The following is a 56,989-nucleotide window of genomic DNA, read 5'->3' as shown; positions in this document are numbered from 1 at the left end:
GTCATTCAGAACCGGCTCGCCACAATCAAACCCCGAAAGATCGTGTGCGGAAGTGAGGGGAACAGGGGCAGAAAGCCGACGTGCGGGATCGTCCGGCACTTCGGCTATTTCTGCCATGCTGGCGTCCGGCGAAGCAGGGCCTTGAGCTTAGGACCCGGCGCGGGCGGATTGTCGAGCGCATGCATGAAGGCGTCGTAGCGCTCGGATCGAGCGTGAACAGCCGCTGGTCGAGCAGCACATCCACCGCCTGGCGTCGAGCGCTTTCAATCATGAACTCGGTGCGCGTCTTGCCCAACACCGCTGCCGCATCGTCGATGAGTTGCCGGGTGCCGGTCTCGATCCGCAAATTGATGCTGCCCTTGGCGTCGGCCACAGAGGCGCGTGCCGTGACAGCAGCGGAACGAACAGACTCAGAATGAGCTACACGAGTTTTTGCCATGACCGGAATATGAGTCTTTGTATCCACAGCGTCAATACGAAGATCAGGAAAGGAAAATTGGGCGTTACCCTGCGGCGAGAGGCAGTGCCTTGACGGTCAAATCAGGGAAAATCGCGGCCCGCATAACGCAACATGCTCGATCCCGGCAAGGCGTGGGACGGCCGCTATCGCCGTGTTCCCCTGATTTCCCGAAGAGGCGTGCCCCATTAAGGGTGCCTTGCGCTATTGTGATCACAGGTCCAAAGCGTAAACGTAGTTATTGTCACTATCGGCGTTGGCCCGGCGCGCTCCCAGCGTTGGAGAACCGCGATCTCACCGAAAGCATCGGTTCAAGACAGAGCTTGTGGAAGCGCGTTATGTCGAGGTTGACGCGATGGTAAAGACGCGGAGGGAGCCGAAAGCGTAATGCATTCTCAGTCGCGGGGCCTGCGCCGTGCGGCCGCCGACGGCAATCCGGATTCGATGGCGGCAAGGCCCGCCTCAAGCCGGGCAAGGTCGTCCTCGCCCAGAAGGCGCGCCAGTTCCGCCTCATAGGCCCGGGCAAGTTCGATCATCTCGTCGTAGATGCGCCGGCCGGCCGCGGTCAGTACCAGGTGCTCGATGCGGCGGTCGTCCGCATTCTCGCTGCGCTTCAGCCAGCGCTTATCCTCCAGCGCCCGAACCGCGCGCGACACCTTCGTCTTGTGCATGCTGGAATTGACGCCGATCTCCGTCGCCGTCATGCGGCCGTAGGTGCCGAGCGCGGCGAGCGTGCGCCATTCCGGCCGCGTCATGCGGTAGCGCGCGCGGTATTGCGCGGCAAAGCGCTGGCTGACCCGTTCGGCCGCCTGGTTGAGCCGATAGGGCAGGAAGGTCTCAAGCCGGAAATCCATGGTCGCCTTGATGGTTACAAAATCGACAGTTACACCTGCAACCATCTGACGATAGACAGCCTTGCAGAGGAGGGCAAGCCATGCCGGATCGTGCGACGGAGAGCGCCAACAGCCTGAAATACATGCCGGGCTTCGGCAACGACTTCGAGACGGAATCCCTGCCCGGCGCCCTGCCGCAGGGCCAGAACAGCCCGCAGAAATGCGAATACGGCCTCTATGCCGAGCAGCTTTCCGGCTCGCCCTTCACCGCCCCGCGCGGCACCAACGAGCGTTCCTGGCTCTACCGCATCCGCCCCAGCGTACGCCACACGCGGCGCTTCTCGAACGCCAGCTATCCGCACTGGAAGACCGCGCCCTGCCTCGACGACCATTCCCTGCCGCTCGGGCAGCTCCGCTGGAACCCGCTGCCTGCGCCGGCGGAAAGCCTCAACTTCCTCGAAGGCATCCGCACGATGACGACGGCGGGCGACGTGCTCACCCAGGTCGGCATGGCCGCGCACGCCTACACGTTCAACGCCGACATGACGGACGACTATTTCTTCGACGCCGACGGCGAGCTGCTCGTCGTGCCGCAGCTCGGCGCCATCCGCGTCTTCACCGAAATGGGCATCATGGACGTAGAGCCGCTGGAAATCTGCCTCATCCCGCGCGGCATGATGTTCAAGGTCTCGCGCATCGGCGAGGGCGACACCTGGCGCGGCTATATCTGCGAGAACTACGGCGCGAAATTCACCCTGCCGGACCGCGGGCCGATCGGCGCGAACTGCCTTGCCAATCCGCGCGATTTCAAGACGCCCGTCGCCGCCTACGAGGACAAGGAAACGCCCTGCCGGGTGCACGTCAAATGGTGTGGCAAGTTCTACGTCACGGAGATCGGCCATTCGCCGCTCGACGTCGTCGCGTGGCACGGCAATTACGCGCCGTTCAAATACGATCTTCGCACCTATTCGCCCGTTGGCGCGATCCTCTTCGACCATCCCGACCCGTCGATCTTCACGGTGCTGACGGCGCCGACCGAAGAAGCGGGCACCGCCAATGTCGACTTCGTCATTTTTCCGCCGCGCTGGCTGGTGGCAGAGCATACGTTCCGCCCGCCCTGGTATCATCGCAACATCATGAGCGAGTTCATGGGCCTCATCCACGGCCAGTACGACGCCAAGGAGGAGGGCTTCGTGCCCGGCGGCATGAGCCTGCACAACATGATGTTGCCGCACGGCCCGGATGCGCCGGGCTTCGAGAAGGCTTCCAACGGCGAGTTGAAGCCCGTGAAGCTCGACCACACCATGGCCTTCATGTTCGAGACGCGCTTTCCCCAGCAGCTCACGAAATTCGCCGCCGAGCTGGAGACGCTGCAGGACGACTATCTCGAATGCTGGGACGGGCTGGAACGCAAGTTCGACGGCACGCCGGGCATCAAGTGAGACTAGCCGCCCTGCCAGGCCTTCACTGCCTCCATGGGCCAGACGAGCATCAGGATGTTGAGCGTCAACCCGTCGCGGATGAGCCAGGTGGTCAGCGCCTCGAAGAAGACGATGAGCACGACGCTCGCCCAGACGGGAAGGCGCGAAGCGAGGAAGAAGCCGATCACCATCGCCAGGATATCCGCGCTCGAATTGATGACGCTGTCGCCGAAATAGTCGAGCGAGATCGTCGATTCGCGATAGCGGTTGATGACCATGTCGGTGTTTTCGAGGATTTCCCAGCCGCATTCCACGACGAGCGCCAGCGCAAGACGCACCGTCACGCTCGCTTTCGGCAGGAGAAGGAAGAAGAGGCCGAAGAACAGGATGCCGTGGATGATGTGGCTCGGCGTGTACCAGTCGGAGATATGCTGCGAATTTTCCGAGGAAACGACGACGCCGTGCCAGAGTTTGACATATCCGCACTTGCAGATGGGCGGCTGACCCATCGTATAAAGGATGATGGCCGTCACGGCGACAAAGCCGGCGACGACCAGCAGGGAATTTCGGACCGTTGGGTTCAAGCGGGATTTCCTCGCATGAGGGTGGAGACAGGCGGCCGGCAGATGACACCATCTTGCGGCCGGAAACAAGATCGGGAGTAGGGCATGAAACTTGCGACACTGAAGGATTCCACCCGCGACGGCCGTCTGGTCGTTGTCTCGCGCGACCTGACGCGCTGCTCGGAGGTCGGGCATATCGCCCGCACGCTGCAGGCCGCACTCGATGACTGGGCCCATGTCGCCCCGCGGCTGGAGCGCGTGGCCGAGGGGCTGGAGACCGGCTCGCAGCCGACGGTCCGCTTCCACGAGCACCACGCCGCCTCGCCGCTGCCGCGCGCCTACCAGTGGGCGGACGGGTCGGCCTATGTCAACCACGTCGAGCTCGTCCGCAAGGCCCGCAACGCCGAGATGCCGGAGAGCTTCTGGTCCGACCCGCTGATGTACCAGGGCGGCTCCGACAGCTTCCTCGGGCCGCGCGAACCAGTCCTTGCGGCGGACGAGGCCTTTGGCATCGACATGGAGGGCGAGGTCGCCGTCGTCGTCGACGACGTGCCGATGGGCGCGAGCGTCGAGGAGGCCCGCGCGGCGATCAAGCTCGTCATGCTCGTCAACGACGTCTCGCTGCGCGGTCTCATCCCGGGCGAGCTTGCCAAGGGCTTCGGCTTCTTCCAGTCGAAACCCTCCTCCGCCTTCTCGCCCGTCGCGGTGACGCCGGACGAACTGGGAGAGGCCTGGGACGGCGGCAAGCTGCATCTGCCTCTCCTCGTCTCGCTCAACGGCAAGCCCTTCGGGCGCGCCGATGCGGGCGTCGACATGACTTTCGATTTCGGCCAGCTCGTCGCCCATGCGGCAAAGACCCGTCCCCTCGTCGCCGGCTCGATCATCGGCTCCGGCACGGTCTCCAACAAGCTGGACGGCGGACCCGGCAAGCCGGTTTCGGAGGGCGGGGCCGGCTATTCCTGCATCGCCGAGATCCGCACCATCGAGACCATCGCCACCGGCGCACCGAAGACGCCCTTCCTGAAATTCGGCGACACCGTGCGCATCGAGATGAAGGACAAGGCCGGCCATTCCATCTTCGGCGCGATCGAGCAGACCGTGCAGCGCGCCGAGAAAGGCTGAACGATGAGCGGCGACATCGTGCTCTTCGATTACTGGCGCTCGTCGGCAAGCTACCGCCTGCGCATCGCACTCGAAAGCCTCGGCCTTTCCTATGCCCGCGAGGCCGTCGACCTCCTCGCCGGGGAGCAGCGCGCCCCGGAGCACCGCGCCCGCAACCCGCAGGGGCTGGTGCCGGCGCTCCTGATCGACGGGCACATGCTGACGCAGTCGCTGGCGATCATCGAATATCTTGCAGAAACGCGCGCCGAGGCGCGTTTCCTGCCCGCCGATCCGCTCGGCCGGCAGCGCGTGCGCACGCTCTCCTACGCCATCGCCATGGAAATCCACGCCGTCTGCAACTCCGGCGTCGCCGCCCATGTCCTGGAGATCACCGGGGGAGGGGAGGAGGTCCGCGTCGGCTGGATGAAGAAGTTCATCGGCGAAGGCCTTGCCGCCGTCGAGCACCTGCTCGACGACCCGGCCACCGGCATCTTCTGCCACGGCGACACCCCCACCATGGCCGACTTCTGCCTTGTCCCGCAGGTCTACAACGCCGAACGCTGGGGCGTCGACCTCTCCGGCCTCGACCGCGTGCGCCGCATCACGGGAACCTGCCGCGCGCTACCGGCCTTCCAGGCGGCCCATCCGGAAACGGTGAAGGCGGCGTAAGCTTTGATGTTCGAAAGGCCGCAGGATAACATCTCGAAGGGAGGTGCGTCATGCCATCCAAAATCGAAGAACAGAAGCCGCCACGGACGCCCGAACCGGTCGACAATGAACCAACTCTGATTGAAAAAGCGTTGGCGATGGTGCAGGAGCTCAATCGAAAGTACCCGCCCACCGGCCTTGCCGCCGACAAGGCCTTCATTGACAGCCTATATGAAGACTGACGAAGTCCACCAACCTCTCCTCCGTCATGGTCGGGCTTGACCCGACCATCCACGCCACTGGTGCGTCGGTGGATCCTCGGGTCGAGCCCGAGGATGACGCTGAGAACGGAGCGGCTGTATCCTCAGGCCACATCGCCCATGCAGATGTACTTCATCTCCAGGTAGTCGTCCGCGCCGTGGGCGGAGCCTTCGCGGCCGAGGCCGGATTGCTTGATGCCGCCGAAGGGGGCGGCCTCGGAGGAGATGAGGCCGGTGTTGACGCCGACCATGCCGTATTCCAGGGCTTCCGCCACCTTCCAAACCTTCTTGAGGTCGCCGGCAAAGAAATAGGCGGCAAGGCCGAATTCCGTGTCGTTGGCCTGCGCGATCACGTCCTCGACCGTGTCGAAGCGGAAGAGCGGAGCGACGGGGCCGAAGGTCTCTTCGCGTGCAACCGTCATATCGCGCGTGACGCCCTTCAGAACGGTCGGCTCGAAGAAGGTGCCCTTGCCGGTAATACGCTTGCCGCCGGCGACCACGCTCGCGCCCTTGGAGAGAGCATCGGCGATATGGGTCTCGACCTTGTCGATGGCTGCTTCCTCGATCAGCGGACCGATGGTCGTGCCCTTGTCGAAGCCGTCACCGACGGAAAGCTCGGCGACCTTCTTCGCCAGCTTCTCGGCGAAGGCGTCATAGACGTTGGACTGCACATAGAGCCGGTTGGCGCACACGCAGGTCTGGCCAGCATTGCGGTACTTGGAGGCCATGGCGCCTTCCACGGCGGCGTCGAGGTCCGCGTCGTCGAAGACGATGAAGGGCGCGTTGCCGCCGAGCTCCAGGCTCACCTTCTTGATCTGGTCGGAGCACTGGCGCATCAGGATGCGACCGACCTCCGTCGAGCCGGTGAACGAGATCTTCCGCACCTTCGGATTGTAGCAGAGTTCCTTGCCGATGGCCGGGCCGTCTGTACCGAGGATGATGTTGAAGACGCCCGCCGGAATGCCCGCCTTCTCGGCGAGAATGGCAAGGGCGATGGCCGAGAGCGGCGTCTGCTCGGCGGGCTTGGAGACGACCGTGCAGCCGACGGCGAGCGCCGGAGCGACCTTGCGTGCGATCATCGCGGCCGGGAAGTTCCACGGCGTGATGGTGCCGACGACGCCGACCGGCTGCTTGATGACGAGCATACGCCTGTCGGCGGACGGGGCGGGGATCGTCTCGCCGTTGATGCGCTTGGCCTCTTCCGCATACCACTCGACGTAGGACGCCGCGTAGAGAATCTCGCCGCGCGCCTCGGGCAGGGGTTTGCCCATCTCGGCGGTGAGGATCGCGGCCAGTTCGTCGGCGTTGGCGACGATCAGGTCGTTCCACTTGCGCAGGAGCGCGCTGCGGTCCTTGGCCGGGCGGGCGGCCCACAGGACCTGCGCGCTATGGGCGGCATCGATGGCGGCCGCCGTCTCGCTTGCGCCCATCTCGGGCAGCGTCGCGAGCTTCTCGCCCGTCGCGGGGTTGAAGACGTCGAAGGTCGCCGCACCGTTGCCGCCGATCCAGTTGCCGTTGACATAGCCTGCATCGCGCAGGAAATCGGTCGAGTTCAGGTGCCGGGTAAGGGCATCGTAGAAGGCCATGTTTCGTTCCTTTCGGACAGGAAAGAGCGTTCACCCGGAGCGATGCTCCGGGTGTTGCCCTTGAAGGATGGGGTTCAGCTATCGATCAGGCCGCGCGGGCTTCGACCATCGCCGCTTCGAGGATATCGAGCGCTTCGGCGAAGACCTCGTCCTGGATGGTGATCGGCGCGAGGAAGCGGATGACGTTGCCGTGGACGCCGCAGGTGAGCAGGATCAGGCCCTTTTCGAGGGCCTTGAGGCGCACCTTGTTGGCGAAATCGGCGCTCGGCTGCTTCGTCGTAACGTCGTTGAACTCGACGGCGTTCATGAAGCCCGGACCGCGGATGTCGACGATCTCCGGAACCTTGTCGCGGAGCGAGGCAAGGCGCTGCTTGAGGCGCGCGCCAAGATTTTCCGCGCGGTTACACAGGTCCTCATCCTTGATGACGTCAAGAACCGCATGGGCCGCTGCAACGCCGATCGGGCTGCCGGCATAGGTGCCGCCGAGGCCGCCCGGGCCGGGCGCGTCCATGATCTCCGCGCGGCCGGTGACGGCGGCGATCGGGAAGCCCCCGCCGAGGCCCTTGGCCATGGTCATGATGTCGGCGGCGATGCCGTAGTGCTCCATCGCGAAGAGCTTGCCGGTGCGGGCAAAGCCGGTCTGCACCTCGTCGGCGATGAGAAGGATGCCGTGCTGGTCGCAGATCTCGCGCAGCGCCTTCATGAAGGGAACCGGCACCGGATAGAAGCCGCCTTCACCCTGCACCGGCTCGACGATGATCGCGGCAACCCGGTTCGGGTCGACATCGGCGGCGAAGAGCTTCTTGAGGACGGCGAGCGACTGCTCGACCGTCGTGCCGTGCATCTCGACCGGGAAGGGCGCGTGGAAGACGTCGCCCGGCATCGCGCCGAAGCCGACCTTGTAGGGCACGACCTTGCCGGTCAGCGCCATACCCATGAAGGTACGGCCGTGGAAGCCGCCGGAAAAGGCGATGACGGCCTGCCGGCCCGTGGCCGCGCGGGCGATCTTCACGGCGTTCTCGACGGCTTCCGCGCCCGTCGTGACGAAGATCGTCTTCTTGGCGAAGTTGCCGGGAGTAATGGCGTTCAGCCGCTCGGCGAGTTCGACATAGTTCTCGTAGGGCACGACCTGGTGGCAGGTGTGCGTGAAGCGGTCGAGCTGGTTCTTGACGGCCTCGATGACGCGCGGATGGCGGTGGCCGGTGTTGACCACGGCGATGCCGGCGGCGAAATCGATGTAGCGATTGCCCTCCTTGTCCCAGATTTCCGCATTCTCCGCCCGGTCGGCGTAGATCTGCGTGGTCATGCCGACACCGCGGGAAATCGCGGCGTTCTTGCGGTCTGTCAGAGGCGTTGCGGTCATGGCGCTATCCTGGATCTGGAGGGCTCTATCGAATAACTTGCATTTTTTCTGCAAGTCTCAAGTGGAATTCCTACATTTTTTCTGCAAGAATGCAACGGCGATTTTCGATATCCCGGCGCACTCTGCAAGAGGTGCTATAAGCGGACGATACGACAGAATCGGGGATTTGGCATGATGGGTGCGAACGAACCCGTTCATTACAAGGTAGCGGAGGCCGCGCGGCTCGCCGGCGTCTCGGCCTCGACGCTGCGGCTGTGGGAAACGCAGGGCCTCGTCGTGCCGGGCCGCTCGCAGACAGGCCATCGCCAGTACAGCGCCGAGGACGTCGCGCGGCTGAAGCGCATCGCCTGGTATCGCACCGAGCGCGGCCTCAACCCCGCCGCCATCCGCGAGGCGCTGGAGGCGGAGGATCCGGCCGGCGAAACCGCTTCGGCGGACGGCGACGCGCCGCAGGGCATCGGACGCAAGCTCCGGAGCCTGCGCCATGCCGCCGGCAGGACGCTGGAGCAGGTAGCCGGCGACATCGGCATTGCCACCTCCGTCCTCTCCACTTTCGAGCGCACCTCACAGGGCGTCACCTTTCGCGTGCTGCACGACCTTGCCGACTATTACGGCACGACGGTCTCGAAGCTTTCGGGCGAGGAGGAAACGGCAGAGCGCTCCGTGGTGCGCGCGGGAGAATGGAAGCTCTGGCCGGAAACCTCGCCGGGCGTCACCGTGCAGGTGCTGGCCGACGGGCGCAACATGATGGATTGCCACCGCTTCGTGCTCGCCCCCGGCGCCTCCTCGGACGGCGCCTACCGGCACGAGGGCGAGGAATTCGTGCATGTGCTGTCCGGGCAGGTCGAGATCGTGCTGGACGGGCACGAGTTCCACGACCTTGGCCCCGGCGACAGCCTCTATTTCGAAAGCGCCCGCCGCCACGCCTGGCGCAACCGCCACGACGGCGAGACCGTGCTGATCTGGATTAACACGCCGCCGACCTTCTAGTTTCGACGCTTCAACTGCTGCTCGCGGAAGAAGATGAAGAGACCGGAGGCGACGATGAAGCCGGCACCGACGAGCATGGCGGAACGTGGCGCATCGCCGAAGAAGATCCAGCCGAAGATCACCGCCCAGAGTAGCATCGTATATTGCAGCGGCACGACGGTTGCCGCATCCGCGAGCTTCAGCGAGCGGTTGACCAGCATGTGCGCGCTCATCGCCACGATGCCGAGGAGGCCGAGAAGCCCGAAATCGACGGGCCGCACGGGCGTCCAGCCGGCGGGATCGGCAAGGCACCAGACGCCGGAAAAAATGGCCGCGCCCGCCACCTGCCAGAAGACGAGCGTGGTATCGGGCGCCGCGCGCAACGTGCGGCCCAGCACCATGGCAAGGCCGAAGGCAAGGCTTCCCGCAAGCGCGATGAGCGCGGGCAGCGTGAATGTGTCCTTCGACGGCGACAAGGCGATGAGCACACCGACGAAGCCGACGACGATGGCGCTCCAGCGGCGCCAGCCGACCTTTTCCCCGAGCAGGAACGGCGAGAGCGCGGCGACGTAGATCGGCGCGGCGAGCCAGTAGGTCATGGCGTCGGCGAGCGGCATGTAGGCGACGGCGAAGTAGAAGCCGGAGGCCTCGAAGGCGAAGAGCGCCGAGCGCAGGAGATGCAGCCTCGGCCGGTCGACATCAACGAGGCGCCGCCAGCCCATGCGCCAGAAGAACGGCGCCAGCACCATCAGCGCGGCGATGCTGCGGATGAGCATGAGCTGGCCGACCGAATAGGTCGAGACCAACCATTTGCCGAGCACGTCGTTCAGCGAGAACATCAGCATGCCGAGCAGCATCAACAGCACGCCGAGGCGCGCGGAACCGGAAGCATGGGGTTGGGAAACGGCGATGTCGGACATGGCGCACTCGGCTCTTCGATCCGCAGCCCTGTGACATATTCCCGCCAAGCGATCCAGTCAGCAATTTTGATGGCTTCATCAGGAAAGCGCCGGTTGATCCTTCCGGGCTGGGGTGAAACACTGGGCGTCCATTCACGAGGCTTCCCGATGACGAATGAAAAGACCGCCGGACGCCGGCTGCGATCACAGGACTGGTTCGACAACCGCGACCATATCGACATGGCCGCGCTCTACCTCGAGCGCTTCATGAACTACGGCATCACGCCCGAGGAGTTGCGCGCCGGCAAGCCGGTGATCGGCATCGCGCAGAGCGGCAGCGACCTGACGCCCTGCAATCGCCACCACATAGAGCTCGCCAAGCGCGTGCGTGACGGCATCCGCGATGCGGGCGGCATCCCCATCGAATTCCCGACCCATCCGATCTTCGAGAATTGCAAGCGGCCGACCGCCGCCCTCGACCGCAACCTTGCCTATCTGGGCCTCGTCGAGATCCTCTACGGCTATCCGCTCGACGGCGTGGTGCTGACCACGGGCTGCGACAAGACCACGCCTTCCGCGCTGATGGCCGCCGCCACCGTCGACATTCCCGCCATCGTGCTTTCCGGCGGGCCGATGCTCGACGGCTGGAACGACGGCGAGCTCGTCGGCTCGGGTACTGTCATCTGGCGCTCGCGCCGCAAGCTTTCCGCCGGCGCCATCGACGAAGCCGAGTTCCTGCAGGCGGCAATGGATTCCGCGCCCTCGATCGGCCATTGCAACACGATGGGCACGGCCTCGACCATGAATGCGCTCGCCGAGGCGCTCGGCATGTCGCTGACCGGCTGCGCGGCCATTCCCGCGGCCTATCGCGAGCGCGGCCAGATGGCCTACCGCACCGGGCGGCGCGCGGTGGAACTGGTGCTGGGGGATATCCGCCCCTCGCATATCCTGACGCGGCAGGCCTTCCTCAACGCCATCCGAGTCAATTCCGCCATCGGCGGCTCGACCAACGCCCAGCCGCACCTGATGGCCATGGCAAAGCACGCAGGGGCGGAACTAACGCCGGAGGACTGGCAGCTCCACGGCTACGATATCCCGCTGCTTGCCGACGTGCAGCCGGCCGGCCGCTTCCTCGGCGAGCGCTTCCACCGGGCAGGCGGCGTGCCGGCCATCATGCGCGAACTGCTCGACGCCGGGAAGCTGGACGGATCCTGTCCCACCGTGACGGGGCGCAGCATGGCGGAAAACCTTCAAGGCAGGCAAGCCAGCGACCGCGACGTCATTCGCCCCTATGGCGCGCCGCTGAAGGAGCGGGCGGGCTTCCTTGCGCTCAGCGGCAATCTCTTCGATTTCGCCATTATGAAGACCTCGGTGATCTCCGAGGAGTTCCGCCAGCGCTATCTGAGCGAGCCGGGCCGCGAGGGCGTCTTCGAGGGGCGGGCGGTCGTCTTCGACGGCTCGGAGGATTATCACCGGCGCATCAACGACCCGTCGCTCGGCATCGACGAGCGCACCATCCTCGTCATCCGCGGCGCGGGGCCGCTCGGCTGGCCGGGCTCGGCGGAGGTGGTGAACATGCAGCCGCCGGATCATCTCCTCAAGCGCGGCATCACCAGCCTGCCGACCATCGGTGACGGACGGCAATCCGGCACGGCGGACAGTCCCTCGATCCTCAACGCTTCGCCGGAAAGCGCGGCCGGCGGCGGCCTTGCCTGGCTGCGCACCGGCGACACGATCCGCATCGACCTCGAAAAGGGGCGATGCGACATGCTGGTCGACGACGACGAGATCGAAAGGCGCAAGGCCGATGGCATTCCGCCGGTACCGGCGGATGCCACCCCCTGGCAGCGGCTGTACCGCCAGACCGTCACCCAGCTTGCGGACGGTGCCGTCATCGAGGGCGCCGCCGATTTCCGGCAGATCGCAAAGACCCCGCCGCGGCACAATCACTGACGGCGATCAGCCGCGCCGGGCGACGAGGATGCCGACAAGCACGATCGCGCCGCCGATCCCCTGCATCAGGCCGACCGGCTCGGCAAGCAGGATCCAGGCAAGGATGGCGGCGACGACCGGCTGGAGAAGCAGCGTCAGCGAGGAGAAGGCCGTCGGCAGGTAGGCGAGTGCGAAGGTGACGAGGCCCTGGCCGCCGACATGGCTGATAAGGGCAAGGCCGAGCACCATGGCCCAGCCGAAGAGCGTCACAGGCACCATGTTGCCTTCAACGAAGAAGGCGACCGGCAGGATACAGATCATCGCGGAGAAGGTCGTCCAGACCATGATGCGCAGCGTCGAGAAGCGCGCGCGCACATGGCCGAGCGAGAGCATGTAGAAGGCGTAGAAGATCGCTGCGACAACGGCCGTCGCATCGCCCGCCAGCTGCCCGCCGCCGATCGCCGCCGGCCCGCCCTTCAGGACGATGACGCCGACAAGCGCGAGCGCCAGTCCCGCAAGAAAGACCGGCGTGATGCGCGTGCGGAAGAGCAGCCAGGAGCCGAGCGTCACGAAGACGGGCGCAAGGTTGGCAAGCAGCGTCGCATTGGCGACCGAGGTCATGTGCAGCGAGAGGTGCCAGGCCGCAAGGTCGGCGGCAAGGAAGACGCCGGGCAGGAGCAGGACGATATGGTCGCGCAGCCCCGACGGCCGTTCGTCGCCCTGTGCGACCGCCCGCGAGGCGATGAAGAACGGTAGGAGCGCAAGCGCGACGCGCCAGAAGGCCGTCGCCATCGGCCCGACTTCCGAAAAGCGCACGAAGATCGGCGAACCGCCGATGGCGGCTCCCCCGATCAGGAGAGCGATGAGCGCAAGGCGCGCCTGCGGGGAAGAAGCGGTGGGGGACAAGGAGAAAACGTCCAGAAAGCGGCAATGCCGAGCGAGCTATCAGACCGGATCGGTTTCAGCCAGATGGGCGAAGGCGATTTGAAGGAAAACTTTGCGTGAGAAGCAAGCCCGCCTCTGCCTACAGGCATCTCCCTCGAAAAGAGAGAAAGCAAAGCGCTCTTATTTCCTCCCATTCGCGGGGCGGTATAGAAACACCACGGACGTGGTGGCCATCCAATTACGCCGCCACTTCTAACGGCTGAATAGCATCGAGTTGCGGTCCCAGTTCCTCCGAGGAAGTTTCCAGATCGTACTTCATCTGCATGTTCATGAACCATGCAGCGTCAACGTTGAAGTACCTGCCAAGGCGCAAGGCAATGGGTGCGGTAATCCGGTGCTTGCCCCTGCAGATTGAGTTCAGCTGGCTTCGCGAAATACCGATTGCTTTCGCAGCCGCATAGACGGAAATGTCCATTGCATCGAGGAATTCCTCCTTGAGGACTTCCCCTGGATGGGGGAGAGGGATTTCTCTAGCCATAGTCGGTCCCTTTCTGGTGGTAATCGACGAACTCGACGTCGTATGCGTCGCCGTCATACCAAGTGAAGCAGATACGAAACTGGGCATTCACACGAATAGAGAATTGCCCAGTTCGGTCTCCTGTAAGTGCCTCCAGGCGGTTGCCCGGCGGCACCCTTAAATCCTGAACCCGCTCAACGGTATCGAGCATGAAAAGTTTCTTCACGGCTTGCTTTGCGACATCGGGATGGATGCCTGCCACGCGTTTTCCATGATAGAGGGCTTCCGCAGCCTTGCCTTTGAAACTCAGGATCATGGCGATACGTACTAAATAATAGTACGTACTTCAATAGCGGTACAGGAATATTTGAGGTGAGAACGTCAAGTCTCGGATACCAATCTCCGCCAGCCGAGCGCCCGGCGGTGGTACCGGAGAAAGCCTGACGGATCGTCGCGCCCTCATTTGCGGGCGGAGAAAGCGGAGACACCCTCCCCTATAAGAGAGGGGAGGGGTCTATCGTCAAGCCGCGTCCGGCCGATGGACCGTCTTGACCTCCAGGAAGTCTTCAAGACCGAAGATGCCGCCTTCGCGGCCGTTGCCGGACTGCTTGAAGCCGCCGAAGGGGCTGCCGTAGCGGTGCGGGCCGCCGTTGATGTGCACCATGCCGGCGCGCAGGCGGGCGGCGACGCGCTCGGCGCGGTCGGGATTGCCCGTCTGGACATAGGCGGCAAGGCCGTAGGCCGTGTCGTTGGCAATCGCGATGGCCTCCTCTTCCGTATCGAAGGGAATGATCGACAGGACCGGGCCGAACACCTCCTCGCGGGCGATGCGCATGTCGTTGTTGACGTCGGCGAAGATCGTCGGCCTGACGAAGTAGCCGGTCTCGAAACCGTCCGGCTTGCCCGGCCCGCCGACGAGAAGGCGCGCGCCTTCCGTCACGCCCGCCTCGATCAGCGCCTGCACGCGGCCGAACTGGATATGCGAGACGAGCGGGCCGATATGCTCGCCTTCCTCCTCCGGATTGCCGACCCTCGCCTCCTTGCCGGTGTGCTCGGCGATCTCCAGCACCTTGTCGTAGACGGAGCGCTCGACGAGCATGCGGGTCGGCGCATCGCAGGACTGGCCGGAATTGTTGAAGCATTCGCGGATCGTGCCCGCGACGCGGTCCTCGAGGTCGGCATCGGCGAAGACGAGATTGGGCGACTTGCCGCCGAGCTCCAGCGTCACGCGCTTGACCGTGTCGGCTGCATCCTTGCTGACGGCGATGCCCGCGCGGGTCGAGCCGGTGAAGGACATCATGTCGACGTCCTTGTGGCGGGAGAGGGCCGCCCCGCATTCCACGCCGTCGCCGTTGACAAGGTTGAAGGCGCCGGCCGGGAAGCCCGCTTCGTCGACCATCTCGGCATAGAGCATGGCGTTGAGCGGCGTGAATTCGGAAGGTTTGAGCACGCAGGTACAGCCCGTCGCAAGCGCCGGCACCACCTTCAGCGCGATCTGGTTGATCGGCCAGTTCCAGGGCGTGATGAGACCGCAGACGCCGATGGGCTCTCGGCGCACCACGTCGCCGTTCGGCAGCACCTCGCGGCTCTTCAGGCGCTTCAGCGCGTCGATAAAGCCCTGCAGATGGCCGACGCCGACGTCAGCCTGCTGCTCGGTGCTCATGGTGATCGGCGCGCCGAGCTCCTGCGTGATGGTGCGGGCCATCTCGTCATAGCGGCGCTTGTAGATGGCGAGCAGCTTTTCGAGGAGCGCGATACGCTCATCCACGCTCGTGCGGCTGTAGCTCGCGAAGGCCTTCCTGGCGGCCGCAACGGCGCGGTCGATATCGGCGGCAGTGCCCATGGAGATGACGGCGATGGGCTTTTCCGTCGCCGGATTGAGCACCGGAAGGTCGTGCGGCTTCAGCGGGTCCACCCATTGGCCGTCGATGTAGAACTTGCGCTTGTCGAGCATTCCCGTCTCCCTGTTGTCCTCGTAGCGGCCACCGCGGCGCGCTCCGCGCCTTTGGCCCGGGATGCTAGCCAGCCGGCGGCGAAGGTCAAGCGCAGCATTCCGATCCGCCGCCGGCAAGCTGTTCGAGGATGGGGCAATCCGGCCGGTCGTCGCCGTGGCAATGGGCGGAGAGGTGCTCCAGCGTCTGCACCATTTCCTCAAGAAGCCGCATCTTCGCCTTCATCTCCTCGACATGCGCGCTGGCGATGCGCTTGACGTCCGCCGAGGCGCGGGCGCGGTCCTGCCAGAGCGCGAGCAGGTCGCGGATCTGGGCGATGGAAAAGCCGAGGTCGCGCGCCCGGCGAACGAAGGAGAGCGTCGAAAGGTCTTTAGGCCCGTAGATGCGATAACCAGCGCCCGTGCGGCCGGCCGGGCGGATGAGGCCGATCTCCTCGTAATACCGGATCATCTTGGCCGAAACGCCGGTTGCCGATGCCGCTTCGCCGATATTCATGTCCCGTCCCTCTTGAATGGCGGCTGGAAACGCTTCAGCCGGAGCGCGTTCGACACGACGAACACGCTGGAAAGCGCCATGGCGCCGGCCGCGAGTGCCGGCGAGAGCTGGAGGCCGAAGGCGGGATAGAAGAGCCCCGCGGCAACGGGAACCAGCGCGACATTGTAGCCGAAGGCCCAGAAAAGGTTCTGGCGGATATTGCGCATGGTCGCCCTCGAAAGCGAAATGCCGGTGGCGACGCCCCGCATGTCGCCGGCCATCAGCACCACGTCGGCGCTCTCGATGGCGACATCCGTGCCCGTGCCGATGGCAACGCCCGTATCGGCGGCAGCGAGCGCCGGCGCGTCGTTGATGCCGTCGCCGACGAAGGCGACCTTCTTCGCGCCGCCGGCCGCAAGCTCACGCACCGCCGCAACCTTGCCTTCGGGCAGCACCTCCGCGATCACCCGGCCGATGCCGAGGCTTTGTGCGACGGCTTCGGCGGTTCGGCGGTTGTCGCCGGTGATCATCGCCACCTCGACGCCGAGCGCCTTCAGTGCGGCGACCGCCTGCCTGCTCGTCGGCTTGACCGGATCGGTGACGGCGAAGAGCGCGGCGAGCTTTCCGTCCACGGCGGCATAGAGCGGCGAGGCCCCCCCGGCGGCAAGCGCCGCGGCGCGGGCGGCGAAAACCGAGACGTCGAGCCCTTTACCCGCCATGAAACCCGCCGAGCCGGCCTCCACCTTGCGGCCCGCGACCTCAGCGACGAGGCCTTCGCCGGAAATGGCGGCAAAGCCGGAGGCGGGAGCAAGGTCGAGGCCTTCCGCCGTCGCGGCGGCCTGGATGGCGGCAGCGATGGGGTGCTCTGAATGGCCTTCGGCGGCGGCGACCAGCGCCAGCACGTCATCCCGCGAAAACCCTTCCGCCGGCACGATCTCCGTCAGCGTCGGGCGGCCGAGGGTCAGCGTGCCCGTCTTGTCGACGGCGACGATGTTGGTGGCCTCCAGCGTCTGGAGCGCCGTGCCCTGGCGAAAGAGCACGCCGAGTTCGGCCGCCCGGCCCGTGCCGGTGATGATGGACGTGGGCGTCGCGAGCCCCATGGCGCAGGGGCAGGCGATGATGAGCACGGCGACCGCATTGACCAGCGCATGGGCGAGGGCGGGGAAGGGGCCGAGCGCCAGCCAGAGACCGAAGGTCAGGAGCGCGGCCGCGATGATCGCGGGCACGAACCATTGCGTGACGCGGTCGACCAGCGCCTGGATCGGGAGCTTCGCCGCCTGCGCATCCTCGACCATGCGGATGATCTGCGAGAGCACCGTGTCGGCGCCGACCCGCGTGGCGCGGAAGGTGAGCGAGCCGGTCGTGTTGACCGTGCCGCCCATCACCCTGTCGCCCGGCTGGCGCGAGACGGGCATGGGCTCGCCGGTGATCATGGATTCGTCGACATAGGACGCGCCCTCCGTCACCTCGCCGTCGACCGGCACCTTCTCACCCGGCCGCACCAGCACGATATCGCCCGCCACGACGCTTTCCAGTGGCACGTCCTGCGCCTTGCCGCCGCGCAGCACGCGGGCGGAGCGGGCGTTGAGGCCGGCAAGGTGGCGGATCGCCTCGCCGGTGCGGCCCTTGGCCCGCGCCTCCAGGTAGCGCCCGGCGAGGATGAGCGTGACGATGACCGCCGCCGCCTCGAAATAGACATTGGCCGTGCCGCCCGGCAGGAGGCCGGGTGCGAAGGTCGCGACGGTCGAAAAGCCCCAGGCGGCGAGCGTACCGAGGACGACCAGCGCATTCATGTCCGGTGCAAGGCGCAGGAGCCCCGGAATGCCCTTGCGGAAGAAGCGCAGGCCCGGCCCCGCCAGCACCAGCGTCGCCAGCACGAACTGGAGGATGCGACTCTCCTGCATGCCGAGCGTTTCATGGATGGAATGGCCGAAGGCGGGGAAGGCGTGCGCACCCATCTCCATGACGAAGAGCGGCGCCGTCAGGACGGCGGCGATAATGAGGTCGCGCCGGAGCCTCTTCGCCTCGGCGGCGCGGCGATCCTCCTCGGGCGCAGCGGCCGTTTCGCGGATGGCCTTGTATCCGGTGCGCTCGACGGCGGCGGCAAAGTCGTCGAAAGAGGCTGCGCCCTTGAGGAAGCGCACGCGGGCACGCTCCTGCGCGAGGTTCGCCGTGGCGTCGAGAACGCCGGGAACGGCTTTCAGCGCCTTCTCGACACGGCCGATGCAGGAGGCGCAGGTCATGCCCTCGACTGGAAATTCCAGCACCTCCTGCGAAACGCCGTAGCCGGCTTCGCGCACCGCGGCGACGACCGCCGGAACATCCGGCACGCCGGCGAAGGTGACGTCCGCTCGCTCGGTCGCAAGGTTGACGGTCGCGCCGGCAACGCCCGGCACCTTGCCTATCGCCTTTTCGACACGACGCACGCAGGAGGCGCAGGTCATGTCCTCGATGGAGAGCTTTATCGTTTGCCGGTCTTGCGGGGTGGTGAGCATGGTGCGCCTTTCATCATATCGGACGAAGCCTGCACCTTCCCATCATGTCAAGGTCAAGCCCTTTCAGGCATCGGCCGGCGAATAGCCTTCGGCCTCGATCACGGCGGCGACCGCCGCCCGGTCGCCGGCATTTTCGACGAGGACACGCTTTGCCGGCAGGTCGATCTCGACCCGGGCGGCAGGATAAGCGGCGAGCACCGCCCCGGTGATCGCCTTGACGCAATGGCCGCAGGTCATGTCCGCAACGGTGAAGGCGAGGGTATCTTGGTCCGTCATGCGAGGTCTCCCGATAGGTTGGCTCAGGCTGAACCCTTCCCCCATGGGAAGGTCAAGCCCTCTCGAAACCGTTCAGCCGGTCCTTCAGGAGGCCGATGGTGGAGACGTCGGCGTTGGCGAAGGCAAAGCGGAGATAGCCTTCCTGTCCCGCGCCGAAATAGCTTCCCGGCAGGCAGAGAACGCCCGCTTCCTTCGCCAGCCTCTCCGCGACGAAGGCCGAGGACTTGTCGCCGTAGGGGTGCCCGATGAAGGCGAAATAGGCTCCGACGGCGGCGACCCGCCAGTCCGGCACGCCGGCCATCGTCTTCTCGAGGGCCGTGACGCGGCGGGCGATCTCGCGGCGGTTCTCCTCGCGCCAGCCGGAAAGGAGAGGCAGGGCGGCCGCGACGGCGGCCTGCGCCGAGCGCGGCGGGCAGATCTGCAGGTTGTCCATGATCTTGGCGATCTGCTCCACCACGGCGGCGCCCGCCGTGATGGCACCGAGGCGATGGCCGGGAATGCAGAAGGATTTCGAGAAGCTGTAGAGGCCGATCAGTGTCTCCTCCCAGCCCTTGCGAGCGAAGAGATCGTGCGGCCGGCCGGCGCCCTCCGGCAGGAAATCGCGATAGGTCTCGTCAAGGATCAGCCAGATGCCGCGCGCGGCGCAAAGATCGTAGATCGCCGCCAGCAGGTCCGGCGGGTAGACGGCGCCGGTCGGGTTGTTCGGCGAAACGAGGGCGAGCGCCCGCACGTCCGGCGTGATGGCCGCGGCGAGCGTATCGAGGCCCGGCAGAAAACCGTTCTCGGGATCGCAGGCGGCGAACCGCGTGCGGATGCCCAGCATGGCGAGCGTCGTTTCCTGGTTGAAATAGTAGGGATCGGTCATCAGCACGGCATCGCCTGCGCCCGCCACCGCCATGGCGGCGCAGATGAAGGCCTGGTTGCAGCCGGACGTGATGTGCGTGTTGCCGGCGGCAAGCGGCGCGCCGTAGACCTCGGTGAGATGCGCCGCATAGGCCGCGCGCAGCGCGTCCTCGCCCTCGATGGGGCCGTAGCCGGTATAGGCACGCGCGGCGGCGCATTCGCCGAGCAGGCGCAGCATCTCGGGATGGGGCGGATAGCCGGGCACGGCCTGCGAGAGGTCGATCATCGGCCCGGAACGCCCGTCATAGGCCCGGCCCCAGGCGAAGACGGCGGGGATGGGTGGGGCGGCGAGGGTTTCGACGAGCGGATTGAAGCGGGGCATGGGCGTTTCCGTGAGTGTCAGGCGCGGGTCTTGCGCGGTGGATCGGCGCGGCGCTTGGCCGGCGCGGAAAGGGGGCGGGGCGGCTCGGCCGCACGGCCGGCACGTCCGCGAAGGACGAGGCGGGCGGAGGCCTGCGGCTCGGCGAGGCTCTGTTCCAGCGAGGCGAACAGCCAATCGATGAACACCTTGACGATGGGCGCCTGCCGCGCCGATTGTCGGCAGGCCACATAGAAGGCGTCGTTCGCCGGCACCGTGAGATCGAAGGGCACGACCAGTTCGCCGCGGGCGATCAGGTTGCTGGCGGTGATCGTGTCGCCGAGCGCGATGCCCTGGCCGTGCAGCGCCGCCTCGGTGGAAAGGCGGGCGTCGCTCATGAAGTGCTGGCGGCCGTTCACCAGCCCCACGGCGTCGGCCGCCGAAAGCCAGGTGTTCCATTCGCGCCCGTCGTCGCCGTGGAAGAGCGTGTGGTCGGAAAGATCGCGCACCGAGCGCAGCGGCCGGCTGTTGAGGAGGGTGGGGCTCGCGACCGGAAACAGCGCGAGGTTCGACCACAGCCGCGTCCAGCAGTCCGGCCAGTTGCCGTCGCCGTAGAGCACGCTGACATCGGTGTCGAGCGAGCGCAGGTTGCCCGGATCGTTGGAGGCGACGAGCGTGACGCGCACGCCCGGGAACTGGTCGGTGAAGGTATTGAGGCGCGGGATGAGCCACAGCGAGAGGAGGGCGGGCACGCAGGTGACGGTAAGGTCGCCGTGGGTCTCCGGCTGCCGCATCAGGGCCGTCGCCGCAGCGATCTCGCCGAAGGCGTTGGTGACGGCGGGCAGCAGCAGGGCACCCTGCGGCGTCAGCTTCAGCCGCCTGCCGCCGCGCTCGAAGAGCGACGTGCCGAGCGAATCCTCCAGCGCCCGTATCTGGTGGCTCACCGCGCCGTGTGTGACGTTCAGTTCGCGCGCGGCGGCCGAGACCGCGCCGCGGCGGGCCGTCGCCTCGAAGGCGCGCAGCGGATTGAGCGGCGGCAGGCGGGAGGACACGGGAGGAAAGCCTTATGTGAATTTTTCTCACGGCAACTGCTATAACAACGTGAATTGCTTTTCCAGACGATTTGCACCGATACTGTGAAAAACGAGGGCAAGGCCCCGGGGAACACATCGAAATCCTTTTCGCCGGCCCCGGCCTGCCCGCATCCGCGAGGCGAGGTATCCCCATGGGCGGCAGCAAGCTCGACGAACTGAGGGCGAAATACGGCGCGAGCCACGGCGGCGAGATGTTCGATCCCGCCTTCCGCAAGGTCGCCGACAAGATCTTCACCAAGAACGGCACGCGCCTTGCGCCCTATGCCGGCGTGCCGACGTTCCTGTCCGCCCCGCACATGCCCGTCGAGGCGGAGAACCCGGATTTCGGCAACCTCCAGGTCGCCATCACCGGTGTTCCGATGGACCTCGGCGTCACCAACCGGCCGGGCTCGCGCTTCGGGCCGCGGGCCCTGCGCTCCATCGAGCGCATCGGCCCCTACAACCATGTGCTCGACTGCGCGCCGGTGCAGGAACTGCGCGTGGCGGATATCGGCGACGTGCCGTTCCAAAGCCGCTACCGGCTGGAGCTCAGCCACGACGACATCGAGAAGCGCTTCAACCAGATCGTCGATGCCGGCGTGATCCCGCTCGCCGTCGGCGGCGACCATTCGATCACCCATCCGATCATGAAGGCGGTCGGCAGGAAACAGCCGGTCGGCATGATCCATATCGACGCCCATTGCGACACGGGCGGCATGTTCGACCAGACGAAGTTCCACCACGGCGGCCCGTTCCGCAACGCGGTGCTCGACGGCGTGCTCGATCCCGCCCGCACCATCCAGATCGGCATCCGCGGCTCATCGGAATATCTCTGGGAGTTCTCCTACGATTCCGGCATGACCGTCATCCATGCCGAGGAGATCCCCGGCCTCGGCATTCCGGCGATCATCGAGAAGGCGAAGGCCATCGTCGGCGACGGGCCGACCTACCTCTCCTTCGACATCGACAGTCTCGACCCGGGCTTTGCGCCCGGCACCGGAACGCCCGAGATCGGTGGACTGACCACCCGCGAGGTGCTGGAGCTCATCCGCGGCCTCAAAGGCGTAAACCTCGTCGGCGGCGACGTCGTGGAGGTTGCCCCGCAATACGACGCGACGACCAACACCGCGCAGGCCGGCGCGCAGGTGCTCTTCGAAATCCTCAGCCTCATGGTATTCAGCCCTTCCGTCGCCCGGACGGCCTGACGTAGAATGGAATACAAGGGAACGAACCGGCCGGAGCCCGGCCTATAAACAGGAGAAAATGACGATGGGTGATATCCTCAAGACCACTGTCAGCCGCCGCGCCGTGCTCGGCGCTGGCGTTGCCGGCGCCTCGCTGCTCGCCATGCCCGCCATCCTGCGCGCGCAGGACAAGTCGCTGAAGGTCGGCGTCTACGGCGGCTACTTCAAGGATTCCTTCGACAAGAACATCTTCGAGGACTTCACCAAGGCGACCGGCATCGCCGTGGAATCCGTCGCCGAGCCGACGGGCGAGGCCTGGCTGGTCCAGCTCGAACAGGCCGCCAAGGCAGGTCAGGCGCCGGCCGACGTCTCGATGATGTCGCAGGTCGCCATGTTGAAGGGCCAGTCGACCGAGCTCTGGGCGCCGCTCGACATGGGCAAGATCCCGAACGGCTCCAACCTGATCGACCATTTCGTCAACAAGTATCCGGACGGCCGCATCGCCGGTATCGGCGCCGTCGCCTGGTACATCACGCTCGTCACCAATACCGATGTCTACAAGGAACCGCCGACCTCCTGGGCCGCGCTCTGGCATCCGGCGAATGCCGACAAGCTGGGCCTTCTCGCCCTCGTCTCCAACTCCTTCCTGCTCGAAGTGACGGCCAAGACCCATTTCGGCGGCACGAATGCGCTCGATACGGAAGAGGGCCTTCTCAAGGCCTTCGAGAAGCTCGCCGAGGTCAAGCCGAACGTGCGGCTGTGGTATCGCGACGAGGCGCAGTTCGAGCAGTCGCTGAAGTCCGGCGAAATCCCGATGGGCCAGTACTACCACGACGTGACGGGCCTTGCAGCCAAGGACGGCCAGCCGGTGCGCTCCACCTTCCCGAAGGAAGGCGGCATCATGGATTCGGGCTGCTGGGCGCTCTCGCGCGCCTCGCAGAAGACCGAGGAGGCGCATGCCTTTATCAACTACATGTGCCAGCCGGCCATCCAGGCGACGCTGTCGCGCAAGGTCGGCACCGCGCCGACCGTCAAGCGCGACCTGCTCGACCTTACAGCCGAGGAATTCGCCGCGGTCTCGTCCGACATCGAGCCGATCATCCCGCGCTATGACCTCTATACGTCCAAGGCCGACTGGCTGAACCAGAAGTGGACCGAGATGATCGCCGGCTGACGGCGATACCCTTCCGCCCGGCCGCCCTTTGCGGATGCGGCCGGGCGCCAGAAACCAAGGCCCGAGCGGAGACCCGATGTCCGGACTGACCCTTCAGAACGTCACCAAGCAATTCGGCACGTTCACGGCCGTCAGGAACGTGGCGCTCACCGTGCCGCACGGCACCTTCGTTTGCCTCCTCGGCCCCTCCGGCTGCGGCAAGACCACGCTGATGCGCATGGTCGCGGGCCTCGATCTGCCGACGGAAGGCGAAATCCGCCTCGACGGCAAGGACATCACCAACGTCCCGACGCACAAGCGCGACCTCGGCATGGTCTTCCAGTCGCTGGCGCTCTTCCCGCACCTGACGGTCGGCGAGAACATCGCCTATTCGCTGCGCATCCGCGGCGCGGGCAAGGACGAGCAAAAGAAGCGCGTGGACGAGCTTCTTTCGATGATCCACCTTTCCGGCTATGCCGACCGGCCGGTCGCAAAGCTCTCCGGCGGCCAGCGCCAGCGCGTCGCCATCGCCCGCGCGCTCGCCATCTCGCCGAAACTCTTCCTGCTCGACGAACCGCTGTCGGCACTTGACGCGAAGCTCCGCGAGGCGATGCAGGTGGAACTGCGCCAACTCCAGCAGCGCCTCGGCATCACCACCATCGTCGTCACCCACGACCAGCGCGAGGCGATGACCATGGCCGACACCGTCGTCGTCATGAACGGCGGCGAGATCCGCCAGGCGGCCCCGCCGGTCGACATCTACCGTCGTCCGGCCGACACCTTCGTCGCCGACTTCATCGGCATGACGAACCTTCTCGATTTCAAGGCGGATGGCGCAGGCGCAACGGTGCTCGGCGCATCAATCCCCGGCCTTGTCGTGCCGAATGGCCTTGCCTCCGGCATCATCTCGGTGCGCCCGGAGGACGTCCACCTCACCGCGCCCGGCAATACGCCGATCACCGGCACCGTCATCTTCATCCGCGACCTCGGCGGCACGATCGAGACCTTCGTGGAGGCCGCCGGCAAACAGATCGTCGCCGTCTCCGTGCCGAACGCCCGGCCCGATGTCGCCGTGGGCCAGAGCGTCGGCATCGCGCTCGATCCAGCCGACTGCGTGGTGCTGAAGTCATGAGACGCGAGGCCCCGCAGAAGCTGACGGACTATGCCCCGCTCGCCTTCCCGGCGGGCATGCTGATCGTCTTCTTCGTCGTGCCCTTCGCCACGATGATCGCCGTTTCGTTCTTCCGGCGCGATCCGGCCGGCTTCTATTCGCCGGATTTCGTCTTCGACAACTATGCCCGCTTCCTCAGCCTGTTCTTCGGCAAGGTGCTCGGCTTCTCCCTGTTCCTCGCCGTCGCGGTCGCAATCTGCTGCGTCGTCATCGCTTTGCCCTTCACCTATCTCCTCTCGCGCTCGAAGCGCAGGACGCAGGTGCTCTGGCTCGTCGCGCTGCTGTCGGTCCTGTCGCTGTCGGAGGTCATCATCGGCTTTGCCTGGTCGACGCTCTTCTCGCGCACGGCCGGCATCACCAATCTTCTCGTCATGCTCGGCATCATGAGCCAACCGATCGCGCTCAATCCGAGCTTCGGCGCGGTGCTGACCGCCATGGTCTACCAGGCGCTGCCCTATACCGTGCTCGTCCTCTATCCCGCGCTCGTCCGGCTCGACCCGACGCTGACGGAGGCCGCGCGCACGCTCGGCGCCTCGCCGCTCAAGGCCTTCTTCACCGTCGTCGTGCCGGCGCTCAGGAACACCGTCGTCGCGACACTCATCATGGTCTTCATCTTCGCGCTCGGCTCCTACCTCCTGCCGCAGATCCTCGGCCGGCCGCAGCACTGGACGCTCTCCGTGCTCATCACCGACCAGGCGATCTACCAGTCGAACATGCCGTTCGCCGCCGCCATGGCCGTCTTCCTCGTGCTGGTCACGCTCGGCCTTGTCGCGCTCACCGTCTATGCCGGGCGAAAAGGGGAAGCCGCATGAACACGCTCCTGCAACGGGTCTATTTCGGCCTCGTCGGCCTCTTCCTCGCCCTGCCGATCATCGTCGTGGCCGGTGTCTCGGTCAACGCGAAGCAGGACCTCGCCTTCCCGCCGAAGGGCTTCTCGCTCGGCTGGTACGGCGAGATCTTCGCCAATCCGGAATGGCGGAACGCCCTTGTCGCCTCCATCACGCTTGCGGCGCTTTCGGCCGCGCTGGCGCTCCTCATCGCGCTGCCGCTCGCCTGGTTCCTGTGGCGGCGCCATGCGCCCTGGGCTAATGTCTTCCAGTTTCTCGGCATCGCGCCCTTCACGCTGCCGCCGGTCATTACGGCGCTCGGCCTCCTCACCTTCTGGGCGACGACGGGCTTTTACGGCCAGCCGGCGACCGCCGTCATCAGCCACGCCATCTTCTTCGTGACGCTGCCGCTGGTGACGCTCTCGCTCGGCTTTTCCTCCATCGACCGCTCGCTGGTGGAGGCGGCTGCGACCATGGGCGCCGACGACCGCACGGTCTTCCGCACCGTTGTCCTGCCGCTGATCCTGCCCTATCTCATCTCCGGCTATGCCTTCGCCTTTGTGCTGTCGCTCAACGAATATATCGTCGCCTACATGACGATCGGGTTCACGATGGAGACGCTGCCGATCAAGATCTTCAATGCGCTGCGCTACGGCTATACGCCGACGATGGCCTCGGTGACGATCCTGTTCGTGGCGATCGCGGCGGCCATCTTCGGCCTCGTCGCCCGCTTCGGGGACCTGCCGAAACTGCTCGGCGCCATGTCGTCAAGGGATTAACGCCATGCGGATCGCCGCCCTCCAGATGCATGCCATAGCTGGCGACAACGAGGCCAACCTTCAGCGGATCGCATCGGCGGCCGCCGATGCCGCGGCCGGCGGCGCGATGCTGCTGATCGTCCCGGAACTTGCCGTCACCGGCTACGGGGTGGGCAGGGCGGCTTTCGAGAGGCTGGCTTCGCCCGCAAGCGGCACGGTGGCCGAACGCCTCAGCGCCATCGCGCGGGACAACGGCATCGCCGTCATCGCCGGGTTTGCCGAGCGGGAGGGCTCTTCGACCTACAACAGCGCGCTTTTCACCGACGGCATCGGCACGAACGCCGTCTACCGCAAGTCTCATCTCTACGGCGATTACGAGCGCGCCGCCTTCAAGCCCGCCGTCCCGGATTCGGTGATGGTGGATATCGGCAGCATCCGGCTCGGCATGCTGATCTGCTACGACGTGGAATTTCCGGAGAACGTGCGCCGCCTCGCGCTTGCCGGCGCCGACCTCGTCGTCGTGCCGACGGCCCTGCCGAAGGGCGCCTCCGGCAGCTTCATCGCCGGGCACATGATCCGGGTACGCGCCTTCGAGAACCAGGTCTTCGTCGCCTATGTCAATCACTGCGGCGCCGACGACAATTTCACCTATGCGGGCCTTTCGCGCATTGCCGCACCGGACGGCACGCTGCTCGCCGAAGCCCCAGCCGAAGGCGAAACCCTGCTCTTCGCCGAGATCCGCCCCGAGAACTATGCGCAATCCCGCGCGGAAAACACCTATCTCCTCGACCTCGGCCGACAGGCTTGAGTAGGACGGATCAAGCCGCCTCGTGCGCCGTCGTCACCGTAAAACGCAAGCCAAGGGCTTTCATCACCGCAAGAAGCGTGGAAAGCTTCGGATCGCCCTTTTCACTGAGGGACTTGTAAAGCGCTTCGCGGGTAATGCCGGCATCTCTGGCGACCTGGGTCATGCCTTTTGCCTTGGCAATATCCCCAAGGGCCATTGCGATCATTTTGGGATCGCCATCTTCGAAGGCAGCTTCGACATAGGCTTCAATAGCTTCGTTGCTGGTGAGAATAGCCGTCGGGTCCCATTTCGTGGTTTTGATTGCCATCAGACCTCCTTCGCCATGTCTATAGCGCGCTTGATATCGCGCTCCTGCGTTCCCGTGTCGCCGCCGGAAAGCAGAATGATCAGCTCATTGCCCCGCTGCACGAAGTAGATGCGGTATCCGGGCCATAGTCGATACGAAGCTCTCCGATGCCGCCAAAGAACTTGACGTCGCCTAAGAGCCCGATTGTCAGCCTGTTGATCCGTGTTTGGATTCGCGCCTGGGCTTTGACGTCCCGGAGGGATTTGAACCACCGGGAAAAAACGTCTGTCTCACGAACCTCGACCATCTGTAACCTTTAGACTACAATGGAGATGGCGTCAAGGAGATCGTGAACTATAGATTACAGCCGAATCCACAGGCGGAGAATCCGCCGCGTTGATGAGCCGGCCTGCAACGATCAGGCCTGGTAGGTAATGCGGCCGTCGCACATGGTCGTGACGGGGCGCACCTTTGCAAGACTTGCAAAATCCGTTGCCTCCACATCGGCGGAGAGCACGACGATGTCGGCGAGATAGCCGGGCTTCAGCATGCCTTTGCGGTCCTCCATGAACTCGACCCAAGCGCCGTTCTTCGTGTAGGCGGCCAGCGTTTCGTGCAGCGAAAGCCGCTCGTCCTTCATGCCTTCCTTCCACACGTCCCGCATCATGGCGCATTCGATGCAGTTCATGGGATCGAGCGGGGAGACCGGCCAGTCGGTCGCGAACACGATGGGCGCGCCGGCATCGGTGAGCATGCGCCAGGCGAAAGCGTAGGGCCAGCGCGCTTCGCCGATATAGGAAAGGTAGGGTTCGACCGGCAGGCCGGCGCTGCCTGGCGGATGGGTCGGCTGCATGGAGGCGACGGTGCCGAGTTCCTTAAAGCGCGGGATGTCGTCGGGATGCACCACCTCGATATGTTCGATGCGGTTGCGGCTGTCGCGCTTGCCGTTCGCCTTGATGGCGGCCTCGTAGCCATTCAGCACCATGCGCACCGCGCCGTCGCCGATGGCGTGGACCGCGACCGGCAGGCCGAGCCTGTCGGCGGCGATTGCGATATTGTCGAAATGCTCCTGCGAGAAGAGCGGGTCGCCCTTCCAGCCCGGCTGGTGGCAATAGTCGTCGACAAAGACGGCCGTGCCCGATTCCGTCACACCGTCCATGAAGAGCTTGACGAAATCGCAGCGCAGGCGATCCGAATTGAAGCGCTCGCGCCAGGCGGCCGCTTTCGTCTCGAGGTCCGAGAGCGGCATGAAGTTCTTCATATGGAAGGGCATGCGCACGCGCACCGGCAGGCCGCTGGTCTTCTCGATCTCGTCCAGCATCTCGAGTTGGTAGAGGCTGCCATCCATGTTCTGCAGCGAGGTGATACCGAGCGAGGCGACATAGGCGAGCCCTTCCTTCAGGATCTCGATGTCGCTTGCCCGTTCCTCGGCGGTCACATGCTCCGGGTCGCCGCCCGTGCCGACGCCGAGCATTTCGCGACCGCCCGTCTCGCTGAGCGCCGAGACCGGGCGAATGGCGTTGCTCTCGCGCAGCTCGCCATTGGCAAGGCCGTCCTCGCCCATGACGATCTCGTTGCCGATGCCGACGTCGCGGCCTTCAAGGATACCGCCCATCTTCAACGCCAGCGTATTGGCCCAGGCGGTGTGATGGTCGGGCGCGAAGATCAGCACGGCGCGGTCCGGCAGGATGCGGTCGAGGTGATGGCGCGTCATGCGCTCGTCGTCGGACAGCACGGTATAGTCGGCGTGCTGGGCGACCAGCAGCTTGCGCTCCGGATATTTCGCCGCATAGGCCTTCAGTTCCCGCTCCAGCGTCTCAAAGCCCTTCACGCCCATCAGCGAAAGCTCGCGCAGTTCCGCCGAGCCCCCGAAAATGTGCATATGCGCCTCGTTGAAGCCCGGCAGGACGGTGGCGCCCCTGGCGTCGATCACGTGGGTGTCGGGCCCGGAATAGGCATCGATCTCCGCTTCCGAGCCGACGGCCAGGATGCGATTGCCGGCAACGGCGATGGCGGCAGCGCGCGGATTGGCCTCATCCATCGTGAGCACCCGTCCATTGCGGATGATGAAGCTTGCTTCGGTCTGCATGTGCGTTTCCTCGGTTTTCAGATGGCCCGGCGGCAGAGCGCGCGGAAGAAGGCGAACATGTCCTGGTTCTCCTCGTCGCCCAGAGGTTCGGGCTGCGAGGAGAGCTTGACGATGACGGTTTCGGTGCCTGGATCGACATAGAGCCATTGGCCATGGATACCGATGGCGCAGAAGGCACCGTCCGCCTCCCCGGATTGATACCATTGGCTGCGGTAGCGTCCGTTTGGCAGGTCGACGTTGCGCCCCTCCTGCCAGGCCTGCCGGTCGCCGTTCTCCTGCATGTCGCGGATCCAGCCCTCCGGCACGATCTGCCGGCCGTTGCGGACGCCGTGGTTGCGCAGGAGTTCGCCGAGGCGGGCAAGATCGCGTGCCGTCATGGAGACGCCGCCGGCGGTGCGCGGCGTACCGATGGCATCCACGGTGACATCCGCATTGCCCTTCGCGCCCATCGGCTTCCAGAGAAGATCGGAGACAAGGTCGGCGAAGCGCGCGCCCGTCACGCGCTCGATGACGACGCCGAGAAGGTCGGCATTGGGCGAGGCATAGTAGAACGGCCCGCCATGCGGCCGCTCGGCCTTCGTGAGCGTGAGCAGGAAGGAGGCCAGCGTCTCCGGCTCCGCGTCCGACAGGGGCGGGTTCCAGAGCATGGCCCGGCGATAGCGGGCAAAGGCGCCGTAAGGGTCTAGATAGGCTTCCTCGAAATCGAGGCTGACGCGCATGTCCAGCACGTCGCGATAGGTGCAGTCGCCGTACACGCTGCCCCTTGCCTCGGGAAGATAGTCGGTAACGGGACGGTCGGGGTCGATGAGGCCTTCGGCCTCCAGGATGCCGGACAGCACCGCCGTCAGCGACTTGGAGATGGAAAAGACGAGATGGGGCGCGTTGGGATCGGCATGCGCGGCATAGTATTCCGCGGCGATCTCGCCCTTGCGCATCAGCACGAAGGCGTCGGTATGCGCGACATCGAGGAAGGCACGGGCGGTGGCGCTGCCGGCAAGCCCCGTCTCCATCGCAGCATCGAGGAAGGCCTCGCTCGCAAGCGGCACCTCCGCGGCGGGCACTTCCGCGGCGATCACCGCGGTCGGCACGAAGTCGCGGACGTTCTGGAACGTCCAGCGGCTATAGGGGGCGGTGCGCCAGTTGGCGAGGGTGACGTCGGCACGGGCAAAGCCGTGCCTGTCCTTGAAGGTCTTGATCATGGCGATATCCGCCCTAACGGCGGGAAGGCAGATGCCTTCCCGCGCATAGGGCCATCCTCTTCCTGGCAAACCGTACCGCTTATTTCTGCAGCTCGGTCCAGAGCTTGGTATAAAGTTCCTGCACGTCCGGCGGGCAGGCGAGGTTGAATTTACCGGCCGCCTTCAGTTCTTCGGGAATGACGATTTCCGGCGCCGTCTTCATATCCTCGGGCATGAAGGCCTCCGAACCCTTGATGCCGTTCGCATAGCGCGCGAAGGACGAAAGCATGGCGGCGTTCTCGGGGTCCATGATGAAGTTGAGGAAGAGCTTGGCATTGTCGACGTTCTTGGCGTCCTTGAGGATGGCGGCGTTGTCCATCCAGACCGGATAGCCCTCCTTCGGATAGCCGTAATGCACGTCGGGGTTCTGGAGACGCGCACGGAAGGAAGCGCCGTTCCAGTTCACGCCGGCCGAAAGATCGCCCTTGGTGTATTGCTCGATATTGCCGTAGTCCATCGAGACCCATTTCGGCTTGGCGGCCGCGAAGATGTCGCGCACTTTCTTCAGGACCGCGAGGTCGCCCGTGCAGGGCTCGCCGCCCGCATAGGTGACGGCCATGTGCATGACGTCGGACATCTCCGGCACGACGTTGACCTTGCCGACGAGCTCGGCCGGCGGATCGAGGAAGATGGCGGAGGTGTTGATATCGCCGGAATAGACCTTGGTGTTGACCGTCACGCCCGTCGTGCCCCACTGCCACGGAACGGAGTAGTGACGGCCCGGGTCGAAGGGCACGTCCACCCACTGGAGATCGACGTTCTTGAAGTTCTCCATCTGGTCGGGACGCGATTCCAGAAGCAGCCCTTCCGATATCCAGATCGGCATGACGCTCGCCGAGGGCACGACGATGTCGAAGCCGTGGCCGCCCTGGCGGATCTTGGCAAGCGCGGTGTCGTTCGAGTCGTAGTCGGTGACCGTCACCTTGACCTTGTAGGTGTCCTCGAACTTCTTGATCATCTCGGGGCTCGTATAGTTACCCCAGTTGTAGATGTTGAGCTCGCCATCGGCATGGGCGATGGCGGTGGAGGCCATCAGGCCGGCGGCGAAGGCAAGCAGTCCCAGTTTCGTTTTCATCGGCTGTTCTCCTTTGTTATTCGTTGCTCTCCTGAGGCGTGCGGCTCAGGAAGAAGAAGAAGGTGACGATCGCCAGGGACAGGACGAGGAAGACCGTCGAGATCGCATTCATCTCGGGCGTCACCACACGGCGCAACTGGCCGAGCATATAGGTCGGCAGCGTGTCCTGCCCGCCGGACTTGACGAATTCGGTGATCACCACATCGTCGAGCGAGATCACGAAGGCGAGCATCAGGCCCGCCAGAATGCCAGGCCACAGCAACGGCAGCGTGACATAGCGGAAGGTCTGGAAAGGCGAGGCATAGAGATCGGCCGCCGCGCGCTCGAGCGACAGGTCCATGCTCTCCAGCCGTGCGCGGATCGGCATATAGGCGAAGGGTACGCAGAAGGCGGAGTGGGCGAGCATCAGGTAGCCGATGCCGGAATAGCCGGTCCAAACCTTGAGGCGCGAAACGAGGATCAGCAAGGCCACGGCCGTCACGATTTCCGGCACGAGCAGCGGCATGTTGATGATCGAATACTTGAAGGTGAGCCCGCGATAGGGTGCCGTGCGTGTGGTGGCGATGGCCGCGAGCGTCGCGCAGGCCGTGGCCACGACCGCCGCGACGGCAGCGATCTGAAGCGAGCGTAGCGAAGCCTCGACGACCTGCTGGTTATGCCATGCACTCTGGAACCAGCGGAACGAAAAGCCTTCCCAGGTGGCAATCGAAACGCCGGAATTGAAGGCGTAGACCACGAGGGTGGCGATCGGCAGGTAGAGCAGGAAGAAGCAGACCATGGCGATGGTCGCAAAGCCCGGCTGCCGCTTGATCGAGAAGGATCTAGCCATGGGCGCCGCCTCCGGATTTCGATGCGTTGCGGACGTAGTACAGCATGGCGATCAGCACGATGATGACGAGCGTGACGGAAAGCGCCGCGCCCAGCGGCCAGTTCCGCCCCTGTCCGAATTGCAGCTCGATCAGGTTGCCGATCATGAGGTTCTTGCCGCCGCCGAGGATGCGCGGCACCACATAGGAGGAGAGCGCCGGTACGAAGACGAGGATGGAGCCGGCGATGATGCCGGGCTTCACCAATGGAATGATGATGCGCCACAACACGCCAAAGCGCGATGCGTAGAGGTCGTAGCCTGCCTCCACCAGCCGGAAATCGAGCTTCTCGAGGCTCGCATAGAGTGGCAGCACCATCAACGGCAGGAACACGTAGGTCATGCCGAGCATGATGGCGAAGTCGGTGAACATCATCTGGATCGGCGCGGAGATGATGCCGAGCTTCATCAATAGCGTGTTGACGATCCCTTCGCTGCGGATGACCTCCTGGATGGCGAAGGTGCGAATGAGCATGTTCGTCCAGAAGGGAATGGTGATGAGAAACAGCCAGAGCGAGCGGTTGTGCGGCGCGCGTGTCGCGATGAAATAGGCGGTCGGGAAGCCGAAGACGAGGCACAAGATCGTCGTGGCGAAGGCGAGCTTGGCGCTGCGCCAGAAGATCGAGAAATGCGCTTCGGCAAGAGAGACTGTGTCATCAAAGATATCGCGCGAGAAGAGGACATTGAACCAGCCCTCCGTCGAGAACTCCCATTTCACGTCGCCGTAATTGCCGGGCGCGAGGAAGGAATAGATGACCACGATGACAAGCGGGCCGACGCCGGCCGCCAGGATGAGCAGGAGGGCCGGCGCACTAAGCAGCCAGCGATCCCGGATTTCCTTCTTCTGCCGCTTTTCACCGACGTCCCTGGCGCTGGCGGTCATGGTTAATCCCTCAGGATCTGTGCGACATCGTCGTTGATGGCGACGCTGACGCGCTCCTGCGCGGCAAAGCCGCCGGCTCTGTTCCCGGCGTTCTGCTGGCGCACGATGAAAATGCCGCCGCCATCGACCCTGACGTGAAAATGATTGTCCGTGCCGAGATAAACGGTGCTGTCGATGACACCCTCCAGAACGCCGGAGCCTGGCGGACCGAGGCGCGCATGCTCGGGCCTGACGACCACCGTGACCGTGCCCTTCGGCGTGAGCCCCTCGGGATAGGTCGCAGAAATCTCGGCGCCGGAGGAGAGGCGTACGCGGGCGGCGCTGCCGGAGACGGAGACGACGTCGGCTTCCAGGAAATTCGTTTCGCCGATGAAGTCGGCGACGAAGCGCTCGGCGGGGCGGTCGTAGATGTCCCAGGGGGAGCCGACCTGGCGGACCGTGCCTGCCGACATGACGGCGATGCGGTCGGACATGGTCAACGCCTCCTCCTGGTCATGGGTGACGAAGACGAAGGTGATGCCGGTTTCCAGTTGCAGACGCTTCAACTCCATCTGCATGGACTTGCGCAGCTTGAGGTCGAGCGCGGAAAGCGGCTCGTCGAGCAGGAGCACCTTCGGCCGCGGCGCGAGCGCCCGGGCGAGCGCCACGCGCTGCTGCTGGCCACCGGAAAGCTGCGTCACCGGGTTGTCGCCGCGCTCTTCGAGATGCACGAGCCTGAGCATGTCGTTGACGATCGTGCCGATTTCCGCCTTTGGGCGGCCCAGCATCTTCAGGCCGAAGGCGATATTCTCGGCGACCGACAGATGGGGGAAGAGGGCGTAGTTCTGGAAGACCGTGTTGACCGGCCGCTGGTTGGGCAGGAGGCTGGAGATGTCAGCGCCGTCGAGCAGAATCTGCCCTTCCGTCGGCAGCTCGAAGCCGGCGATCATGCGCAGGAGCGTCGTCTTTCCGCAGCCCGACGGGCCGAGCAGAGTGAAGAACTCATTGGGGCGGATATCCAGCGTGACGTCGTCGACGGCCTGGAAGGTGCCGAACCATTTCTTGATGCCATGCAAGCCGATGGCGCCGCCATGGGCCGCGGTCGTTCGGGTGTCAGTCATCGGTTCCCCGTTGGTCGTCCGGCCCCGAGCTTCCTCTGCCCAAACCGCCGGCTGTCCTCTGTCCGGCCGCTGATGACGGCTCTTATGTGATAGGCTTGCCTTGCTTATGATCACAACAAATCATAATTTGATCAAAACTGTAAAGGGCCATTTTGGGCCTCGACGATTTATCCGTTCTGCGTGCAAAGCGCCGGGAATTCAGCCCAGAGGCGACGAGCCGCGGCAGGAGGAGGGAGGACAGGCATGCTGGTCGCGGCCGGTCGGGAGGCGTCCGAATCCGCCAAGCAATGGGTTTATCGCGTGCTCCGGCGCGCCATCATGACGGGGCAGTTCACGCCCGGAGAACCCGTCACGATCAACGGTCTTGCCGAAACGCTCGGCGTCAGCGCCATGCCGGTACGCGAGGCCCTGCACAGGCTGGTCTCGGAAGGCGCGCTGGAGTTGCTCGACAATCGCCGTGTCCGCGTGCCCGATCTCGACCCGCAGCGTTTCGAGGATGTCCTTGACGCGCGCATCGCCCTGGAGACGCGCGCCGCCGAGCGCGCCATGCCCTTCATCGACGATTTGCGGCTTGCCCGCCTGCGCGCCTTCGACCAGCAGGCGGACCAGGCGCTGGCCGCCGGCAATTTTGGGCGTCTTGTAGAGGCGAATTTCGATTTCCACCGCTGTCTCTACGAGGCGCGTCCCGGTTCGGTGATGCTGCCGCTCATCGAATCCCTCTGGCTGCGCCTCGGCCCCTTCATGCGCCGTGCGGGCGAAACGCTGTCGCAGACCTATCAGGTCGACCGGCATGCCGAGGCGCTGGCCGCCATCATCGCGCGCGACGCCGAAGCCCTCAAGGCCGCCATCGTCGCCGATATCCGCGACGGCACCGGCCATCTGGGGCGCGGCCATTTCGAGCGCATCGCCGCCCTCGGCCGAACGGGTTGAGGCAAGGCGCGCCGCCCGCGCTATTTTCTCCCCGCATGCTTGCCGATCCGATAGAATGGCCGCCAGACCCTGTGCGGGATTGCATGTCACGGAGGATGCCTTGAGCGACGACAATGTTCTGAAATTCGAACGCCGGAAGCCGAAGCAGGAAAAGAAGCCTCTCGCGCCCGGTCCGAAAAAGGGGCTGATCTGGCTTGCCGTCGTCGTCGTGATCGCGCTCGTGTGGGCCTACTACCAGTTCATCGCCCCGCAGGGCCTTTGACAGGACAGGCCCGCCCCGCGCCTACTTCTTCTCCTTCAGCAGGAGAGCGGCCTCGACGCGGTTGCGAGCCCCGAGCTTCCTCAGAACGTTGGTCACATGGAACTTCACCGTTTTCTCATGGACCTCGAGCTTGCCGCCGATCTCGCGATTGCTGTGCCCTCGTGCCAGTAATTCCAGGATACGGAGTTCCTGAGGGGTCAGGCGGGCGAGGGGGGCCGTTTCCACCTTGCCGCTCAACCGGGTGAGAAGACCGAGGCTGAGGCTCGGCGATACGAAGGATTCGCCCGCCGCGACGCTTTTGACGGCGGCGATCAGGTCGTTCGCGCCGATGCCCTTCAGGACATAACCCGCCGCCCCGGCCTCGATCGCCCGCATCACGTCATGACCGTCGTCCGAGCCGGTCAGCATCAGGATGCGCGGCGGCCTTTGCGTCGCGGTGATCGCCGCGGCCGCCTCGATGCCGTTGCCGGGCATGGAGATGTCGAGCAGGATGACGTCGGGCTCATGCCGCTCGACCAGCTCGAGCGCCTGGCTGCCCGAACATCCTTCCGCGACGACCGTGATCGCCGGATCAAGAGCGAGCGATTGCGTGACGCCTGCCCTGAACAGCGGGTGATCGTCGACCACAATGATCCTGATCGGCGTGTTCATGCTTCCTCTCCCCCGTTCAGGATCGCGCTCATTTCAATGACAGTGCCCTGCGGGCCGTGACGCACGGAAAAGGTGCCGCCGAGGCTCTCGACGCGCTCGCGCAGCCCGAGCAGCCCGAGGCTGCCGTCTGGCCGCTCCGCGCGCCCGCCCGCGCCCGCACCGTCATCGCTGACACGCAGGACGACGAGATCGCCGTCGTGCCGGCACTCGACGGTCTGCCCGTGTCCGCCGGCATGGCGATAGGCGTTGTTGAGGCCTTCCTGTACGAAGCGATAGGCGCACAGGCGCACCGCCTGGGGGGTGTCGAGCGGCACGCCCTCGCAGATCACGCGGACGGCGGTTCCGGTTCTCTGCTCATGCACGCTCGCCACGCTTGTGACGATTTCACATAGGGAAAGCTGCTGGATTTCCGGCAGCATCAGGCCTCGCGCGATCGCGCGCATGTCACGCAAGGCATCGCCGAGAAGGCCTTCGATCGCCGACAGGATCGTCTCCCGTCCGCTCCGGTTCGATGCACGCCGGACCTGCTCGATCTTGAGGGCGGAAAGGCCGATGAGCTGGACGGGGCCGTCGTGCAGTTCGGCGCCCACATTGCGCAGGTAGCTTTCGTTCATCTCCACGAGCCGGCCCGAGGCCCGCTGGACCTTCATGCGCAACTCGCTGTTCTGGTTGGAGACGCGCTCGATCTCGGCAAGACGGTTCTGAAGAGCAATCTGCTGCTGCCCGATCAGTCGGCTGTTGCGATAGACGACTGCGGTCAGGGCGGCGGCGATCGACAGGGCCGCCCCGATAACGACGAGCCATGTGTGTATGCGCACCCGCAGCAGCTTGGCCTCCAGCGGTTGCGTCAATTCGTGGATTTCGACGACGGCGATGATGCGGCCGGACCTGTGTTCGCGCAGGGGAACGTAGATCTCCAGGTATTTCGTCGTCCAGGCCCGCGCGACATGTTCGCCCGCCGCAAGGTCGGTGTATCGCGCCGAAACCTCGCCGTCGAAGGCCATGGCGGCGCCTTCCGGCAGCGGGAACCGGCCGCCGATCAGGCCGGAGGTCGTCGAATAGGCGACGAGTCCGTCGTTCCGCCAGATATCGACATGGGCGAAGCGGTCGGCGAAGGCACCGTTCTTCAACGTCGCGTCGAGACGGGCGATGGCCTGTGCGCCGAGGAGATCGCGATGCGCGAGTTCCTGGACGAGCGGCGACAGGAGGCTGTCGAGGAAAAGGGCCGAGCTTGCCGCCGTGCTTTCCACCGCCGCGCGGGTGACGATCCCGGAGATGACGACGCCCGCCAGGAACATCGCCGCCAGCATGACGATGCCGCCGGAAAGCGCGAACTGTATCGACTGGCTGAGGCTTCGAAAGCCGCGCGCCCGGTGAAAGCGTGGCGATGTGGCTGCTGCTTCGACCATACGCCAAAGATGCTCCGTTGCCTCTGTCGCCAGACGACCACGGAACCCCTTTGCCGGCTACTGCCGATGGTCCAATCATCTGCTTGGACCAAAGTCCAGGGTCGCCCCCGCCTTGCGATCAGGGCCGATTGCCCTTTCGGGGAAGCAACTCGTCAGACCATCCGCCGTGGTGCGAAGGCTCCGGTCGAGCGCATCATTCCTGCGCAATGTCCATCGTGCGCGCCCAACGCAGCGCGCGGCTGGCCACACGGAAAAGCGTCAGGAAACGCACCAGGGGGAGAATGGTCATGGTCAATATCGTCAAGCACGACCTGCAGTACATCTTGAAGCAGATCAAGATTGCCGAACGGCATGCTGCCGGCGAGGATCTCTATACGCTCGTGGCAGAGGCCGGAGGCGTGGATCCCAATTCTCCCGCCTCCGCGCAAATCCACCTGCTTCCCTACGGCCTGCGGACCGTCGACGGCAGCTACAACAACCTTGTGCCCGGCCGGGAGCACTGGGGCTCGGCCGACCAGCAGTTCCTGTCCCTGACCGATCCCCAGTTCACCCAGGGCACGGGCACCTTCTCCTACACGTCCAACAACGACTACGCGCAGCCCGGCGACGTCGCCGATGCGCAACCCCGTCTGATCTCGAACCTCGTCGTCGACCAGACGCTCGACAATCCGGCGGCCATCGTCGCGGCGCTCGAATATGCCGGCGTTGTCGGACAGGCGCAGGTCGATGCCCTGCAGGCCATCCGCGCGGCCCACACCGTCGTCAAGGCATTGCCGACGAATTCCCAGGCCTATGCGCTGGCCAAGGCACAGCTCGACGCGCTTCTCGTTGAGAACGGCATCGAGATGGACGGCCCGACGGTCTTCCTGCCCAACGTGTCGCCCGATATCGGCGACTCCGCACCCTTCAGCGCCCTGTTCACCCTGTTCGGCCAGTTCTTCGACCATGGCCTCGATCTCGTGGCCAAGGGCGGCAACGGCGTGGTCTATATTCCGCTCTCGCCGGACGATCCGCTCTACAATCCCGCCAGCCCGCACACCAACTTCATGGTCCTGACCCGCGCGACCACCGGCGATGGCGCACGCAACACGACGACGCCGTGGGTGGACCAGAACCAGACCTACGGCTCGCATGCCTCCAAGCAGGTCTTCATGCGCGAGTATGAGGACGGACCCAACGGAACGCCCGTTGCGACGGGCCGCCTGCTCGAAGGCAGCGGGCACGGCCTGGCGACATGGGCGGATGTGAAGGCACATGCCGAAGACGTGCTCGGCATCAGGCTCACCGATGCGGACATCGGCAATATCCCGCTGATCGCGACCGACGAGTACGGCAACTTTATCCCTGGGGCCAACGGCTATCCCCAACTGGTGGTCGGGCTCGGCGCGGACGGCCTCTTCGGGACCGCCGACGACATGCTTCTCGAAGGCGACCCGGCCAACCCCGTCGATCCGAGCGCCGTCGGCGCCTTCCGCACGGGCCATGCGTTCCTCGACGACATCGCGCACACGGCCGTTCCGGTCTTCGCCGCCGGCGTCCTCGCCGCCGATGCCGATGACGTGGCAGGCAACACGGTCGCAACCAACACCCGAGGGCAGAACGTCGAGTATGACGACGAGCTCCTGGATGCGCATTTCATCACCGGCGATGGGCGCGGGAACGAGAATATCGGCCTGACGACCATCCATCACATCTTCCATGGCGAACACAACCGCATGGTCGAGGAGACCAAGCAGGTCGCGCTCGAGGCGGCGGCGAATGGCGATATCGCGTTCCTCAACGAGTGGCTGCTGGTCGATGTCACCGCCGTTCCGGCCAATCTCGAGGATCTCGTCTGGGATGGCGAACGCCTCTTCCAGGCAGCCCGCTTCGTCACCGAAATGGAATACCAGCATCTCGTCTTCGAGGAATTCGCCCGCAAGATGCAGCCGGATGTCGACGCCTTCCTGTTCGAGCCGGATCCCGACATCAACCCGGCGATCTTCTCCGAGTTCGCCAACGTGGTCTATCGCTTCGGCCATTCGATGCTCAACGAGAATGTCGACCGGGTCGCCGCCGACGGCTCGGCGAACCACATGTCGCTGTTCGAGGCCTTCCTCAATCCCGTCGCCTATGACGAGGGCGGGAGCCTGACCCATGCCGAGGCGGCCGGAGCGATCATCCGCGGGATGAGTGCACAGGTCGGCAACGAGATCGACGAGTTCGTCACGAACACCCTGCGCAACCAGTTGCTCGGCATCCCGCTCGACCTTGCGACGATCAACATCGCGCGCGGCCGCGACACCGGCATGCCGACCCTGAACGAGGCGCGCGCCCAGTTCCAGGCAATGGCGCACGGCGACAGCCAGCTGGCTCCTTATGCAAACTGGACCGACTTCGCGCTCAACCTCAAGAACCCGGCCTCCATCGTCAACTTCATCGCCGCCTACGGCACGCATGCGACGATCGCGAACGAGACCACGGTGGAAGGCAAGCGCGCCGCGGCGATGGCGATCGTGTTCGGCACGGCCGAGACGTTCTGGGACGAAAGCCTCGGGGCGAACCGGACGATCGCGTCGCCCGGCGACCGCACGGCCTTCCTTTCCGGCACGGGCCCCTATGCCGATGGGCTCGGCGGCCTTTCCAACGTCGACCTGTGGGTGGGCGGCCTTGCCGAGAAGAAGATGGATTTCGGCGGCATGCTCGGCTCCACCTTCTCCTTCATCTTCGAGCTGCAGATGGAAAACCTGCAGGACGGCGACCGCTTCTACTATCTCTCGCGCGTCCAGGGGCTCAACCTGCTCTCCGAACTCGAAGGCAACTCGCTTTCCAAGATGGCCCTGCGCACGACCGACCTTGGCGAAACGGGCACGGCGATCCCCGGCGATTTCTTCTCGCGTCCGGACCGGGTCCTCTATCTCGACGCGGCAAGGCAACTGGCCATGACGGGCAAGAGCGATCCCGTCCAGGACAATCCCTATCTCGAGGCCCTGTCTCCAATGGTCGAGCGCCGCGATGCCAACGGCGACGGCGTTGCCGAGTACCTGCGCTACAACGGCGTCGAGCACGTCGTCGTCCAGGGCACCGACGGCGACGATCACATCATCACCGGCGAGGGCGACGACACGATCTGGGGCGGGGCCGGCAACGACCGCCTGGAAGGCGGCTACGGCGTGGACCATATCCACGGCGGCTCGGGCGACGACATCATCACCAATGCGGGCACCGATATCGGCGCGATGGACTTCCTCCATGGCGAGGAAGGCAATGACGTCATTCACGGTGGCAGCGGGCTTTCGCTGATCTTCGGCAACGAAGGCAACGATTTCCTGATCGCCGGCCCCGACGGCAAGACCGTCATGGGCGGCATCGGCAACGACTTCATCCTCGGCGGCGACGGCATGGATTTCCTGCTCGGCGAGGCCGGCGACGACTGGCTGGAAGGCGGCGGTCGCTTCGATACGCTTGCGGGCGAGAACTCCGAGCTGATGTTCAACTCCACCATCGTCGGCAACGACGTGCTGAACGGCCAGAACGGCGATACGGATTATGACGCCGAGGCCGGCGACGACATCATGTTCCAGGGCGTCGGCATCCAGCGCAGCAACGGCATGTCCGGCTTCGACTGGGCGATCCACAAGGACGATCCCGTGGCGGCGAATTCCGACCTCGGCATCCCCATCTTCGCCAACCAGGAAGCCTTCATCCTGCGGGACCGCTTCGATCTGGTGGAGGGGCTTTCCGGCTGGAGATTCGACGACGTACTGACGGGCCGCGTGGTACCGGTCAACACCCGGGTCGAGGCAACCGGAACGGCGGCCATCCCCGGCCCGGATTCGCCGCTCTATTCCTACTCGAATGCCCTTCTGGAGCGCAATGTCGCGCTCATCGACGGACTGGATATGCTGGTCGCCCATCGCCAGCGCCATGTCGAGGTCGGCAACGACGGCGTCGCGGAGACCGTCGTCCTCGAAACGGCGGACGCCTCCGACATCCTGCTCGGCGGCGGCGGCAGCGACCGCATCAAGGGCCTTGCCGGCGACGATGTCATCGACGGCGACAAATGGCTCAACGTGCGCATCCGGATCGTCGCGAACGGCGAGACCTACACGGCCGACGGCATGACGAAGAAGGTCTACCTCGAAACCGATATGGTGAAGGGCGCGGTACGGGCGGGGGCATCGGCACAGTTCGGCGGACGTTCCCTCGACATGCTGATGCTGGCCGGCGTGCTGAATCCGGGTCAACTGTCGATCGTGCGCGAGATCGTCGACGGCAATGCCGCGGGCGACATCGACACGGCCGTCTATACGGACATTCGCGAGCACTACGGCTTCGGCGTGAACACCGACGGTAGCCTCTATGTCGACCACGCGCCGCCGGCGACGGACGAGACCGATCCCCTCGCCGAGAACATCGAGGGCGTGACCGAGCGGCCCGTTCTCGATGGCCGCGACACGGTGCGCAACATCGAGCGGCTCGAATTCACCGACCTGACGATGAACGTCATCTCCGGCACGGACGCCAACGAGACGCTGAATGGCGACGTCGCCGGCACCGGCCTCACCCACGACGTCCTCATGGGCTTTGCGGGCAACGATACGCTCAACGGCCTTTCCGGCAACGACGTGCTGATCGGCGGGGCCGGCAACGACACGCTGCGCGGCGGCGCCGGCGACGACATCTATGTCTTCGGCCTCAATAACGGCACGGACCGCATCGAGGAGACGTCCGGCAACGACCGGATCAGCGTGGCGACCAACGGCGAGGCGCTCTCCGCCCTCAACTTCAGCCGGGCCGCCAATGGCGATCTCGTCATCACGCTCAACGGGCAGACGATCCGCGTGGCGGGCCAGTTCAACGGTGCGGGCAGCACCGTCGAGACGATCACCTTCGACGGCGGCAGCTATCACGGCTACGAGCTTTATCTTGCCGACGACGAGGGCGACGAGATCATGCGCGGCAGCTACGCGCTGCACACGGGAACGGGCACCACGCTTGAGGCGGCACCCGACGTCGATACCATCCTGGTCGATCTGGGCAGTTCCCAGGCGACGACGCTGCTGGGCAATACCGGCGACGACATGCTGTTCGGCAACAACGGTGCCGATACGCTCAATGGCGGCGCCGGCGCCGATCTGCTGGTCGGCGGCGCCGGCGGCGACACCTACATCGTCGATGACATCGGCGATACGGTGGTCGAATTGGAGAACGGCGGAACGGACACAGTCCAGACGACGGTGGCGAGCTACATTCTCGACGCGAACGTCGAGAACCTGACCTATACGGGGACCGGCACCTTCACCGGGGCTGGCAACGAGCTCAACAACGTCATCATCGGCGGCGCTGGCAATGACAGCCTCTACGGAGAGGCCGGCAACGACCGGCTGGTCGGCGGCGACGGGGACGACTTCCTCCATGGCGGGGCCGGCGACGACGTCATCAATGCCGGCAACGGCAACGACGCGGTCAATGGCGGTACCGGCAACGACACGATCAATCTCGGCGCCGGCTTCAGCAGGCTGGTCTATGACGAACTGGATTTCGGCGACGATGTCGTCTCCAGCTTCGACGCCAACCCCACCGGCGGCGGCCAGGACAAGATCGACCTCAGCGGCCTCGGCATCACCGAGGCGGACTTCGACGCACGCGTTTCCATCACCTCCAACGGCACCACGACGCGCATCGACATCGCCGGCGGCGGATCGATCACGCTCAACGGCGTTTCGGGGACGGGCAACAATACGGTGGACCGCACGGATTTCATCCTCGCCGGTGAAAACATCATTCCCGGAACGGACGGCGACGATACGCTCGACGGGACCGCGGGCGCCGATATCATTCTCGGGAACGGCGGCAGCGACACGATCAACGGCGGATCGGGCGACGACGTCATCGACGGCGGGGCGGGCGACGATTTCCTCTTCGGGGACAGCGGCGACGACATCATCCACTGGCAGGCGCCGAATGGCGGCTGGGACGTGGTCGATGGCGGGTCGGAGGGCATTGCCGGCGATACCTTCGTCATCACCGGCGACGATTCCTACGAGATCTTCCGCTTCTATCCCGCCGAGGACGCCGAGACCGTCATTCCAGGCCTCGCGCTTCGCGGCGGCGGCACCGAGATCGTGGTGACCCGCTCGGTCGTGGTGAACGGCATCGAGGGCGCTCCGCAGGTCATCGCCGAATTGTCCGAGATCGAGGAGATCGTCATCAACGGCAGCCCGGCGAGCGGTGCAGGAACCGCCGGCGGCGACCGCTTCGAACTGATCGGCGACTTCGCCGAGCAGGGCGAGGAGACCAGCCTGCGGCTGAACACAATCACCATCATCGGCTCGGAGGGCGACGATACGGTCGACATCTCGCAGCTCGCCTCGGCTCACCGCGTCGTCTTCAAGACCAAGGGCGGCAACGACACGATCATCGGCACGCTGCGGCCGCAGGATGTCGTGCAACTGCCGAACGAAACGACCATCGACGACTACGACATGGTCCGGAACGTCAACGGCTCCACCACGCTCGTGGGCGAGGGGCATTCGCTGACCTTCTTCAGCAATGGCGGCCTGCCGCAATTCGTCTCGGAAGGCGACGGGACCGTGCCGGGCGATTTCATTCCGCCAGCGACCGGCAACCAGAACGAAGAGGACGAGGACGACGATAACGACAACGGCGTCGTGCCGGACGGCAACGACGATGAGGACGACAACGACAACGATGACGATGACAATCAGGCCGGCGGGGCGGAGGACGACGACGATGCCTCCGGGGTCCTGATCGGCACCGTGAACGGCGAGGCCATTGTCGGCGGCAACGGACGGGACATGATCTTTGCCGGCGACGGCGCCGACAACGCGCTCGGCGGCAGCGGCAACGACATGATCTACGGCGATGCCGGCAACGACCGCCTCTTCGGTGAAGCCGGCGACGACCTGCTCGACGGCGGCCTCGGCAACGACACGGTCTTCGGCGGCGACGGCAACGACATCTTCGTGGCGGCGGTGGGCGACGGCGACGACGTCTACTACGGCGACCACATGAACGGCGGCACCGGCAACGACACGCTCGACATGTCCGCCATCAATGCGAACATCACGGCCGATCTCGGAACCGGCTTCAACGGCCGCGGCAGCGTGGTCAGCGCCCAGTCCGGCTCCGATACGATCTGGGGTATTGAGAACATCGTCACAGGATCGGGCAACGACGTCATAACGGCGAGCGCCGCCGTCAACGTGATGGACGGGGGCGCGGGCAACGACATCTTCCGCTTCCTGTCGGCAGGCGATGCGCATGGCGACACCATCATGGGCTTCCAGCCCGGGGACAGGCTGGACCTCAGCGGAATGGACGCTAACTGGGCGGCTTCCGGCAACCAGGCCTTCACGCTGGTTTCCGGCGCTTTCTCCGGTGCGAGCGGCGAACTGCTTGTCACCCACGAGAACCGCGACGGCATCGACTACACCGTCGTCGAGGGCAACGCCTCCGGTGGCAACACCGCGGACTTCAAGCTCTCGATCAAGGGCTCGCACAACCTGACGGCCAGCGATTTCGATCTCTGACACACATGGGACCGGAGGCGCATGAGGCGCCTCCGGCAAGCGAAATCCAGTTCAGCGGGTGACAGTCATGCGTTCCAAAGAGCCGATGTCCGCAGCCAGGCGGAAGAATGCGGAGAAACTGACCGGCGGCTTCCGCGCCGTCGGCCTCTTCCTCTTCGTCATGTCCGGCATCATCAACATCCTGGCGCTGACGGGCGCCTTCTACATGCTGCAAATCTACGACCGCGCACTGACGAGCGCGAGCATCCCGACGCTGCTCGCCATCTCGATCCTGGCGGTCGGCCTCTATTTCTTCCAGGGCCTCTTCGATATCCTGCGTGCACAGATCCTCGTGCGGATCGGTGCGCGCCTCGACCGGAAGATCGCGCCGCTGGCCCACCGTGTCGCTGTCGACATGCCGCGCTTCGGCTTCTCGACGGCGGAATCGCTCGAGCGCGGGCGCGACGTCGATACGGTTCGCAGCTTTCTCGGCAGCCAGGGGCCGATCGCCCTGTTCGACCTGCCGTGGATGCCGCTCTTCCTCGCGTTCGTCTACATCCTCCACCCGCTTCTCGGGGCGCTCGCCCTCGGTGGGGCGGTCGTGCTGACGCTCCTGACCATCGCCACGGAACTGATGACGCGGCGGCTGGCGGGCGCCACCCATACGGCCGTGGTGACCCGCAACGCGATTGCCGATTCCAATGCCCGCAACGCCGATATCCTGAAGGCGATGGGCTTTGCCCGCCGGGCCGTCGAACGGTTCGACCGCGCCAATGAGGACCACCTTCATCTCCAGACGCGCGCCAACGACATCACCGGCACGTTCGGCGCCATTTCGCGCGTCGTGCGGATGATCCTGCAATCGGCGGTGCTGGGGCTGGGCGCATACCTGACCATCCAGGGTCAGCTTTCCGCCGGCGCCATCATCGCCGCCTCCGTCGCCTCGGCACGGGCGCTGGCGCCGATCGATCTTGCCATCGGCAACTGGAAGAGCGTCGTTGCGGCGAGGGCGGCCTTCCAGCGGCTGCGCGAAACGGTGGTCGCCCTGCAGTCCGCGTCCGAACCGATGGACCTGCCGGCACCGGAACGCTCGCTGAAAGTCGAAGGCCTCACCGTCGCCGCACCGGGGTCGGGCCGGGTGCTGCTGAGCGACGTCAGCTTCGATCTCAGGGCCGGCCAGGCCCTCGGCGTCATCGGCTCCAGCGGCGGCGGCAAGACCACCCTCGCACGCGCACTGACCGGGATATGGCCGACACTGCGCGGCAGCGTGCGGCTGGACGATGCCGAGCTGACACAATGGGAAGACGCCCGGCTCGGCTCCTATATCGGCTATCTGCCGCAGGAGGTCTCGCTGCTCGACGCCACCATCGAGGAGAACATAGCCCGTCTCGACGAGGCCGCGGAGGCGCGGGCCATCGTCAAGGCGGCCGCAGCAGCGGGCGTCCATCCCATGATCGTGCGCCTGCCCGATGGCTATAAGACGGAACTGGGGCCGCTCGGGGTGTCGCTTTCCGGCGGCCAGCGCCAGCGCATCGGCCTTGCCCGCGCGCTTTACGGCGATCCCTTCCTCGTCGTGCTCGACGAGCCGAACTCCAACCTCGACAGCGAGGGCGAGGCGGCTCTCACCGCGGCCATCGAGGCCGTGAAGTGTCGCGGCGGCATCGTCGTCGTCATCGCGCACCGGCCGAGCGCGCTCGCTGCGGTCGACATGGTCGCGGTGGTGCAGAACGGGAAGATGACGGCCTTCGGGCCGAAGGAAGACGTGCTCGGCGCCGTCATCCAGGCAACGCCGCCCGCACCGGCCGCCGCTTCCGCAAGCCACATGAGAATGGAGCGCGCAGGTCTTGCGGCGCGGGTTTTGACATGATCATCGATATCAAGGCAACAAGGCAGGCACCCGCCGAGTCCGATCCTTCCAGGCGCTATGTCCTGAAGGGAGCGGAGCTGAAATCCAGGACGCCCTTTGCGCTGGGCCTGATGCTGGCGGGGCTGGTCCTCTATCTCCGCTCCTTCTTCGAGAGCAGCGCCCGCCCGGCAGAGGAGGGGGAGGAGGATCGGAAGACTGAAAAGGAAGACGAGGGGTCGTCCACGAGCGCGGGCGTCGCGCAGGATCTCGTTCTGCCTGTCGATCACGCGCTTTCGTCCCCGGACGATTATCCGCAGGAACGCGACCTGCCGGCCGACGAGCGCTTCCTGAAGGAACTTGCCCGGCCGGAGAGCCTGCAGGCAGGTATCACCTTCGACATCGACGTCAAGGGATGGGTGGGCGCGAAATCGTTCGGCTTCGGGTCCCTTGCGGCCAACGACAATGCGTTCCTCGGATCGCTCTTCCACGCGCCTGCCACGGGGAGCAATCCCGAAGGCGGAAAGAGCCGCCGGCCCGACATTCCCGGTGCGGGCTCAGCAGGGCCGGACGACGGCGAGACGGAGACCGACGCTCCCGGCGAGGACGGCGAGACGGAGCGGGCCAACCGCGCGCCGCGCGTCACGGGACCCGTCTATCTGCTGGATGTCACGGGCTGCGCCTCGCTGGTCATCGCTCTTTCCGATCTGCTGCGCAACGCCCAGGATCCGGATGGCGACGTGCTCTCCATACGCAACCTGACGATTTCCCACGGCACGCTGGTGCCGGCGAACGGATATTGGCTGTTCCAGGGCGGAGCGAAGCTCGAAGGGCAGGTGACGCTCAGCTATCAGATCACGGACGGCGACTTCTTCGTCGACCAGGTCGCCTATTTCAACGTCCGGCGAAACGTCATCGAGGGATCGGACGGCAATGACATCATCCTCGGCACGGCCTGCGGCGACGATATCGCCGGCGGGGCCGGGGACGACAACATCGACGCGAGAGGCGGCGGCGACGTCGTTGCCGGCGGGAACGGTAACGATCACATCGTGGCGGGAGACGGCGACGACATCGTCTTTGCCGGCAACGGCGATGATATCGTCTTCGGCGGTGCGGGCAACGACACGATTTCCGGCGGCGACGGCGACGACCGGCTTTACGGGGATGCCGGGAACGACGTCCTCTTCGGCGACGCAGGAAACGACATGCTGTTCGGCGGCACCGGCGCCGACATCCTCGACGGGGGTGAAGGGGACGACCGCCTTTATGGCGGCGACGGCGACGATCTTCTGATCGACGGCCCCGGCCGTGACGTCAATTTCGGCGGTGACGGCGACGACCGGGTCGTGGCCGCACCCGACGGGGACGACGACATCCATGACGGCGGCGACGGCCGCGATACGATAGACTATTCCCGCACCGCCTCTGGCGTGACCATCGACCTTGACGAAGGCCGCGCATCCGGTGTCGAAATCGGAAGCGACACGCTCTCTTCCTTCGAGGCCGCCATTGGCGGAAGCGGAAACGATTACATCACCGCGAGCACGCGGCACGCGACCGTCCTGACGGGCGGCGCGGGCGACGACGTCTTCCGGTTCCTGCCTCCGGCCCTGCCGGCGGAAGGTGCCGGGCCTCCTGTTGCGGCAAATCACATCATCCTCGATTTCGCCGTCGGCGACCGGATCCACATGTCGAAATATGACATTTTCGAACGGGTCCTCGACAGGCACGAAGACCAGTTCGAGGCGATCTACGGCGACGACTTGGAAGAGGACGACATTGCCATCCGCTACCGCCACGACCGGGTCGACGAACTGAGCCGGACGGTCATCGAGGCGGATTTCAACCGGGACGGCATCTGGGAAACGACCGTGACGATCGACGGGGCTCGCATGCTCGTCGTCATCGAGCAGGTTTGACGGGAGGCTTCAATGAGCAAGGAAAACAGCAATCCCTTTCGCATCGGTCCGCGGGTATTTGCCGGCACGACGCTCGGTTTCCTCCTGGTTGCCGGTGCGGGCGGCTGGGCGGCGACGATGCAATTGTCCGGTGCGGTCATCGCGCAAGGGCAGATCGCGGTGGACCAGCAGATAAAGGCCGTCCAGCATCGCGACGGCGGCATCGTCAGCGAGATCGCGGTGCGCGAGGGCGATCAGGTGAAGGAGGGGCAGGTTCTGCTTCGCCTCGACGACGCCCAGACGCGGGCCGAACTGTCCATCGTCAAGGCGCAGTTGCTTGAGCTCAGCGTCCGCAGGGCCCGCCTTCTGGCAGAGCGCGATCTGCTGGCGCATATCGAGTTTCCCGGCGATCTCGACATTCGCCACGCGGAAACGCGCCTGCTCGTTACCGGCGAGCAGCGGCTGTTCGAGGGCAACCGCCTGAACCGGGAAAGCCGCAAGCAGCAGCTCGAACTCGGCACGGTGCAGGTCGGAAAGGAGATCGTCGGGCTGGAGGCCCAGCGAAGCTCCAAGGCCGACGAGATCGCCCTGGTGGAAGAGCAGCGGGCCAAACTCGAAAAGCTCACCCGTCAGCAACTGATCGAGCGCGCGCCGCTCTACGCGGCGAACCGGGATTTCGCAAGGCTCCAGGGAGAACAAGGGGAGATCGATGCCGCCATTGCCCGCGCGCGCAGCAAGGTGAACGAGATCCGCCTGCAGATCATCGCCATCGATGAGACGGCGCGCACGGAGGCACAGCGCGAACTGACGGCGGTGGAGACCAAGGTGTCCGAGCTTCAGGATAGGCAGATGGCGATATCCGACCGCCTGTCGCGCACCGAGATACGCGCACCGCTCGCCGGCACGGTCAACGAGCTCAACATCCACACGATCGGCGGTGTCATCACCCCGGCCGAAGTGCTGGTAACCATCGTTCCGGCGAATGCGCGGCTGAAGGTCGAGGTCATGCTGCAGCCGGCGGCCATCGACCAGGTCGAGCCCGGCAGCGCCGCGCGCCTGCGCCTTACGGCGCTGAACCAGCGGACGACGCCGGAGCTTTCCGGCCTGGTGTCCCATGTCTCGCCCGCCACCACACGCGATACGGCCAGCGGCCAGCTCTTCTACAAGGGAGATGTCGAGATCGGCGAAGGGGAACTGGCCAAGATCGGCAAGAGCCGGCTCATTCCGGGCATGCCGGTGGAGGTTTACGTCACGACCAGCGAACGGACCGCGCTTTCCTACCTCGTAAAGCCGATCGTCGACCAGTTCAGCAAGGCGTTCCGCGAGCGCTGACCTCTTCAGTCCCCGGTGGCAAGGCTATTGGCGCCTGCCGCTTTGCGTGTATCCTGCCAAGGGGGAAATGGAACGGGTGCCGTCTGTCATGGAGGAGCACGAAAGGGAGAAGGGCTGGCTTTCGGGCCTGAACCTGTCGAGCCAGTTCCTGGCGGCGGCGGCAGTGGTGCTGTGCCTCTCGATGGCGGTGCTCGGAACTTGGATCAACCGGCAGATCACACGAAGCGTCCTTGCGGTCTCCGGTTCCGCCGGGGCCGCCTTTCTCGAGGCCTTCGTCGAGCCGCTGGTCCAGGATATCGGTCCGGACGGCCGATTGCCGGCAGAAAGCCAGAAGGCACTTGATGCGCTGCTCTTCGACGACCAGCCGATCCGCAGGAGCATCATCTCCGTCAAGATCTGGAGAGTCGATGGCACGGTGATCTACGTCAACGAGCCGAAGGACCTGATCGGCCGGAAATTCGTCTCGGCGGATGTCGCCAGGGCCGCAGGCGGTGAGGTCATCGCCGAGTTCGACGACATGACGAGCGGGGAAAGCGCCCATGAACAGAAGCTTGGCCTCTCCACGATCGAAGTCTATGCGCCCTTGCACCGCAATACGACAGGGGAGGTGATCGCCGTCGGCGAGATCTACGAGAATGCAGAGATCCTCGACGCACAGCTCGAACTCGGCGTGATGCGGACCTGGATCGTCGTGTGCTTCACCACCCTGGTCATGCTCACGGTGCTTTACCTGATCGTTCGCCGGGGGAGCCGGCTGATATCGCGGCAGCGGGCCGAATTGCAGGCGCGTTTTCGGGATTCGCAGCAGTTGGCGGCGACGAACGAGGAGCTTCGCCTGAAGGCCGAGCGCGCCAGGCTGGACGCCAATGCCGCCAATGAAGAACTGATCGGGCGAATAGGCCTCGATCTTCACGACGGCCCGATACAGATCCTGAGCCTGTTGATGCTAAGGCTTGGCAGGCTCCGGAGCGGCGGACCGACGAAGGAAACGGCCGCCCATACCGCGGCAATCGAGGAGCTGACGGCGGGCGTCATCCATGAATTGCGTGTTCTTTCGGCGGGTCTGGTCTTGCCGGAGATCGGCGATCTCGGGGTCAGGGAGGCCATCAGGCTCGCCGCCGAGCGCCATGAAAACCTGACCGGCACCCGGGTCGACGTCGAATTCGGCGATCTGCCGAAGCATGTCACCGGCGCCCTGAAGATCTGCATCTATCGCATCGTCCAGGAATCGCTGAACAACGCATTCAAGCATGCCGGCGGCGCCGGGCAGCGCGTCCACGCCGAACTGAGGGGCGCCAATATCGGATTGCGGATAGCCGATAGCGGCGGCCTCGCAGCGGAGCACAGGTCCCCTGCCGGCGATGGGTCCAGGCTTGGCCTGCGTGGCATCCAAAGCCGCGTCGAAACCTTCGGCGGCACTATCGTCATTCGATCGGAGGCGGGCGGAACGGTGGTCGACGTCGAATTGCCCATCAGCAAGCTTGCGCAGATCGAGGCCGGCCTCAAGCCCGTGCCCGCGCCTTGAACGCGGTGGAAACCCTTCAATTGAGAAGGCCGCTGCCCTTCCGGCCGCTCGCCTTCTCGGCGGTGAAACCGCCAAGCTCCTGCGCGGCCAGCACGACCTCGACCCGGTTGCGGGCATGCAGCTTCTGCATCAGCAGGGTCATATAGTGCTTGACCGTTTTCTCGCTGATCTGGAGACGGTGGGCAATCTCCTTGTTCGTCCTGCCGAGCAGGAGAAGCCGGACGATCTGGTCCTCGCGAACGCTCAACCTGACCGCCTGCGACGCGGACCGGGGCATTGCCGACGTGCGAAGCGCCGAAATCACCTTTCCGGCAAAGCTCGGCGTGATGAACGTCTCGCCGGAAAGCACCGTTTCGATCGCCTGCATCAGTTCTTCGTCCGTGCTGCCCTTCAGCACATAGCCGATGGCCCCCGCCTCGAAGGCCCTCACCGCATGGTCGATCCCGGCGGAGGCGGTGAAGACGATGACCTTGGTCCGGGGCGCGACTTCACGGCTGCGATGGATCGCCGCAAAGACATCCCCCGGCATGTTCAGGTCGAGCAACAATATATCGGGATGCATCGTCGTCGAGACCTCGACGACATCGGAAGCGCAACGCCCCGTGCCGAGTACCTTGAACCCCGGCATCTCGGAAAAGATATGCGCCAGCCCGCCCAGCAGCACCGGGTGATCATCGACAAACGCTATGGAGACGACTGCCATACACGAAGCTCCCTCTTGCAGGTATAGATTGTAGGCCCAGTGCAGAACGGCGTAAATCGATAAGTTAACACATGGTAAATTAAAGTCACAGCATCTGAATGGCGCCTGCCGATGCCCGACATTCTCGGCCCGGGAAACGCAGGCATTCCAATCAGCAAGAAACTCCGCCTGGAGCTACCGATCACAGTGACCCACCGCTACCATCAATCAGCAGTGTGTTTGGGCGGAATACGAGAAACTGTTGTGTAGACGCCGGCGCGCACCACGCGGGAACGCAACGATGCAAGCAGGGCGTCTCTCATCCGGCTGAATTCAGCCGGTTGCATATCGCCACCGCCCCCAGACAAGCCTTCTGACTTATAGCCAAGATTAAATGTGTACCGTTCCGGAGCGGATCGTTCATCCACCGCAAAACACACCCGCCGAACCCGCGATAGTCTTCTTACTCGTTGCTACGCGCTATGCGTCCTCTCTTCCGCGACGCCCTTTCTCGTTGCCAAAACCGGTGGCCTGCCGCGGCGCTGCTTCCCCCATTCACGCACTGTAGCCGTTTGGCCTGCAGACGAATTGCCTCAAGCGAAACGTTGTCTTTGGAGTATGAGCGAGGACACATGCGAACCGTCGGGTGTGGGATCGACCAAGAAACGGCTCGGCGCTGAGACAGCCTTTCCTTCGATTTATCCTGTGGAGAAGCGCAAGTCCCGCATGGTCCGCGGCTGATAGATAGATGACAGCGCTCAGAAACGGGGATCAGTATCCCACGTGCAAGCAGGAGAGGGACAATGACAACCACAAATGAAATTGCAGACAAGATCGCCGGCGATCATGGGCTAACCAAGGTGCAAGGCAAAGCCATCGTGGAGGCGGTGCTCGCGCAGATCACTGCAGCGGCCGTCGCTGGCGCGGAAACTTCGCTTCCGGGGTTCGGTAAGTTCAAGGTAAAAGATACGCCCGCGCGTGAAGCGAGAAACCCGGCAACCGGCGCTACGATCAAGGTGGCCGCGGCGAAGAAGCTGACGTTCTCGCCGGCAAAGTCCCTTAAGGACGCGCTCAACAAATAGCAGGCATCGACGGCGACGCACGCTGGGGCATTCTTGCCTCTATCTATCATCTCCCGATGAACGGTAGGTTGCGTGTGCGGTATTGCCGATGCCTGACTTGTGGAAGGCCAGCCCGGTTGCCACTATCAAGGCCCCCGGGAGCCAAGAGTCGGTCACGAGGTCACGATCTGCTTGCCATGTATCTCATGCTTGCCTGATCGAGCCGAGACGCAAGGCAGCAGTTTATACCGAGCATCGCTCGCCTTGATGTATCTGCACAGATCGATGAGCGTTTGAAACGCACCAGCCTACCAAAGCGCCGCGGGAGAAGGCGTGACCATAATTGCGCCTTCTCCTTTGGCTGTTCATGAGTAGGCCGGGTTCAATTCCGGCGTTTTTGAGCTGGATAATTGGCTTCGTCGAAGAGCCATCCGTGGGGAATGATCCTCAAGCAATCTGCGGGAAAGGGCCGGATTAGCAGCGGAACCATTTCCATTCGTTGGATGCACGATCCAGGGTACCGTTGGCTATAGCCGACGCAAGCCGAGACCACATGCGGTCGCGCCTAAATCTCACAAGATCACCACTCGATTCCGAAAGCGCTAGATCCGCATATTTCGACAACAGCGGTGGAATTCCACCGGCAGCTTCCATCTCATGAAGCGGATCAGGTTCGGCGCGCAGCAGAACGCGGTGCCCCCATACACTGGACCGCTCGTCTGCCAACATGGCCGCGAGCAAATCGACGTCATCAGACTGCTGGATGCCGATCGATGTCAGATACCGCATCAGGGGATAGTAGACGACTTGCCTACACCCACCCAGAACCCTGGTGCCGGGCAAGATGGAAATCACAAGAAACGCCGTGAAAAGACTGGGGAGGATCGCACGCGCGCGGAGCGCGGCCGCCAAGCGAGATGGGCTGAACTCGACTTCGAAATGCGACGCCTTGTCTGCCCTGAGGCGACCCGCAACAAGGCGCAACGGAACCACGCGGTGCTTTTCCAGTCGCCAGAAGAAATCCGTCGTTCGCCGCACCCATCCGGCCCATGATCCGGCATTCAATTGGTCGATCACAGTCAGTATCGACTTCGCAACAGTCCCGTCGCCAGCGAACTGGGTTGCCATCCAGGAACCGGAGTCTTCGAGATGATCGGCGATCAGATCGGCCACATCGAAATCATCCAGTTGAAGCAACTTGACCGAAGGGGGAAACACCCGGCCCCAGAGCGTATGGTTACCCGCCTTGATCGCCTCGGCTGCCGACCGGAATTCGGCGTCGGGGAGTTCGGCGAGGAGGCGGATCGCGGACGGATTGGGCGCTGTCTGACGCTTGGCGTTCGTCAGCGCGTACCGATAGGGTCCATTCAGGCAGCCGATGCTGCCACCATCCATTCGGCTGCGTGGAAGGCCGAACAAATTGAGTGTCTCGCCGCCGATTCGAAGCCAACCCGGTCCCTTTTTCGCGCGTTCGTTGAAGCTCGAGGTCGAGACAGAGTAGGTGATATGCCAGTTCCGACTGTGAGCCATCAGGCCCATTAAACTGAACAGATGCGTGTAGAAGGCGTCGGGCTCGAGCAGGAGCAGGCAATGCGGGCCGGTCTGCAATACCGGAGATGCAAGGAGTTCGCGTCCTGCTGCCCGAGCTTGTTCGTCCGCATAACCCGATCTGCGGGCTGCGCGCTCGAAGCAGATGTGAAGCAGGCTCCTTGCATGCACGCGCGTGGCGCTTTCCGTGTGAAAACGCTCGATCCTATAGACCTCCGATGCATATGCGCCGAGCGGCCTGTCCCAACAAGGGCCTAGATACGGCATGAGATAGGAAAGGGAGCGCCGCACATCGGCAGGACTACAGAACGCCTCTGAACTTCCCGATGCCGATCCGGGCATCTCACGATGCCTTGGTGTGCTTCGGAGCCAGTGCCGCCATGCTGTTGGCGCACCGCCACGAAAGAGCAGGGCCGAGTGGCTCAGAGGGCGTGTCGATGATCACCGCCGGCAGTGTCTCGTAGCAGAAAGCGGGCGGAATGGCAGGCTTGACCATCAGTGATACGAACTCCGAGATTGAGGCTCGCGAATTTGAGGAAACGATGGTGTAGAAGTTGCCGCTGTTCCAGGTCAGCACCGAATAACGGAAAAACAGTTGCAAGGCGGCGGCCGTCGTTTGTAGATCGACCTGACAATCCGACATTGTCTCGAGGATTTCGGACTTCTTTTCTGAAATCTGGCCGGCTGAGAAATATCGACTCTTGAAAAGGTCGTCTTTCTGGCGCTCGCGCTCGGCATAAATGTCGCGATTCTTGTGCGTGAGCTTCTGTACCTGCAAGAGAATGCCCCCATGCCGGATGCGTGGGACGATGAATGCGAGTTGTGCAGCACGATCTCGATCATACATCTGGAAAGTCGTATCTTCGACGAGCACATCGAAGCCGTCCTGGAAGGGCAGAAGGCTGGGATCGGTTGCGTACCGGTCAGCGTTCAGCTCGAAAAACGGGCCTAAGAAGAAATGTGCATGTTCGCTTCCCCGCCTGGCAAAGAATGCATCGCGATTGGCCAGCGTCGGACTGCAGGCGAGTGTCTTGATGCGCCCGTCACCCAGCGCTGCGACAGACCGCGCCATGCAGCCCGTTCCGGTGCCCAGCGTATAGATAGTAGACGCTTGGGCCGACTTCGCCCAAGCACGAAGGCAGAAAGACAGTACCGTTGCCCCGAGACGGCAGGTCTCTTCGAGCCTGTAGGGAATGCTCGCGTGATAATGGCTGTCGAAGTTCCCGAAAAGCCGCACATGCGTGTCGGCGTAGACCGCACAGTCGAGATCGAAGTCATGAAGGCTGATGTCCGGTTCAGGCAAAGCAATGTCTGGAGCTCCGCCTTTCCCGCTCGCCGTGCGTTCGAAGAATGGGGCGAACGACGTCAGTCGGGGCGCGTTGCGCCAACGCTCGATAATCTGCGGATCCACCATGATCGCCTCCTGGTTGGATTACGGCAGTGCAGTTCACGTCGGCCAGCAGCAACAATGTATCTGTGAGCGCCGGCACCTATTGATCTGCTCTTGCCCCGCCAATCGTGTGCGCGATTAAGGCCTCAGCCAATCTATCGAAATCGACAGCTGGACCGATTAAGAGCCGACGAGTTGCATGGAAGCGTACTGTATGAGGAGCAGGATCGCCCCAATCACGCCGAGTCGGGGGAGGGCGCAGGCGTCGCCATCATCAATGCTACACCGATGACGAGGTAGATATGCTGTGCGGAACGAGGACTTCATCTGGCGTCCTGTTTCTGGTCGTGGGAGCGTGCGTGGTAACGATAGCACGTGCGATGACATTGTCGTTCCTGGCGGTAAAACTCGATCAAGACTTTGGGTTGAGCCCCGCAAAAATTGGCTTCCTGCTGGGGGCCGGTTCATTGATCGGAGCTTTCACCGCACCAATTGTGGGTGCGTTATCCGACGATATAGGGCGTAGGGCTATTCTTACTCTCGTTCTCGTGACGTTGGCTATCGGTATGATCGCGCTGGGGCTTGCCGAAACCGTGGTA

At 64.6% G+C, this 56,989-nt stretch carries 48 protein-coding genes and 2 pseudogenes (2 of these 50 only partly in view); 21 read left to right on the top strand and 29 right to left on the bottom strand.

Features of this window, described 5'->3' with window-relative positions; genetic code table 11:
- From ACZ5TO_RS21685 to ACZ5TO_RS21675, 3 genes and pseudogenes are all read right to left on the bottom strand, one after another.
- Nucleotides 1–117, bottom strand: the beginning of a protein-coding gene (locus ACZ5TO_RS21685) for a GNAT family N-acetyltransferase (protein WP_464800650.1). It extends 414 nt beyond the left edge of the window; the window shows 117 of its 531 coding nt (coding positions 1–117); the start codon lies at nt 115–117; its stop codon lies off the left edge, out of view.
- Nucleotides 105–439, bottom strand: a pseudogene (locus ACZ5TO_RS21680) (type II toxin-antitoxin system TacA family antitoxin). Before ACZ5TO_RS21680 ends, ACZ5TO_RS21685 begins: the two are co-directional and overlap by 13 nt.
- 413 nt (nt 440–852) lie before the next feature.
- Complete coding sequence (locus ACZ5TO_RS21675; RefSeq protein WP_464800649.1) at nt 853–1,311, bottom strand: MarR family winged helix-turn-helix transcriptional regulator; 459 nt, start codon at nt 1,309–1,311, stop codon at nt 853–855.
- 80 nt (nt 1,312–1,391) lie between these two features.
- On the opposite strand from ACZ5TO_RS21675, the gene hmgA reads away from it, so the two are divergent.
- Nucleotides 1,392–2,732, top strand: coding sequence for a homogentisate 1,2-dioxygenase (hmgA, locus tag ACZ5TO_RS21670; protein ID WP_464800648.1), 1,341 nt, complete (start codon nt 1,392–1,394; stop codon nt 2,730–2,732).
- A 2-nt stretch (nt 2,733–2,734) separates the two neighbouring features.
- On the opposite strand, the gene ACZ5TO_RS21665 is transcribed toward hmgA, so the two are convergent.
- Nucleotides 2,735–3,295 carry a DUF2585 domain-containing protein gene (locus tag ACZ5TO_RS21665; protein ID WP_464800647.1) on the bottom strand — a complete coding sequence of 187 codons (561 nt, stop codon included), beginning with the start codon at nt 3,293–3,295 and terminating at the stop codon, nt 2,735–2,737.
- An 84-nt stretch (nt 3,296–3,379) separates the two neighbouring features.
- Here ACZ5TO_RS21665 and ACZ5TO_RS21660 point away from each other — a divergent pair, with 84 nt between their 5' ends.
- The 3 genes from ACZ5TO_RS21660 to ACZ5TO_RS21650 are packed head-to-tail and all read left to right on the top strand — an operon-like array spanning nt 3,380 to nt 5,265.
- The gene (locus ACZ5TO_RS21660; protein WP_464800646.1) at nt 3,380–4,396 is read left to right on the top strand and encodes a fumarylacetoacetate hydrolase family protein; all 1,017 of its coding nucleotides are present in this window, start codon (nt 3,380–3,382) and stop codon (nt 4,394–4,396) included.
- A 3-nt stretch (nt 4,397–4,399) separates the two neighbouring features.
- Complete coding sequence (gene maiA / locus ACZ5TO_RS21655) at nt 4,400–5,044, top strand: maleylacetoacetate isomerase (protein WP_464800645.1); 645 nt, start codon at nt 4,400–4,402, stop codon at nt 5,042–5,044.
- Nucleotides 5,045–5,094: 50 nt separating this feature from the next.
- On the top strand, nt 5,095–5,265 hold the full coding sequence (locus tag ACZ5TO_RS21650) for a hypothetical protein (protein ID WP_464800644.1): 171 nt from the start codon (nt 5,095–5,097) through the stop codon (nt 5,263–5,265).
- Nucleotides 5,266–5,387: 122 nt separating this feature from the next.
- Here ACZ5TO_RS21650 and ACZ5TO_RS21645 read toward each other — a convergent pair whose 3' ends face one another.
- Together ACZ5TO_RS21645 and ACZ5TO_RS21640 are read right to left on the bottom strand one after the other, a co-directional pair.
- Nucleotides 5,388–6,869: an NAD-dependent succinate-semialdehyde dehydrogenase gene (locus ACZ5TO_RS21645; RefSeq protein WP_464800643.1), complete on the bottom strand. Its 1,482-nt coding sequence runs from the start codon at nt 6,867–6,869 to the stop codon at nt 5,388–5,390.
- 85 nt (nt 6,870–6,954) lie between these two features.
- Entirely contained in the window at nt 6,955–8,232 is a 1,278-nt protein-coding gene (locus tag ACZ5TO_RS21640; protein ID WP_464800642.1) for a 4-aminobutyrate--2-oxoglutarate transaminase, read from the bottom strand.
- A 174-nt stretch (nt 8,233–8,406) separates the two neighbouring features.
- Between ACZ5TO_RS21640 and ACZ5TO_RS21635 the strand changes: the two genes are divergently transcribed.
- The gene (locus ACZ5TO_RS21635; RefSeq protein WP_184141308.1) at nt 8,407–9,222 is read left to right on the top strand and encodes a MerR family transcriptional regulator; all 816 of its coding nucleotides are present in this window, start codon (nt 8,407–8,409) and stop codon (nt 9,220–9,222) included.
- Here ACZ5TO_RS21635 and ACZ5TO_RS21630 read toward each other — a convergent pair.
- Nucleotides 9,219–10,121 carry a DMT family transporter gene (locus ACZ5TO_RS21630; RefSeq protein WP_464800641.1) on the bottom strand — a complete coding sequence of 301 codons (903 nt, stop codon included), beginning with the start codon at nt 10,119–10,121 and terminating at the stop codon, nt 9,219–9,221. The genes ACZ5TO_RS21635 and ACZ5TO_RS21630 overlap by 4 nt on opposite strands.
- Nucleotides 10,122–10,268: 147 nt before the next feature.
- Here ACZ5TO_RS21630 and ACZ5TO_RS21625 point away from each other — a divergent pair, with 147 nt between their 5' ends.
- Nucleotides 10,269–12,053 carry an IlvD/Edd family dehydratase gene (locus ACZ5TO_RS21625; protein ID WP_464800640.1) on the top strand — a complete coding sequence of 595 codons (1,785 nt, stop codon included), beginning with the start codon at nt 10,269–10,271 and terminating at the stop codon, nt 12,051–12,053.
- A 6-nt stretch (nt 12,054–12,059) separates the two neighbouring features.
- Here the strand turns inward: ACZ5TO_RS21625 and ACZ5TO_RS21620 are convergent, their stop codons facing one another.
- The 9 genes from ACZ5TO_RS21620 to gcvA form a co-directional block, all read right to left on the bottom strand.
- Nucleotides 12,060–12,938: a DMT family transporter gene (locus ACZ5TO_RS21620; protein WP_464800639.1), complete on the bottom strand. Its 879-nt coding sequence runs from the start codon at nt 12,936–12,938 to the stop codon at nt 12,060–12,062.
- Between the two features lie 217 nt (nt 12,939–13,155).
- The gene (locus tag ACZ5TO_RS21615) at nt 13,156–13,455 is read right to left on the bottom strand and encodes a HigA family addiction module antitoxin (RefSeq protein ID WP_464800638.1); all 300 of its coding nucleotides are present in this window, start codon (nt 13,453–13,455) and stop codon (nt 13,156–13,158) included.
- The gene (locus ACZ5TO_RS21610; protein ID WP_464800637.1) at nt 13,448–13,750 is read right to left on the bottom strand and encodes a type II toxin-antitoxin system RelE/ParE family toxin; all 303 of its coding nucleotides are present in this window, start codon (nt 13,748–13,750) and stop codon (nt 13,448–13,450) included. Before ACZ5TO_RS21610 ends, ACZ5TO_RS21615 begins: the two co-directional genes overlap by 8 nt.
- Nucleotides 13,751–13,954: 204 nt before the next feature.
- Nucleotides 13,955–15,388, bottom strand: coding sequence for an aldehyde dehydrogenase family protein (locus tag ACZ5TO_RS21605; RefSeq protein WP_464800636.1), 1,434 nt, complete (start codon nt 15,386–15,388; stop codon nt 13,955–13,957).
- Nucleotides 15,389–15,473: 85 nt separating this feature from the next.
- Nucleotides 15,474–15,881: a Cu(I)-responsive transcriptional regulator gene (gene cueR, locus ACZ5TO_RS21600; RefSeq protein WP_464800635.1), complete on the bottom strand. Its 408-nt coding sequence runs from the start codon at nt 15,879–15,881 to the stop codon at nt 15,474–15,476.
- Entirely contained in the window at nt 15,878–18,355 is a 2,478-nt protein-coding gene (locus tag ACZ5TO_RS21595; RefSeq protein WP_464800634.1) for a heavy metal translocating P-type ATPase, read from the bottom strand. Before ACZ5TO_RS21595 ends, cueR begins: the two co-directional genes overlap by 4 nt.
- A gap of 63 nt (nt 18,356–18,418) precedes the next feature.
- On the bottom strand, nt 18,419–18,631 hold the full coding sequence (locus ACZ5TO_RS21590) for a heavy-metal-associated domain-containing protein (protein ID WP_184140585.1): 213 nt from the start codon (nt 18,629–18,631) through the stop codon (nt 18,419–18,421).
- Nucleotides 18,632–18,683: 52 nt separating this feature from the next.
- On the bottom strand, nt 18,684–19,856 hold the full coding sequence (locus ACZ5TO_RS21585; protein WP_464800633.1) for an aminotransferase: 1,173 nt from the start codon (nt 19,854–19,856) through the stop codon (nt 18,684–18,686).
- A 17-nt stretch (nt 19,857–19,873) separates the two neighbouring features.
- Nucleotides 19,874–20,884 (bottom strand): transcriptional regulator GcvA, encoded by a 1,011-nt coding sequence (gene gcvA / locus ACZ5TO_RS21580; protein WP_184140581.1) that lies wholly within the window; start codon nt 20,882–20,884, stop codon nt 19,874–19,876.
- 173 nt (nt 20,885–21,057) lie between these two features.
- Between gcvA and speB the strand changes: the two genes are divergently transcribed.
- The 6 genes from speB (at nt 21,058) to ACZ5TO_RS21550 (ending at nt 26,806) form a co-directional block, all read left to right on the top strand.
- Nucleotides 21,058–22,110 carry an agmatinase gene (speB, locus tag ACZ5TO_RS21575; protein ID WP_184140579.1) on the top strand — a complete coding sequence of 351 codons (1,053 nt, stop codon included), beginning with the start codon at nt 21,058–21,060 and terminating at the stop codon, nt 22,108–22,110.
- Nucleotides 22,111–22,174: 64 nt separating this feature from the next.
- Entirely contained in the window at nt 22,175–23,263 is a 1,089-nt protein-coding gene (locus tag ACZ5TO_RS21570) for an ABC transporter substrate-binding protein (protein WP_464800632.1), read from the top strand.
- 76 nt (nt 23,264–23,339) lie between these two features.
- Complete coding sequence (locus ACZ5TO_RS21565) at nt 23,340–24,374, top strand: ABC transporter ATP-binding protein (protein WP_464800631.1); 1,035 nt, start codon at nt 23,340–23,342, stop codon at nt 24,372–24,374.
- Nucleotides 24,371–25,225 carry an ABC transporter permease gene (locus ACZ5TO_RS21560; protein ID WP_464800630.1) on the top strand — a complete coding sequence of 285 codons (855 nt, stop codon included), beginning with the start codon at nt 24,371–24,373 and terminating at the stop codon, nt 25,223–25,225. Before ACZ5TO_RS21565 ends, ACZ5TO_RS21560 begins: the two co-directional genes overlap by 4 nt.
- On the top strand, nt 25,222–26,019 hold the full coding sequence (locus tag ACZ5TO_RS21555; RefSeq protein ID WP_464800629.1) for an ABC transporter permease: 798 nt from the start codon (nt 25,222–25,224) through the stop codon (nt 26,017–26,019). Before ACZ5TO_RS21560 ends, ACZ5TO_RS21555 begins: the two co-directional genes overlap by 4 nt.
- Nucleotides 26,020–26,023: 4 nt before the next feature.
- The gene (locus ACZ5TO_RS21550) at nt 26,024–26,806 is read left to right on the top strand and encodes a carbon-nitrogen hydrolase family protein (protein WP_464800628.1); all 783 of its coding nucleotides are present in this window, start codon (nt 26,024–26,026) and stop codon (nt 26,804–26,806) included.
- A 10-nt stretch (nt 26,807–26,816) separates the two neighbouring features.
- On the opposite strand, the gene ACZ5TO_RS21545 is transcribed toward ACZ5TO_RS21550, so the two are convergent.
- The 8 genes and pseudogenes from ACZ5TO_RS21545 to ACZ5TO_RS21510 form a co-directional block, all read right to left on the bottom strand.
- Complete coding sequence (locus tag ACZ5TO_RS21545) at nt 26,817–27,113, bottom strand: addiction module antidote protein (RefSeq protein WP_184140570.1); 297 nt, start codon at nt 27,111–27,113, stop codon at nt 26,817–26,819.
- Nucleotides 27,113–27,399: pseudogene (locus ACZ5TO_RS21540) on the bottom strand (type II toxin-antitoxin system RelE/ParE family toxin). The gene ACZ5TO_RS21545 and the pseudogene ACZ5TO_RS21540 overlap by 1 nt, the downstream one beginning before the upstream one ends.
- Nucleotides 27,400–27,510: 111 nt before the next feature.
- On the bottom strand, nt 27,511–29,181 hold the full coding sequence (locus tag ACZ5TO_RS21535) for an amidohydrolase (protein WP_464800627.1): 1,671 nt from the start codon (nt 29,179–29,181) through the stop codon (nt 27,511–27,513).
- 17 nt (nt 29,182–29,198) lie between these two features.
- Nucleotides 29,199–30,380: a serine hydrolase domain-containing protein gene (locus ACZ5TO_RS21530; protein ID WP_464800626.1), complete on the bottom strand. Its 1,182-nt coding sequence runs from the start codon at nt 30,378–30,380 to the stop codon at nt 29,199–29,201.
- Nucleotides 30,381–30,459: 79 nt separating this feature from the next.
- The gene (locus ACZ5TO_RS21525; RefSeq protein WP_464800625.1) at nt 30,460–31,494 is read right to left on the bottom strand and encodes an ABC transporter substrate-binding protein; all 1,035 of its coding nucleotides are present in this window, start codon (nt 31,492–31,494) and stop codon (nt 30,460–30,462) included.
- Between the two features lie 16 nt (nt 31,495–31,510).
- Nucleotides 31,511–32,323, bottom strand: coding sequence for an ABC transporter permease (locus ACZ5TO_RS21520; protein WP_464800624.1), 813 nt, complete (start codon nt 32,321–32,323; stop codon nt 31,511–31,513).
- On the bottom strand, nt 32,316–33,242 hold the full coding sequence (locus tag ACZ5TO_RS21515; protein ID WP_464800623.1) for an ABC transporter permease: 927 nt from the start codon (nt 33,240–33,242) through the stop codon (nt 32,316–32,318). The genes ACZ5TO_RS21520 and ACZ5TO_RS21515 overlap by 8 nt, the downstream gene beginning before the upstream one ends.
- Nucleotides 33,243–33,244: 2 nt before the next feature.
- Complete coding sequence (locus ACZ5TO_RS21510; RefSeq protein ID WP_464800622.1) at nt 33,245–34,342, bottom strand: ABC transporter ATP-binding protein; 1,098 nt, start codon at nt 34,340–34,342, stop codon at nt 33,245–33,247.
- 243 nt (nt 34,343–34,585) lie between these two features.
- Between ACZ5TO_RS21510 and ACZ5TO_RS21505 the strand changes: the two genes are divergently transcribed.
- Nucleotides 34,586–35,272, top strand: coding sequence for a GntR family transcriptional regulator (locus tag ACZ5TO_RS21505; protein ID WP_184140554.1), 687 nt, complete (start codon nt 34,586–34,588; stop codon nt 35,270–35,272).
- 100 nt (nt 35,273–35,372) lie between these two features.
- Nucleotides 35,373–35,534 (top strand): hypothetical protein, encoded by a 162-nt coding sequence (locus ACZ5TO_RS21500; protein WP_184140552.1) that lies wholly within the window; start codon nt 35,373–35,375, stop codon nt 35,532–35,534.
- Between the two features lie 21 nt (nt 35,535–35,555).
- Here ACZ5TO_RS21500 and ACZ5TO_RS21495 read toward each other — a convergent pair whose 3' ends face one another.
- Both ACZ5TO_RS21495 and ACZ5TO_RS21490 read right to left on the bottom strand, forming a co-directional pair.
- The gene (locus ACZ5TO_RS21495; protein WP_464800621.1) at nt 35,556–36,185 is read right to left on the bottom strand and encodes a response regulator; all 630 of its coding nucleotides are present in this window, start codon (nt 36,183–36,185) and stop codon (nt 35,556–35,558) included.
- Nucleotides 36,182–37,594, bottom strand: a complete 1,413-nt coding sequence (locus ACZ5TO_RS21490) for a sensor histidine kinase (RefSeq protein ID WP_464800620.1) — start codon at nt 37,592–37,594, stop codon at nt 36,182–36,184. The genes ACZ5TO_RS21495 and ACZ5TO_RS21490 overlap by 4 nt, the downstream gene beginning before the upstream one ends.
- Nucleotides 37,595–37,881: 287 nt before the next feature.
- On the opposite strand from ACZ5TO_RS21490, the gene ACZ5TO_RS21485 reads away from it, so the two are divergent.
- The 5 genes from ACZ5TO_RS21485 (at nt 37,882) to ACZ5TO_RS21465 (ending at nt 51,709) form a co-directional block, all read left to right on the top strand.
- A complete protein-coding gene (locus ACZ5TO_RS21485) occupies nt 37,882–45,129 on the top strand; it encodes a peroxidase family protein (RefSeq protein WP_464800619.1) in 7,248 nt (2,415 codons plus the stop codon).
- A 67-nt stretch (nt 45,130–45,196) separates the two neighbouring features.
- Nucleotides 45,197–46,975 (top strand): type I secretion system permease/ATPase, encoded by a 1,779-nt coding sequence (locus tag ACZ5TO_RS21480; protein WP_464800618.1) that lies wholly within the window; start codon nt 45,197–45,199, stop codon nt 46,973–46,975.
- On the top strand, nt 46,972–48,873 hold the full coding sequence (locus ACZ5TO_RS21475; protein ID WP_464800617.1) for a calcium-binding protein: 1,902 nt from the start codon (nt 46,972–46,974) through the stop codon (nt 48,871–48,873). The genes ACZ5TO_RS21480 and ACZ5TO_RS21475 overlap by 4 nt, the downstream gene beginning before the upstream one ends.
- 12 nt (nt 48,874–48,885) lie before the next feature.
- Nucleotides 48,886–50,184, top strand: coding sequence for an HlyD family type I secretion periplasmic adaptor subunit (locus tag ACZ5TO_RS21470; protein WP_464800616.1), 1,299 nt, complete (start codon nt 48,886–48,888; stop codon nt 50,182–50,184).
- Nucleotides 50,185–50,272: 88 nt separating this feature from the next.
- Entirely contained in the window at nt 50,273–51,709 is a 1,437-nt protein-coding gene (locus ACZ5TO_RS21465) for a sensor histidine kinase (RefSeq protein ID WP_184140537.1), read from the top strand.
- A 16-nt stretch (nt 51,710–51,725) separates the two neighbouring features.
- Here the strand turns inward: ACZ5TO_RS21465 and ACZ5TO_RS21460 are convergent, their stop codons facing one another.
- Nucleotides 51,726–52,412 (bottom strand): response regulator, encoded by a 687-nt coding sequence (locus ACZ5TO_RS21460; RefSeq protein ID WP_184140535.1) that lies wholly within the window; start codon nt 52,410–52,412, stop codon nt 51,726–51,728.
- A gap of 782 nt (nt 52,413–53,194) precedes the next feature.
- On the opposite strand from ACZ5TO_RS21460, the gene ACZ5TO_RS21455 reads away from it, so the two are divergent.
- The gene (locus ACZ5TO_RS21455; RefSeq protein WP_464800615.1) at nt 53,195–53,473 is read left to right on the top strand and encodes an HU family DNA-binding protein; all 279 of its coding nucleotides are present in this window, start codon (nt 53,195–53,197) and stop codon (nt 53,471–53,473) included.
- Nucleotides 53,474–53,926: 453 nt separating this feature from the next.
- On the opposite strand, the gene ACZ5TO_RS21450 is transcribed toward ACZ5TO_RS21455, so the two are convergent.
- A complete protein-coding gene (locus ACZ5TO_RS21450) occupies nt 53,927–55,342 on the bottom strand; it encodes a hypothetical protein (protein ID WP_464800614.1) in 1,416 nt (471 codons plus the stop codon).
- 1 nt (nt 55,343) lies between these two features.
- Nucleotides 55,344–56,414, bottom strand: a complete 1,071-nt coding sequence (locus ACZ5TO_RS21445; protein WP_464800613.1) for a class I SAM-dependent methyltransferase — start codon at nt 56,412–56,414, stop codon at nt 55,344–55,346.
- A gap of 278 nt (nt 56,415–56,692) precedes the next feature.
- On the opposite strand from ACZ5TO_RS21445, the gene ACZ5TO_RS21440 reads away from it, so the two are divergent.
- Nucleotides 56,693–56,989, top strand: the 5' end (the start) of a protein-coding gene (locus ACZ5TO_RS21440) for an MFS transporter (protein ID WP_464800612.1). The gene runs 897 nt beyond the window's last position; only the first 297 of its 1,194 coding nucleotides appear in the window; its start codon is at nt 56,693–56,695; the stop codon falls past the right edge of the window.

The organism is Shinella sp. Sh6, from assembly GCF_055392685.1.
The sequence above is the reverse complement of the archived record's forward strand: the minus strand, read 5'-3'. Positions and strand labels throughout refer to the sequence as shown.

What these genes read in the sequence shown, in the direction of transcription:
- ACZ5TO_RS21465 (WP_184140537.1), top strand. Translation starts at nt 50,273, where the DNA reads ATGGAGGAGCACGAAAGGGAGAAGGGCTGGCTTTCGGGCCTGAACCTG.
- ACZ5TO_RS21520 (WP_464800624.1), bottom strand. Translation starts at nt 32,323, where the DNA reads ATGGCTAGATCCTTCTCGATCAAGCGGCAGCCGGGCTTTGCGACCATC.
- ACZ5TO_RS21470 (WP_464800616.1), top strand. Translation starts at nt 48,886, where the DNA reads ATGAGCAAGGAAAACAGCAATCCCTTTCGCATCGGTCCGCGGGTATTT.
- ACZ5TO_RS21550 (WP_464800628.1), top strand. Translation starts at nt 26,024, where the DNA reads ATGCGGATCGCCGCCCTCCAGATGCATGCCATAGCTGGCGACAACGAG.
- ACZ5TO_RS21460 (WP_184140535.1), bottom strand. Translation starts at nt 52,412, where the DNA reads ATGGCAGTCGTCTCCATAGCGTTTGTCGATGATCACCCGGTGCTGCTG.
- ACZ5TO_RS21585 (WP_464800633.1), bottom strand. Translation starts at nt 19,856, where the DNA reads ATGCCCCGCTTCAATCCGCTCGTCGAAACCCTCGCCGCCCCACCCATC.
- ACZ5TO_RS21625 (WP_464800640.1), top strand. Translation starts at nt 10,269, where the DNA reads ATGACGAATGAAAAGACCGCCGGACGCCGGCTGCGATCACAGGACTGG.
- ACZ5TO_RS21675 (WP_464800649.1), bottom strand. Translation starts at nt 1,311, where the DNA reads ATGGATTTCCGGCTTGAGACCTTCCTGCCCTATCGGCTCAACCAGGCG.
- ACZ5TO_RS21650 (WP_464800644.1), top strand. Translation starts at nt 5,095, where the DNA reads ATGCCATCCAAAATCGAAGAACAGAAGCCGCCACGGACGCCCGAACCG.
- ACZ5TO_RS21545 (WP_184140570.1), bottom strand. Translation starts at nt 27,113, where the DNA reads ATGGCAATCAAAACCACGAAATGGGACCCGACGGCTATTCTCACCAGC.
- ACZ5TO_RS21525 (WP_464800625.1), bottom strand. Translation starts at nt 31,494, where the DNA reads ATGAAAACGAAACTGGGACTGCTTGCCTTCGCCGCCGGCCTGATGGCC.
- ACZ5TO_RS21635 (WP_184141308.1), top strand. Translation starts at nt 8,407, where the DNA reads ATGGGTGCGAACGAACCCGTTCATTACAAGGTAGCGGAGGCCGCGCGG.
- ACZ5TO_RS21480 (WP_464800618.1), top strand. Translation starts at nt 45,197, where the DNA reads ATGCGTTCCAAAGAGCCGATGTCCGCAGCCAGGCGGAAGAATGCGGAG.
- ACZ5TO_RS21610 (WP_464800637.1), bottom strand. Translation starts at nt 13,750, where the DNA reads ATGATCCTGAGTTTCAAAGGCAAGGCTGCGGAAGCCCTCTATCATGGA.
- ACZ5TO_RS21515 (WP_464800623.1), bottom strand. Translation starts at nt 33,242, where the DNA reads ATGACCGCCAGCGCCAGGGACGTCGGTGAAAAGCGGCAGAAGAAGGAA.
- ACZ5TO_RS21605 (WP_464800636.1), bottom strand. Translation starts at nt 15,388, where the DNA reads ATGCTCGACAAGCGCAAGTTCTACATCGACGGCCAATGGGTGGACCCG.
- cueR (WP_464800635.1), bottom strand. Translation starts at nt 15,881, where the DNA reads ATGAATATCGGCGAAGCGGCATCGGCAACCGGCGTTTCGGCCAAGATG.
- ACZ5TO_RS21535 (WP_464800627.1), bottom strand. Translation starts at nt 29,181, where the DNA reads ATGCAGACCGAAGCAAGCTTCATCATCCGCAATGGACGGGTGCTCACG.
- ACZ5TO_RS21640 (WP_464800642.1), bottom strand. Translation starts at nt 8,232, where the DNA reads ATGACCGCAACGCCTCTGACAGACCGCAAGAACGCCGCGATTTCCCGC.
- ACZ5TO_RS21630 (WP_464800641.1), bottom strand. Translation starts at nt 10,121, where the DNA reads ATGTCCGACATCGCCGTTTCCCAACCCCATGCTTCCGGTTCCGCGCGC.
- ACZ5TO_RS21445 (WP_464800613.1), bottom strand. Translation starts at nt 56,414, where the DNA reads ATGGTGGATCCGCAGATTATCGAGCGTTGGCGCAACGCGCCCCGACTG.
- ACZ5TO_RS21560 (WP_464800630.1), top strand. Translation starts at nt 24,371, where the DNA reads ATGAGACGCGAGGCCCCGCAGAAGCTGACGGACTATGCCCCGCTCGCC.
- ACZ5TO_RS21455 (WP_464800615.1), top strand. Translation starts at nt 53,195, where the DNA reads ATGACAACCACAAATGAAATTGCAGACAAGATCGCCGGCGATCATGGG.
- ACZ5TO_RS21490 (WP_464800620.1), bottom strand. Translation starts at nt 37,594, where the DNA reads ATGGTCGAAGCAGCAGCCACATCGCCACGCTTTCACCGGGCGCGCGGC.
- ACZ5TO_RS21595 (WP_464800634.1), bottom strand. Translation starts at nt 18,355, where the DNA reads ATGCTCACCACCCCGCAAGACCGGCAAACGATAAAGCTCTCCATCGAG.
- ACZ5TO_RS21615 (WP_464800638.1), bottom strand. Translation starts at nt 13,455, where the DNA reads ATGGCTAGAGAAATCCCTCTCCCCCATCCAGGGGAAGTCCTCAAGGAG.
- speB (WP_184140579.1), top strand. Translation starts at nt 21,058, where the DNA reads ATGGGCGGCAGCAAGCTCGACGAACTGAGGGCGAAATACGGCGCGAGC.
- ACZ5TO_RS21565 (WP_464800631.1), top strand. Translation starts at nt 23,340, where the DNA reads ATGTCCGGACTGACCCTTCAGAACGTCACCAAGCAATTCGGCACGTTC.
- ACZ5TO_RS21475 (WP_464800617.1), top strand. Translation starts at nt 46,972, where the DNA reads ATGATCATCGATATCAAGGCAACAAGGCAGGCACCCGCCGAGTCCGAT.
- ACZ5TO_RS21495 (WP_464800621.1), bottom strand. Translation starts at nt 36,185, where the DNA reads ATGAACACGCCGATCAGGATCATTGTGGTCGACGATCACCCGCTGTTC.
- ACZ5TO_RS21485 (WP_464800619.1), top strand. Translation starts at nt 37,882, where the DNA reads ATGGTCAATATCGTCAAGCACGACCTGCAGTACATCTTGAAGCAGATC.
- ACZ5TO_RS21505 (WP_184140554.1), top strand. Translation starts at nt 34,586, where the DNA reads ATGCTGGTCGCGGCCGGTCGGGAGGCGTCCGAATCCGCCAAGCAATGG.
- ACZ5TO_RS21510 (WP_464800622.1), bottom strand. Translation starts at nt 34,342, where the DNA reads ATGACTGACACCCGAACGACCGCGGCCCATGGCGGCGCCATCGGCTTG.
- ACZ5TO_RS21645 (WP_464800643.1), bottom strand. Translation starts at nt 6,869, where the DNA reads ATGGCCTTCTACGATGCCCTTACCCGGCACCTGAACTCGACCGATTTC.
- ACZ5TO_RS21555 (WP_464800629.1), top strand. Translation starts at nt 25,222, where the DNA reads ATGAACACGCTCCTGCAACGGGTCTATTTCGGCCTCGTCGGCCTCTTC.
- ACZ5TO_RS21660 (WP_464800646.1), top strand. Translation starts at nt 3,380, where the DNA reads ATGAAACTTGCGACACTGAAGGATTCCACCCGCGACGGCCGTCTGGTC.
- hmgA (WP_464800648.1), top strand. Translation starts at nt 1,392, where the DNA reads ATGCCGGATCGTGCGACGGAGAGCGCCAACAGCCTGAAATACATGCCG.
- ACZ5TO_RS21570 (WP_464800632.1), top strand. Translation starts at nt 22,175, where the DNA reads ATGGGTGATATCCTCAAGACCACTGTCAGCCGCCGCGCCGTGCTCGGC.
- ACZ5TO_RS21530 (WP_464800626.1), bottom strand. Translation starts at nt 30,380, where the DNA reads ATGATCAAGACCTTCAAGGACAGGCACGGCTTTGCCCGTGCCGACGTC.
- ACZ5TO_RS21590 (WP_184140585.1), bottom strand. Translation starts at nt 18,631, where the DNA reads ATGACGGACCAAGATACCCTCGCCTTCACCGTTGCGGACATGACCTGC.
- ACZ5TO_RS21450 (WP_464800614.1), bottom strand. Translation starts at nt 55,342, where the DNA reads ATGCCCGGATCGGCATCGGGAAGTTCAGAGGCGTTCTGTAGTCCTGCC.
- maiA (WP_464800645.1), top strand. Translation starts at nt 4,400, where the DNA reads ATGAGCGGCGACATCGTGCTCTTCGATTACTGGCGCTCGTCGGCAAGC.